Raw genomic sequence first — 54,971 nt, forward strand, 5'->3', positions numbered from 1 at the left:
GTCAAGTTCCTCATAGGCATCTCTGGTCAAGACCTGCCCGGCGTCGATCCCGAACCTGTCAGGATGCGGTTCAGCAGGCCGAAGAAGAAGGCATCGCCCGGATAGCCGCGAATGCGGCCGATCTCCCGGCCCTCTTTTACCACGACGAAGGTCGGCGTGAAGGCACCCGGATCAATTCCGGAGAGATCGGCGGGCAGGGGCCGGCCGAGGTCGACGCGGCGCAGCGGCGCGGCCTGGCTTTCCTCGGTCTTGCCGTAGATCGGCGCGATCTCGGCGTCAAAGCGAGCGCACCAGACGCAACCGGCTCGCTCGAACATGACCAGTTCGGCCGCGCGGGATCCCGTCGCCGGCAGCGCCAGCGTGATAGCGGCCAGGAGCAATGCCAAGAGCAATGCGACGTGTCGGCTCATCCCGCGCCTTTGACCTCCGGACCTCGGGCCTCTGGACTTCCCTGGTTCTTTATATCATTAAATTCGCATATGTAATAGGTGGGGACAATGACCTTGGATGTCACGCTTGGTGCGGCCTTTGTCGCTGGCCTGTTGTCGTTTCTGTCGCCCTGCATCCTGCCGCTGGTCCCGCCGTTCCTGTGCTACATGGCCGGGGTCTCGGTCTCGGATCTCTCCGATGGGCGGCCCGCATTGCGGTCGCGCATCCTGGTCTCTGCCTTGGCTTTCGTAGCCGGCTTCTCCCTGGTCTTCGTGGCGCTGGGTTCGACGGCCTCGATTGCGGGGCGCTTCATCTCCGCCCATATCTCGACGCTCGGCATCGTCGCGGGCCTCCTGATCGTCTTGATGGGTCTGCACTTTCTCGGTGTGCTCAGGATTCCGCTGCTCTATCGCAGCGCAACGCTGCAGGTCGAGAGCCGGCCCGCCGGCGTTGCAGGCGCCTTCGTCATGGGTCTGGCCTTCGCGTTCGGTTGGACACCCTGTGCAGGTCCGATTCTCGCGGCCGTCCTGTTCATGGCGGGGTCCGAGGACACCACTGCCAGGGGGGCTCTGCTGCTGCTTTCTTATTCGGCAGGGACCGGCATTCCCTTCCTGATCGCCGCCGCTTTCACCGGTCGCTTCGTCGCCGCGCTCGGGCGCGCCCGCCGGCACCTGGCCATGGTGGAGAAGACGATGGGCGCCTTTCTGGTCGCGACCGGATTGATGTTCCTGACCGGGCTGATGCCGGCCGTCTCGGAATGGCTGCTGGAGCATTTCCCTGCATTGACCAGCATCGGTTGACCATCACGCTTCAGCCGAAGCGGAAATCGAGAAGCTGCGCGTAAGACTGCAGCTCGATCAGGTAGCGATGGACGAGCGGCCCGTCTCCGGCCATCGCCGCATGGGAGATCTCGGTGCTGCTGGCGATCGCGCCGTCGATCAGCCGGCGGAATTCACTTGTATCCGCCACGTCCGCCCGGGCCCAATCGTTGCAGCGTTGCAGACGGTCGCGGAACGCGCTTGCGCTGGCGATGGTCTCCTCGGCCCGTGCCGGGGCGGGATGCTCGCCATAATGCGTGGCCGCAACGCGCAGCTTGTCCATCGCGGGTGCGATTTCGAAGACGCAATCGGCAAGGCCGTAGAGGCCGGATCGACGCCTGAGCTCGTGAAACGACCGGCGGAGCAGGAGCAGCTCTCGTCCGGCGGCGACAACGTCCCCGCTGTCGAGCGCGCGCGCGGCCGCGCCAAGACGCTCGCCGCCTCGACCGAGAAATTCCGTCAGCGCGACAGGCGCGTAAGGAGGGTGGGGAAAGGGCGTATGTGTCGCGAGCTGCTTCCAGGTAGCCGTGGCCTCTTCGATTTCCATCTGCGCCAGCGCAATGTTTCCGGTCCGTGCATAGCTCGCGGCGGTGCGCAGGTTGGCCATCATCGGCTCCATCGCCGCTGCGAAATCCTTCGCGCTGTCGCCCTCGGCGCCCAGCGCGAGCGTTCCGGAGATCAACCACGCCAACAGCACCATGATGCAGCGCAAGATCGGAAATCCTTGTTACATTCGAGTATTCGAATATTATAATAGAGCAGCCTCGACCCGCAATATTCTCCAAGGTTGAAATTCCCGATGCACCTCTTCAGGCCGACGCGGCGAGATGTTCTGGCATTGGCTTCGGGCGCCGCACTCGCCGCGAGCCGCGGGGAGGCCGTGGCCGAACCCGCGCTGGGAGATGACGGGCTCTATCACGAGCCCTGGTTTCTGCAGAGCTTTCTCGATCTGCGCGAGGACCTCGACAGCTCTGCCGCCAACGGCAAGCGCCTCGCCATCATGTGGGAGCTGCGCGGCTGTCCCTATTGCCGCGAAACGCATCTGGTGAATTTCGCAGATGCCGGCATTGCGACCTACATCCGCGACAATTTCGAGGTTCTCCAGCTCAATCTGGTCGGATCCCGCAAGGTGACGGACTTCGATCGCCAGGAATTGTCCGAGAAGGACCTCGCCCAGAAATACGGGATCAGGTTCACCCCGACGTTCCAGTTCTTTCCGCCGTCGTCCAGCGGCATCGAAAAGCGGGAGCCGATAGCGCGAGAGGTCGCCCGGGCGCCCGGCTATCTGAAGCCGCCGCATTTCCTCGCGATGTTTCGTTTCGTGCGGGATCGCGCCTATGAGCGCGGCTCGTTCAAGGACTTCCTCGCCACCAGCGGCTAGTCCGACGCCGCGCGCAAATATGTCTTGACGCGATCAAAGACATCAACATATCATAATAAATGAATGTGATGGATCGTCGGATCCGTCACGAACGAGGCGGGCGTCACCTCGCCATCCCTGGGGTAGGAAACATGCGGCGCTCGCTTGCAGCTGCGTTTGCCTGGTGTCTCACGATCGGAAGCGCTTGTGCGCAGGAGCCGATCAAGCTCGACGTCGTCGATGATTCTCTGCCGAAATCCCTGACCGGCGCGCCCGGCGACGCCGCCGCCGGCAAGAAGGTTTTCCTGACGCGCACGCTCGGCAATTGCCTGGCCTGCCATCAGGTCACCAGCCTGAAATCCCAGGAATTTCACGGCGAGTTCGGCCCGTCGCTCGACGGTGTCGCCGGCCGGTACAGCGAGGCGCAATTGCGCCTCATCATCGCCGATCCCAAGCGCATCTTCACCAACACGGTCATGCCCGCGTTCTTCAGGAACGAGGGCCTCAGCCGGGTGCGACCGGAATTCGTCGGCAAGTCCATTCTGACGGCCGCGCAGGTCGAGGACGTCATCGCTTTTCTCAAGACGCTGAACTGACGGCGAGGAGGATTAGGAATGAAGGCCATCAATCGACGGCAGGCATTTGCGCTCGGGGGCGGCTTCGTCATGCTGACCCTGATGCCGATGGCGGCCGATGCCGAGGTCTCGAACGACGCGGCGAAGTGGATCGAGAAGTTCACCGGCGGCAGGCAGCCGGCCAAGGGCAAGATTTCGCTCGACCTGCCGGAAATCGCCGAGAACGGCAACACCGTGCCGCTCTCGATCAACATCGAGAGCCCGATGACCGCGGACTCCTACGTCAAGGACGTTCTGATCGTCGCGGACGGCAACCCGAATGCGGGCGTGGCGACGCTGTCGTTCACGTCGTTGTCGGGCAAGGCGGAAGCCTCGATCCGGATCCGGCTCGCATCCACGCAGAACGTGGTTGCGATCGCGAAGATGAGCGACGGTTCGCTGTTCACGGAGCAGAAGACCGTGAAGGTCACCATCGGCGGCTGCGGCGGCTAAGGGCTTAGGAGAAGACAGATGGCAGACAAACCGCGCATCAAGCTTCCGAAGGAAGCCGCCAAGGGCGAGGTCATCCAGATCAAGACCCTGGTTTCGCACGTGATGGAATCGGGCCAGCGCAAGGATGCGCAGGGCAAGGCCATTCCGCGCAAGATCATCAACAAGTTCGCCTGCGAGTTCAACGGCAAGCCGGTGTTCGCCTGCGCGCTGGAGCCGGCGATCTCGGCCAATCCCTACATCCAGTTCGACGCCAGGATCGACGAGGCCGGCACGTTCAAATTTTCCTGGACGGACGACGACGGCGCGGTGATCACGGCCGAAGAGAAGATCGCGCTCAAGGCATGATGCGCATCGCGCATTGAGGGAGGCTCGAATGGCGCCACGATATATTGGGTTGGCCGCTGCGATCGTGGCCGCCGCATCGGTTGCGACGCTCGCGTCCGCGGAGGAGGCCGAGCGCAAGGGCATCGCGGCGCCGCCCGGCCACGTCTTCAAGACCATCATCTCCGGCTACGAGTTCCGCAGCAAGGAGACCCGCGCGCTGCAGGACGACGATCTGGAAAATCCGGGATTCCTTGCCGTGGAGCGCGCGGCGGAGGCCTGGAAGAAGGTCGAGGGGAGCGAGGGCAAGTCCTGCATGAGCTGCCACGGCGAGGCCGAGACCGGCATGAAGGGCGTCGGCGCCGCCATGCCGAAATGGGACGACAAGCTGAAGAAGCCGGTCAATCTCGAGCAGCGCATCAACATCTGCCGCAGCGAGCACATGAAGGCGGAGCCCTGGAAATTCAAATCCCGGGAGCTGACCGACATGACCGCCTTCGTGCGCTATCAGTCGCACGGCATGAAGGTCTCGGTGAAGACCGACGGGCCGATGTCGCCCTGGTTCGAGCGCGGCAAGCAGATCTATTACACGCGCTACGGCCAGCTCGATCTGGCCTGCGAATCCTGCCACGAGCGCAACAATGGCAAGTTCATGCGCGCCGATTTCCTGAGCCAGGGGCAGACCAACGGCTTTCCGACCTATCGGCTGCGCGATCAGCGCCTGGTGCCGTTGCATGAGCGTTTCGAAGGCTGCATGTTCGACGTGCGCGCCGAGCCGTTCAAGCCGCTTTCGGACGAGTTCCTCGCGCTCGAGCTCTATGTGGCCTGGCGCGGCATCGGGTTGCCGGTCGAGACGCCCTCGGTGCGCAACTGAAACGATGAGCTTGCAGGAGTCTTGCGCATGATCTCTCGCCGCGAGTTCATTCAGGTCGCCGCGGCAACGGCGGCACTCTCGGGCGGTGTCGGCTCCGGCCTGACCCGGGCGGTCGCCCAGCAGCGCCTGACCGAGAAGGAATTGCTGGCGTTCGAGCCGCTCGGCAACGTCACGCTGGTGCATGTGACCGATATCCACGGCCAGCTGATGCCGCTCTATTTCCGCGAGCCGTCGACCAATCTCGGGGTGGGCGAGGCCAAGGGGCTTCCGCCGCACGTCACCGGCAAGGAGTTCTTGACGCGCTTCGGGATCGCGCCCGGCTCGTCGGCGGCCTACGCCCTGACCTCCGAGGATTTCGAGGCACTGGCCAAGAGCTATGGCCGGATCGGCGGCCTCGATCGTGCCGCGACCGTGATCAAGGCAATCCGCGCCGAGCGCGGCGACAAGGTCGCGCTGCTCGACGGCGGCGACACCTGGCAGGGCTCGTGGTCCTCGCTGAAGACGCGCGGCCAGGACATGATCGACTGCATGGCGCTGCTCAAGCCCGACGCCATGACCGGACATTGGGAATTCACCTACGGCACCGAGCGGGTCAAGCAGGCGATCGAAGGCCTCGGCTTTCCGTTCCTCGGCCTCAACATCCGCGACACCGAATGGAACGAGGCGGCGTTCGAGGCCTCGACCATGATCGAGCGCGGCGGCGTCAAGATCGCGGTGCTGGGCCAGGCCTTCCCCTATACGCCGGTCGCCAATCCGCGCTGGATGATTCCGACCTGGTCGTTCGGCGTGCGCGAGGAGGACGTGCAGGCGCAGGTCGACAAGGCGCGCAAGGGCGGCGCGCAGCTCGTCGCGCTGCTCTCCCACAACGGCTTCGACGTCGACCGCAAGCTCGCAAGCCGCGTCAAGGGCATCGACGTCATCCTGACCGGACATACCCATGACGCGCTGCCGGAGGCCGTCAAGGTCGGCAAGACCCTGCTGATCGCGTCGGGCTCCTCCGGCAAGTTCGTCTCGCGGCTCGATCTCGATGTCCGCGACGGCGAGGTCAAGGCTTACAGGTACAAGCTCATTCCGCTGTTCTCCGACGTGATCGCGGCGGACGCCGAGATGGCGGCGAAGATCGCCGAGGTGCGCAAGCCGTTCGCGTCCGATCTCGCCAAGGTGCTCGGCAAGACCGACTCGCTGCTCTACCGGCGCGGCAATTTCAACGGCACGTTCGACGATCTGATCTGCCAGGCGCTGCTGCAGGAGCGCGACGCCGAGATCGCGTTGTCGCCCGGCTTCCGCTGGGGGACCAGCGTGCTGCCGGGGCAGGACATCACCTTCGAGGACGTCACCAACGCAACCGCGATCACCTATCCCGCGGTCTACCGCATGGGCATGACCGGCGCGCGGCTGAAGGAGATCATCGAGGACGTCGCCGACAATCTCTTCAACGTCGATCCCTACTACCAGCAGGGCGGCGACATGGTGCGGATCGGCGGACTTGCTTACGCGATCGATGTCACCAAGCCGCAGGGGCAGCGCATCTCGGACATGCAGATGGTCAAGACCGGCGCGCCGATCGATCCCGCGAGGGAATACCAGGTCGCGGGCTGGGCCAGCGTCAACGAAGGAACCGAAGGGCCGCCGATCTGGGACGTCGTCGCGAACTACCTGATGCGACAGAAAACCGTTCGGCTCGAACCCAACCGGGCCGTCAAAGTTACCGGAGCGTGAGAAGCGATGTCGAAGATGGACAGTTCCCGGCAATCCCGACGCAGTTTCCTCGCCGCTGGTGCCGGCGTCGTGGCGTCGGTGCTCGCCAAGCCCGCCGCGGCGGGAGCCGGCAATCCCGCCAACCAGCCGCCCAACGTTCCTGAATGGACCAAGTCGCTCGGCGAGGGCGTCGCTGTGCGCCCGTACGGCAAGCCGTCGAAATTCGAGAAGGACGTGGTCCGGCGCGACGTCGAATGGCTGACCGCCTCGCGCGAATCCTCGGTGAGCTTCACGCCGCTGCACGAGCTCGAAGGCATCATCACCCCGAACGGTCTCTGCTTCGAGCGGCATCACGGCGGCATCGCCGAGGTCGATCCGGCCGATCATCGCCTGATGATCCATGGGCTCGTGGAGCGCCCGTTGATCCTCACGCTGGAGGAGCTGAAGCGCTACCCGCGCGTCAATCGCATCCATTTCATGGAATGCGCGGCGAATTCGGGCATGGAATGGCGCGGTGCCCAGCTCAATGGCTGCCAGTTCACCCACGGCATGATCCACTGCGTGCAGTACACCGGCGTATCGCTGCGCACGCTGCTGGAAGAAGCCGGCGTCAAGACCAACGGCAAGTGGCTGCTGGTCGAGGGTGCAGATGCTGCCGCGATGGATCGCAGCCTTCCGATCGAGAAGGCCCTCGACGACTGCATCATCGCCTACAAGATGAACGGCGAGGCGCTCTATCCCGAGCAGGGCTATCCGATGCGCCTCGTGGTGCCGGGCTGGCAGGGCAATCTCTGGGTCAAGTGGCTGCGCCGCATCAAGGTCGGCGACCAGCCCTGGCACACCCGGGAGGAGACGTCGAAATACACGGACCTCATGCCGAACGGCAAGGCGCGTCGCTTCACCTGGTCGATGGACGCGAAGTCCGTGATCACGAGCCCGAGCCCGCAGGCGCCGATCAGGCACGGCAAGGGCTTCACCATCGTTTCGGGGCTCGCCTGGAGCGGCGCCGGCAAGGTCAAGCGCGTGGACGTCTCGCTCGACGGTGGCCGCAACTGGTGGCCGGCGCGGCTCGATGGCCCGGTTCTCGACAAGGCGTTGACGCGCTTCTACTACGAATTCGATTGGAACGGCGAGCCGCTGCTGCTGCAATCGCGCGTCCAGGACGAGACCGGATACGTGCAGCCGAGCAAGGCCGAGCTGCGCAAGATCCGCGGCGTCAACTCCATCTATCACAACAATGGCATCCAGACCTGGCATGTGCAGGCCAATGGTGAGGTCGAGAATGTCGAAGTCGCTTGAGCTCATTGCAGCTGCGCTGCTCGCCTGCGCGCTGAGCGCCCCAGCGTTTGCGCAGCAGAAGGCGGATGCCAAGAGTGGTCCGCGCTACCACATCGGCCGCGCGCCGACCGCGGAGGAGATCCGTGGCTGGGATATCGACGTGCGGCCCGACGGCCAGGGCCTGCCGGAAGGCAAGGGCACCGCCGCCCAGGGCGAGAAGCTGTTCATGGACAATTGCGCGAGCTGCCACGGCGAGTTCGGCGAGGGCAACGGCCGCTGGCCGGTGCTGGCGGGCGGCAAGGGCTCGCTGACCTCGGACAATCCGGTCAAGACGGTGGGCTCGTACTGGCCCTACGCCTCCACCGTGTTCGACTATATCAGGCACGCCATGCCTTACGGCAATACGGGCTCCTTGTCCGTCGACGAATATTATGCGCTGGTCGCCTACGTCCTCTATCTCAACGACGTCGTCACCGATCAGAACTTCGAGCTGAACAAGAAGACCCTTGCCACGATCAAGATGCCGAACGAGCAGGGTTTCGTGATGGACGACCGCGCCAGCAGCGAGAAGTCGTTCTGGCAGAAAGACCCCTGCATGAAGAATTGCATCGCCCCGGTGAAGATTACCGGGCGCGCTGCCGCCATCGACGTGACGCCTGAGGACGGCAAGGAGAAGAAGTCGCGGGGCGTGGAGTGAGACGCGGCCGGGCGAGCCGCCGCACACTTCTGCATGCGGCTCTCGCTGTCGGCTCGTTCATCACAATCTCGCCGGCCGCGGCCCAGGCTCCTGAGCCTCACAGGCTCGCGCTGCAGATCAGCGACGACGACCCGGTCAAGATGCGCGCGGTCCTCGATGTTGCGGCCAACGTCGCGCGGCATTATTCCGGGCAGGGCGAGGACGTCGAAATCGCGGTGGTCGCCTTCAATGGCGGCCTCGACATGCTGCTCGACGACCGTTCGCCGGTGAAGGAGCGCCTGGTGAATTTTCTGAAATCGATGCCCAATGTGAGCTTCATCGCCTGCGGCAACACGCTGGAGACGCTGGCGGCGAAGGAGGGCAGGCGGCCTCCGCTGCTCGAAGGCGTCAGCGTCGCCCAGGTCGGGGTTGCCGCGCTGATGGATCTTGCCGAAAAGAACTGGACAATTGTCCGGCCATGAGGAGACGCCGCCGATGCGATGGTTGATGGGACTGACGGTCTTGCTCGCGCTCGCGGGGCCTGCGAGCGCTGCCGAGCAGGAGCTTGAACTGTCGGTCGAGGGCCGCTCGACGCTCGCGACGCTCCGCACACCAGCCGCGACGGGGCCGGACACACCGCTCGTCGTGATGACCCATGGCACGCTCGCGCACAAGGACATGGAGGTCATCCAGGGCCTCGCCAAGGCGCTGGAGCAGCGCGGTATCGCCTCGCTCGCCCATACGCTGTCGTTGGGGCTCGATCGCCGCAACGGCATGTATGACTGTGCGGCGCGGCACGATTACCTCACCGACGATGCGGTTGCCGAGATTGGCGCCTGGGTGACACGTGCGAAAGGCATGTCGCGGCTCGTCTTCGCGCTCGGTCATTCGCGCGGCGGCAACCAGGTTGCACGCTATCTGGCGGGGAACGAAACGCCTGCGGCGGCGGGTGCGGTGCTGCTGGCGCCGGTGACCGCAAAGGCGGAGGCCGATTTACGCGCCTCCTACGCCAAGACCTATGGCAAGCCGCTCGAGCCGTTGCTGGAGCAGGCGACCAAGGCGGTCGCGGCCGGGCGCGGCGGCGAGTGGATGGACGTGCCCGGCTTCATCTATTGCCGCAATGCCGTGGTCACGGCGCGGTCCTTTGCCTCGTTCTACAGTGCCGACGCCGGCCAGGACACCGCGGCGCTCGTGGTGCGCGCGAAGCTGCCAGTGCTGGTGCTCGCCGCGACCAAGGATAGTGTCGTGCCGGATGTGGCCGCATCCTTCGCGCCGCTGGCCGGTTCGAGCGGCGGCAGGGTGCAGCTCGACACAATCGAGGATGCCGATCATTTCTTCCGCGACCTGTTCGCGGAAGACGTCGCCGACCGCATCGCCGAGTTCATCAAGCAGACACGCTAGGCGGGACCACGTAGCGCGTGGTGCGGCTCGCCGAGCCGCAACAGCAGGGACATGCCGATCTGCGTCCCTGAACGGGCGTGGGGCGGCGCGCCGGGCTTGATCTCGCTCATACAGCACGGCCGCGCCTCGCGATAGATTGGCAAGTCCAGGGAATGCCGAGGCGGCCGTGCTGACGACACTCATCGATCTCATGGGGGAAGACCGTCTTTCATGGCTGGGCGGCCTCCTGGTCGGAGGTCTCTTTGGATTCTTCGCCCAGCGCAGCCGCTTCTGCCTGCGCGCAGCCGCCGTCGAATTCTCCCGCGGCGCGGGCGGGCCGCGCCTTGCAGTGTGGCTGTTGACCTTCGCCGCCGCGCTGGTGGGCACGCAAGGTTTGGTCGCGCTCGGCTGGCTCGACGTGTCCGAGGCGCGCCAGCTTGCGCAGCAGGGCAGCATCTCCGGTGCGCTGGCCGGTGGGGTGATGTTCGGTTGCGGCATGATCCTGGCGCGCGGTTGCGCCAGCCGACTGCTCGTGCTCTCGGCCAACGGCAATCTCAGGGCGCTGCTGTCGGGCCTGGTGTTCGCGGTCACGGCTCAGGCTTCCTATCGCGGCTTGTTGTCGCCTGCGCGCGAGTGGGTGACCAATCTGTGGCTGGTCGACGGCGGCCCGTCGCGCGACATCATGGCGATGTTCGGCGCCGGCACGCCCGAGAAGCTCGCCTTCGGAGGCGTGTGGCTGATTGCGGGGCTGTCCTTCGCCTTTCGCAGCCGGCTGCCGCGCCGGCTGATCCTCGCCGCGCTCGCGGCCGGAGCGGCCGTCGTGGCCGGCTGGCTCTTCACCTACCAGCTGTCGCAGGCCTCGTTCGCGCCGGTGACGTTGAAGAGCCTCACCTTCAGCGGACCGTCGGCCGAATTGCTGATGCTGGTCCTGAACAGCTCGCAGCTCCGGCTCGGCTTCGACCTCGGCATTGTTCCGGGCGTGTTCCTCGGCTCATTCGCCGCAGCGGCGCATGCGGGTGAGCTGAAGCTGGAAGGATTTTCGGACGGGCTCGGCATGCGCCGTTACCTGCTCGGTGCGGTGCTGATGGGGTTCGGCGCGATGCTCGCCGGCGGCTGCGCGGTCGGCGCCGGCGTGACCGGCGCCTCGGTCTTCGCGCTCACCGCCTGGCTCGTGCTCGGCGGCATGTGGCTGGGGGCGGGTCTCACTGATTTGATCGTCGACCGCGCCGGCCTGCCGCAAGCCCGACCGGCGGCGGGCTCGCCGGCGCCCGGCACCTGAAATTAGTTTAGAGAGTGTGCGCGCGTCCGCAGTCAAGAGGGGACGGAAATCATGACCTCGCAGGTAATGGAAGGGCCGGCACCTGCATGCTAGATTTTCAGTCATGAACGCACATGCATCCACGGCACGTACCGAACGCAGCCAACCGGTCCATATCGGCGACCATTTGCGCGAATGGCGGCAGCGCCGCCGCATGAGCCAGCTAGATCTCGCGGGCGAAGCCGAAATCTCGGCGCGTCACTTAAGCTTCGTCGAGACCGGCCGCGCCGCGCCCTCGCGCGACATGGTGCTGAGGCTCGCCGAACGCCTCGACGTACCCTTGCGCGAGCGCAACGTGCTGCTGGTCGCGGCCGGCTATGCGCCGGCATTCCAGCAGCGGCCCCTGGAGGATCCTGCCTTGAAATCAGCCCGCCAGGCGATCGATCTCGTGCTCAAGGCCCATGAGCCCAATCCCGCGCTCGCAGTGGACCGGCACTGGAACCAGGTGTCGGCCAACCGCATGGTGGCGCCGCTGCTCGACGGCATTCCCCAGCGGTTGCTCGGCCAGCCCGTCAACGTGCTGCGGCTCGCCTTCCATCCCGAGGCGCTGGCATCGCGTACGGTCAACCTCGCGGAGTGGTGCGGGCACCTCCTGGAGCGGCTGCACCGGCAATGCGAGGCGACCGCGGACCCCGAGCTGATCAAGCTCTACAACGACCTCAAGAGCTATCCGATTCCGGCGCGCGCGGGGCCATTGTCGAGCGACAATGTCGCGATCCCCTTCAAGCTGCGCCACGAGGGCGAGATCCTGAGCTTCTTCTCCACCACCATGGTATTCGGCACGCCGGTCGACATCACGCTGTCGGAGCTGGCGCTGGAAACCTTCTTCCCGGCGGACGAGCGCACCGCCGAACGGCTCAAGCAGATGGCGGCCAGGCTGTCATAGCGGCGTTTACAGACGGTAGCCGCCCCCGCATAATCCCCGGGATGGATACACGCGCGTTCCGGCGCTTGCGGCCGGCCAACCCTGTCGGCGATCTCCTGCGCGGCTGGCGCACGCGACGCAGCTTGAGCCAGGCGGACCTGGCGTTCGAGGCCGGCATCTCGATCAAGCATCTGAGCTATGTCGAGACCGGCAAGGCGGCAGCAAGCCGGGACATTCTGCTGCAGCTTGCATCCGCTCTCGATTTGTCGCTGCGCGACCGCAATGCTCTGCTCGAGGCCGGCGGCTTCGCCCGGCAATTTGGCGAGCGCGATCTCGCCGCGCCCGAGCTTGCCGACGCGCGACGTGCCATCGATCTTCTGCTCCGGCGGCACGAGCCGTTTCCCGCGATCGTTACCGATCGGCGCTGGAACGTGAAGCAGGCCAATGCCGCCGCATCGCGCCTGATGACCATGCTGCTTGGCGCCGAGCGCATGCAGCGGCCGCTCAACCACATGCGGATGTTCCTCGCGCCGGACGAGATCAAGCCGTTCGTCGAGAACTGGCCGGGCGTCGCGGCGGCGCTGCTGGCGCGGGCGCGCCATGAAGCGATGGCCGCGCCGCTCGATGAGGCCTTGCAATCGACCTGGCGTGAATTGATGCGGCTGCCGGAGCTTCCCGCAGTCGGGATCGGGGATCACGCCGTTCCAGGGCCGCTCTGCGAGGTGCGCTTGCGCAAGGGCGATGTCGGCATCGGCCTGATCGGCGCGGTCCTGACGCTCGGCACGCCGCAGGACGTGACGCTGCAGGAGCTTCGCGTCGAGATGTTCATGCCGGCGGACGCCGCGTCCGAGGCCACCCTGGTCGCGCTCGCGGCTCAGGACGCCTGAGCTTGCGCGGCGTCGCGCCGCTCGAAGCTCATGGCCTGCATCACCTCGGCAAACGGCCCCTTGCGGTCGCTCAATGTCGCCGAGGTGAGGCCCGCACCGTTGGCGCCGACGCGCGTGGCGGCGCGGATCAGGATCCATTCGCCCTCCGGCGGGCGGAAAAAATAGAGGCTGATCTCGGGATTGATGAAGGTCCAGTCGCGCATGTCGACGATCTGCGCGACGCCGCTGGAAAAGTCCGCGGCCTGCACCGCCTGCAGCAGCGGCGTATTCGGCTCGCCCTCGACCAGCGGCGCATCGAGCCGCATCCAGGCGGCCGCGGGTCCCGGCTTCTCCAGCGCGCCCTCGATCAGCCGGACCGTGACGTTCTGGAAATAGCGGCTCCATTTCTGTGCGAAGGCCGGCGGCGGCGCACCCGCCTCGGGCGCCTTGTCGGCCGCCGCGGGTCTTGCGAAGGGATCGGCGGGCGATTCTCCGCTCGGCGCGGTCAGCAGCGCCGTACAGCGTCCGATCTCGGTTTCGCCGTCCATCAGCCGCACCTGCAAGGTCTTCGCCTTGCGGCCGTCGCGCAGCAATTCGGCGACGGTCGTGAAAGCACGCAGGCCCGCCGGTCGCCACAAATCGAAGGTCAGGCGCCGCACCGCAAAGCCGGAATCGACGGCAAGACGCTCGACCTCGCGGGCCATCAGGGCAGTCGTGGCGCTACCCTGCAACATGTCCGGCGACCACGGCCCGCCGGCGTGCTCCGTGGCCCGGAACCGACGGCCGTCCGGCTTGAAAATGGCGCTCATCGCGGTCTCCCTTCCTGATCCCAGGCTTGATCGTGGCCGCGAGTATCCCGACGGGCCGGAGCCGTCACAATAACCGCAGAGGTGCAGTCGTGAGCCATGCAGGAGGGGTGTCTTGCGCCGTCCCCGGTTCGGCTTATCTTCCGGCGAACCCGTGACCCCGCCCGAAGGAGGCGCCTGACATGAGCACGCTGAAACCGCTCCAGATCGACGTCGTCTCCGACGTGGTGTGCCCCTGGTGCTATATCGGCAAGCACCGGATCGAGAGCGCGCTGGCGCTCGTTCCTGATGTCCCGGTCAAGCTCAATTTCCGCCCCTTCTTCCTCAATCCGTGGGTGCCGCGCGAGGGCATCAGCCGCGAGGCCTATCTCACCCAGAAGTTCGGCTCGGTCGAGGCCTATAAGGGCATTGCGGGGCGCGTCGTTGCGGCCGCAAGCGAGGAGGGCCTCGTCTACAAGCCCGAGCTCGTCGCGCGTCAGCCCAACACCACCGACTGCCATCGTCTCATCCTGTGGGCGGACGCGATCGGCAAGGCGCCGGAGATGAAGCAGCGCCTGATGGAGCTGTATTTCCGGGACGGCGGCGATCTCACCGATGTGAACGTGCTGGTGCAGGCGGCCGCCGATATCGGCCTCGATGCCGAGGACGTGCGCAAGCGCCTTGCCACCGACGAGGACGTCGCGCGCGTCTCGGCGGACGCCCAGGAGGCCGCCGAGAAGGGCATCTCCGGCGTACCGACCTATGTCTTCGCGCAAAAATACGCGGTCTCCGGCGCGCAGGATCCGAACCTGCTCGCGCGCGCCATCCGCCAGGTCTCGGCGGAGATCAACGCGCAGGCGGCGGAATAGCGTTCGCTTATTTGCGGAGGCGGCGAACCAGGCGTCGCGCGGTCTCGTGCGCGGTGTTGAAGCCCACCAGTGCTCCGTGAATGAGCGCCACGACCGGATCGTGCCGCCGCAGCGGGATCAGCACGTCGCCGATCGCGAAACGTCCCCGCCAGATCGGGTTGATCATGGGATGGTCGGCGCTTGCGGTGGAATCCGCGCTGGCGATGGCGGGATCGGCGCAGAGATGGCGGGTGAGCTCGAGTGTGAGCTGCACGCCCGGCGAATATCTGGCAAAGCGCTCGTCGATGCCGAGCTTGAAGAAGAAGGCGCGATCCTGGTGGCGCAGCACGATGCCGGCCGCCACCGGTGCCGTGCCGGCGCGAAGCGTGATGATCTCGCACTGCGCGGTTTCCGCCAGCGCCGGCACGGCGCGGCGGATGAAGGCCGCATCGCCGGCATGCTGGACCAGCGCGGTGCCGCGCTTGCCCTTCCAGCCGCTGGCTTCGAGCTGCAGGAACGTTTCAAGCGCGGGCCCGATCTCGTCGGGCCGGCGTGCGACGTCGAACGCAACGGGGCCGTGCTCTTCGAGGCGATGGCGCAGGCGGCGCAGCTCCTTGAGCTTCTTGCTGCCGAGCGCGTCGCGCAGCAGCGTTTCGTCGTCCTGCGTCGCGTCGAGGCTGGCGCGGAGGTAGGAGGACAGGATGCGCGGCTTCAGTCCGTCGCGGCTCAAGGCCTGCTTGAGCGCATGCATCGCAGCGCCGTCGAGCGCGACGTCGTTCAGCACGAGCGCATGCGCGCCGGCCTTGCGCGCATCCTGCAACACTTGCGTGGCTGCCTCGATCGGAGCGTCGCGATCGATCAGCGGGCTGCACAACGTGCCGTAGGGGTGCGCGCTCACCAGGGCGGGCAGGGGAATCTTGCAGGCCCGCCACAGCGAGATCACCGGCATCAGTCCGATCAGCCGCGACGAAGTCTTGTCGAATGCAGGTAGTGCAGAGGCGTTGGTGCGGCTCCGCGCGGTGGCGCTGACGGCAAGCGCCCAGGCGGGCAGGTAATAACCGTTCGGCTCGACCGCGCGCTGGGCGAGGGCGCGCCACTGGCCGGGGTCGATCGTAGTGAGCGGGACGCGCGCGGCCGCGGCGTCCTTTGCGGATGCCGGATGAATCGCTGCCTGCTGCGCGATGTCGACCACGCCCCCTCGTCCCGTTCATGCGCGGGCAAAGCCTGCGTCACGGGGCCATGCTTAGCGCAAAGATTGGAAAATACCGTTGGCGCGCCGTCTCAATTCGAACGGTAATGTTAACGTCTCATTGAGCATCCGTTGCCGGATGCTCAATGCAGACCCTACTTGTCACCGGGCAAGAAATGGTCGCGGGCGCTCGCCCGGCCACCGCCGGCGGTATCGGTGATCGTGACCTCGAGATCGCGCGAGGCTTTCGGCAGGTCGGCGGGCCCGACCTGCACCGACAGCCGGACCTCGCGGGTCTGGTCCTGCCCGACCTCGACGACGGGCTTGCCATCGGGCGCGGCCTCGATGCCGGCAACGCGAATGGCCGCGCCCGGAAGCCCGGAGACCTCGATCGCGAACGATCGCTGTGCGCCCTTGTTGAGAATGCGCACGGTGTAATCGTTGCGGACCCCGCCGTCCGACAGCTGGACGAACAGCGGATTGCGCTCGTGCAGCACGTTGACGTCCATGGTCGCGCGCGTGGCCAGCGTGTACAGCATGATGCTGCCGACGATGGCGATCGCCGCGGCGTAGATCACCGTCCGCGCGCGGACGATGCGATAGATCGGCGGCTTGCCCTCGCGACGGCGCTGCATGTTGATGTCGGTGTCATAGCCGATCAGACCTTTGGGCCGGCCAATCTCGCTCATGACGTTGTCGCAGGCGTCGATGCACAGGCCGCACTGGATGCAGCCGAGCTGGATGCCGTGTCGGATGTCGACGCCCGTCGGGCAGACATTGATGCACTGGTGGCAATCGACGCAATCGCCGGCGAAATCGCCATGGGCGCGGGCAGCCTCTGCCTTCTTTACCGACATGCGCGGCTCGCCGCGGTCGCGGCGATAGGTGACGTTGAGCGCCCATTCGTCGGTCAAGGCCGCCTGGATGCGCGGCCACGGGCACATGTAGATGCACATCTGCTCACGGGCGTGGCCGGCGAAAACATAGGTCGTTGCAGTCAGGATCCCGATCCAGAGATAGGCGATGAACGGAGCCTGGAAGGTCGCGAGCTCCTTCACCAGCGTCGGCGCATCGTCGAAATAGAGCACCCATGCGCCGCCGGTCCACCAGGCGATCATGATCCAGAGGAAATGCTTCAGCGCGACCTTTCGGATGTGGTCGAACGTCCAGTAGCGCTTGTCGCCCTGCATGCGCTCGCGCCGGTCGCCCTCGACCCAGCGCTCGACCGCATAGAACAGGTCGGTCCACACCGTCTGTGGGCACAGATAACCGCACCACAATCGCCCCGCGACCGCGTTCATCAGAAACAGCATCATCGCCGCGAGGATGAGCAGGCCGGTGAAATAATACACCTCCTGCGGCCACAGCTCGATGAAGAAGAAATAGAAGCGGCGATGCGGCAGATCGATCAGCACGGCCTGATCGGGCAGGCCGGGGCCGCGATTCCAGCGCACGAACGGCAGGAGATAATAGATCCCGAGCGTGACGCAGAGGATCGCCCATTTGATGCGGCGGAACGGCCCGTGGACCGACTGCGGATAGACCTTTCTACGCTTCTCGTAGAGAGGCCCCTCGATGAAGGTGTCGTCGGTCATGGCAAATTCCCCCGCATTACAGGCTGCATCCGCGCGCGTTCAGGAGAACGCGCAGCCGCTGCTCAGGCCCAGCTTCCTGAACACGATCGCGGCCGGGCAGAAGCCCGTGAACGAGGCCTGCAGCATGTTCAGTCCGGCAAACGCCGTCAGCAGATACCAATACGCATTCACATAGGTGCCCAGTGCGAGACCGAGCAGGACGACGAATCCCGCAAACGCGAGAACGGCTTTATCGACATTCATGGCAGGCTCCTTTTTTGATCTTGCGACGTTACGAACGGTTCAGGTTGGCTTCGGTCCAGGCGACGATGCTGCGCGCATCCATCGCGCCGGAATGGCGGGCGATCTCGCGGCCGCCCTGCATCAGCAGCAGCGTCGGAATGCCGCTGATGCTCAGCCGCGACGACAAGGCGGGTGCGTTGTCTGAATTCAGCTTCAACAGCCGCACGCCGGGCTCGAGCTGTTGCGCCGCGCGCGCGAACATCGGGGCCATGGCGCGGCAGGGTCCGCACCATGGCGCCCAGACGTCGACGAGCACGGGAATGTCGTTGCTGGCGACATGACGGCCGAAAGCGGCTTCGTCCACCTCGATCGGCTGGCCGGTGAACATCGGCTGGTGACAGGCGCCGCAGCGCGCACCGTCCGGTGCGCGCTCGGCGGGCAGGCGGTTGATGCGCCCGCAATGTCCGCAGACGATCTGGCGTGTCGTGCTCATGTGCCGGTTCGGACCTCCTTGATCTTGGCGATGTTCAGCCTGTCGAGCAGGAAGCGCTCGTAGAACGGCTCGCTCTCGCCGCGCCGCATCTTGCGCAGGAAGTATTTCTCGAAGGCGACCTTGGCGAAGTGCACCCATTCGCCCTTGGAGGACCAATTGACGTTGCGCGGCGGGATCTGCGGCTGCGCGAGGAAGGCGACGCCGGAATCGCCGAAGTCGGCGAGGCAGATCGCGTTCCAGGTTGGCTGCGCCGTCGGTGCCTTGCCGCGGAGCAGGGCGCCGATGTTGATCGCGGTCGCCGTCACCATGGATTCGATCATGAAGCCGGTCTTGGGCACGCCCACCGGCACGGGCGTCGCGCCGACCGGCGCGATCGCAACGCAGACGCCGACTGCAAAGATATTGGGAAAGGCCGGGTTCTGCTGATGCTTGTCGACGATGACGAAGCCGCGCGGATTGGTCAGCTTCTCGATGCCGCGCACCGCTTCGACGCCGCGAAAGGCGGGCAACATCATCGAATAGGCGAATGGCAGCTCATGAGCCTTGCGAGACGTGCCGTCGTCGGCAAATTCCTCCACCGACATCACGCCGGGGGCGACATTGTCGACGCGGGCGTTGGTGATCCATTTGATGTGCTTCTCGCGCATCTCGCTTTCCAGGAGCCCCTTGGTATCACCGACACCGTCGAGACCGAGATGGCCGATATACGGCTCCGAGGTGACGAACGTCATCGGCACCCGGTCGCGCAGCTTCCGCCGGCGCAGTTCGGTCTCGAGGATGAAGAGAAATTCGTAGGCCGGCCCGAAGCAGGAGGCGCCCTGGACAGCGCCGATTACGACCGGGCCAGGATTGGCCGCGAGCTTCTCGACGGCGTCACGGGCATGCGCGGCGTGATCGACGTGGCAGATCGACTGGGTATGGCCCTGCGGCCCGAGACCCGGAATCTCGTCGAACGCCAGCTCGGGACCGGTCGCGACGACCAGATAATCATAGTCGATCGACGTCCCGTCACCGAGCTCGACACGGTTCTCGCCGGGGTGGACGCGCTTTGCGCCCTGCGTCAGCAGCCGCACGCCCTTGCGTTTCATGACGTCGGCAAGATCGATCTCGATCTCTTCGCGCTTGCGCCAGCCGACGGCCACCCACGGATTCGAGGGCACGAAATGATAGACCGTGCCTTGCGAGATGACGCTGAGGCGGTCTTCCTTTCGCAACTGGGGCAGCAATTCATAGGCCATCAGCGTTCCGCTCAGACCGGCTCCGATTACGACAACTTCCGCCATGGGTATCCTCCGTTGGACCAGGCCGCTCCGCCGGTTTAGTTCCGGCCGTCGTGCAGCGCTTGACTATATATTCGTAATTTCGTATATACGCAAGTATGAAAATAAATAGCGATGTCATGGAGCGGGCGGCGGATCAGGCGAGCGAGCTGCTCAAGGCGCTCTCGAACCGTCACCGTCTGCTCATCATCTGTCAGCTGATCGACGGCGAGCGGTCGGTCGGCGAGCTGGCCGAGTTCCTCAGCCTGCGCGACTCCACGGTCTCCCAGCATCTTGCGCTCCTTCGCAAGGATGGCCTGGTCGCATCCAGACGCGAGGCGCAGACGATCTTTTATTCGATCGCCAGCGAGCCGGCGCGTGAGGTCTTGAAGACGCTCTACCAGGCGTTCTGCGCACCGAAGTCCGCCAGGAGCAGACCTACGAGAATTCGGGGAAGGGCGCCTTGACCAGGATCAACACGCTTCTCTCCGATGCAGATGAAATGAGCTACGCCGCGGCGTGGTGATGCTTTGGTCGTGATACGGAAAAGTCCCATGCGATGTATGGCGAGATATTTGGGCCTGCTGGCTGCTTTCGCGGCGATAGGCTGGTCTGCAACACCCGCGACGGCAGCCGAAACACTCGTGGTCGCGCGGCAATCGATCGCGGACGAGAAGGCGGTATTCGCCACGGTCGAAAGCACCAGCGTGGTGCCCGCGCGCGGACGCATCGGCGGCACGGTGGCTCAGCTCAAGGTCCGGGAAGGGGATCGCGTTGCCGCCGGCCAGGCGATCGCGACCATCGGTGACGAGAAACTCGTGCTGCAGATGAAATCGCTGGACGCCCAGATCGAGGCGCTGCAGGCGCAGGCCAACCAGGCGCAACTCGACTTCACCCGAACCGAGGGGCTGGTCGAGCGCGGTATCCTGCCGCGGATCAAGCTGGACGAGCAGCGCACGGCGCTCAACGTCGCCGACAACGGCCTGCGCGCCAGGACCGCGGAGCGTGCCGTCATCAACGAGCAGCTCAACCAGGGACAGGTGCTCGCGCCGGCAGACGGTCGTGTGCTGAAGAGGCTGATCACCGTGGGATCCGTGGTGCTCGCGGGCGATCCGATCGTGACCGTCGCCCAGCAGAATTTCAAGCTGCGGCTGCGCGTGCCGGAGCGCCACGCGCGCTTCCTCAAGGCCGGCGACAAGGTCCGCGTCGATGGCGCGGAGCTGGCGGGAGAGGCCTCGAAATGGGGCGTGGTCGACCTCGTCTATCCCCTGATCGAGGAGGGGCGCGTCATCGCGGATGCGACCGTCGAGGGGCTCGGCGAATATTTCGTCGGCGACCGCTTGCGGGTCTGGGTCGCCGCGGGAATGCGGACGGCTTTCGTCATCCCTTCGGGCTATGTGACGACCCGGTTCGGTATCGACTATGTCCGGCTCCGGAAAGGCGACGAGACGGTCGACGTGCCGGTGCAACGCGGCCGCGACATGCCGACGCCTTCGCTTCCCGACGGCCTCGAAATCCTGTCGGGCATCCAGGCCGGCGACCAATTGGTGAAGCCGTGAATCTCGGACTGTCAGGACGGTTGACCCGGTCGACCATCGCTTCGCCGCTGACCCCGCTGTTCCTGATCGGGGCGCTGGTCGTGGGGCTGATCGCCGTCGTGGCGATCCCCCGCGAGGAGGAGCCGCAGATCAGCGTTCCCATGGTGGATATCCGCGTCAATGCCGACGGCCTGCGCGCGCCCGACGCGGTGGAACTGGTGAGCAAGCCGCTGGAATCGATCGTCAAGGGCATCGACGGCGTCGAACACGTCTACAGCCAGACCGAGGACGACCGCGTGATGGTCACCGCGCGTTTCCTGGTCGGCACCAAGTTCGAGGATGCCATCCTGCGGGTGCACGAGAAGATCCGCGCCAACCTCGACCGCATTCCCGTCGGCATCCCCGAACCGCTGATCGTCGGCCGGGGCATCAATGACGTCGCGGTGACGGTGTTGACGCTGGCGCCGAAGCCGGAGGTTGCCAGCCGCTGGACCGACAAGGACCTGTACGAGCTCGCCGACAAGCTGCGCGCGGAGCTGATGAAGGTCGACGATATCGGTCTGACCTACATATCCGGCGGCGCCGCGCAACAGATCCGGGTCGAGCCAGATCCGGAGAAGTTGTCGCTGTTCGGCGTCACGCTTCAGCAACTCGTGGCCAAGGTCAAGGACGCCAACCGCTCGTTCCTGGCCGGGCAGGTTCGCGATGCCGGCATCGTGCGAGGCGTCGCGGCGGGGCAGACGCTGTCCGGCATTCCCGACATCGGACTATTGCTGATCACGAGCCGCGACGGCCGGCCGGTCTACGTCAAGGACGTCGCCTCCGTCGTCGTCGGTCCGAGCACCATCGAGCATCGCGTCTGGACGGATTCGCGCGGGGCCGCCGGGCAGTGGGCGCGCACGCCCGCCGTCAGCCTGGCGCTGGCCAAGCGGGCCGGCGCCAATGCGGTCGTCGTGTCCGAGAATATCGCGGGGCGCCTCGAAGGATTGAAGTCGCGCCTGATTCCCGAGGACGTCCAGGTGACGGTGACGCGCGATTACGGCGAGACCGCCAACGAGAAGGCCAACGAGCTGCTGTTCCACCTCGGCCTTGCGACCGTCTCGATCGTCGTCCTGATCGCGATCGCGATCGGCTGGCGCGAGGCGCTGGTGACGTTCGTCGTGATTCCCACGACGATCCTGCTGACGATGTTCGCCGCCAACCTCATGGGCTACACCATCAACCGCGTCAGCCTGTTCGCGCTGATCTTCTCCATCGGCATTCTCGTCGACGACGCCATCGTCGTCGTCGAGAACATCGCGCGGCACTGGGGCATGCGCGACGGCCGGCCGCGCCTGCAGGCCACCATCGAGGCGGTGGCGGAGGTCGGCAACCCCACCATCGTCGCGACGCTGACCGTGGTCGCCGCGCTGCTGCCGATGTTGTTCGTGTCGGGCCTGATGGGCCCCTATATGGCGCCGATCCCGGCGAACGCGTCGGCCGCCATGCTGTTCTCGTTCTTCGTCGCGATGGTGGTCGCGCCCTGGCTGATGCTCAAGCTCGCGCCGAGGGGCGAGGTTGTCTCAGCGCACGCGGAGCACGACGAAGGCCGGCTCGGCCGGCTCTACCGGCGTTTCGCCACGCCGATCGTGCGGAGCAAGCGGTCGGCCTGGATCTTCCTGCTCGGCGTCGGCATCGCGACGCTGCTGTCGATGACGCTGTTTGCGACCAAGTCGGTGACGGTCAAGCTTCTGCCGTTCGACAACAAGTCCGAGATCGCCGTGGTCGTCGACCTGCCGGAAGGCGCGAGCCTGGAGGCGACCGAGCGTACGCTGTTCGGCGCGGCCGCGATCGCGCGGCAATTGCCGGAGGTCACCTCGCTGCAATCCTATGCCGGCACGCCGGCGCCGTTCAATTTCAACGGTCTGGTGCGGCACTATTATTTGCGCCAGAGGCCCGAGCTCGGCGAAGTGCAGGTCAACCTGGCTGCGCGCGGCGAGCGCAAGCGCGCCAGCCATGAGATCGCGCTCGAGCTGCGCGAGAAGCTGAAGGCGCTCGATCCGCCCGCGGGCACCAGCATCAAGGTGGTCGAAGTGCCGCCCGGGCCGCCGGTGCTGTCGACGCTGCTCGCCGAGGTCTACGGTCCCGATGCGACCACGCGCCGTGCGGTCGCGGCGGAACTCAAGAAGGTCTTCGCGGAAGTGCCTTTCATCGTCGACATCGACGATTCCATCGGCGAGAAGCGGCCACGGCTGCGGCTCTCGATCGACCAGGACCGGCTCGAATTCTTCGGCGTCGAGCAGCGCGACGTCTACGACACCATCCAGGCGCTGTTCGGCGGCACCTCGATCGGCTATTCGCATCGCGGCGAGGACCGCAACCCGATCGAGATCGCGGTGCATCTCGGAAAGCGCGATCTGGTCTGGGACGAGGCGCTGGCCTCGACGCCGGTGCCGGCCAACACCTTGCCCGGCAGCAAGACGGTGGTCGAGCTCGGTCAGGTCGTCAAGGCGACCATGGAGGAGGGCTCGCCGACCATCTTCCGCCGCGACGGCCGCTTCGCCGACATGGTGATGGCCGAGCTCGCCGGACGCTTCGAGGCGCCGCTCTACGGCATGCTCGCGGTTGCCGATCGTGTCGATGCCCATGACTGGGGCAAGCTGCCGAAGCCTGCGATCAGCCTGCACGGCCAGCCATCGGACGAGTCGCGCCCGACGCTGCTGTGGGACGGCGAATGGGAGATCACCTGGGTGACCTTCCGCGACATGGGTGCCGCCTTCGGTGCGGCCATCCTCGGCATCTACGTGCTGGTCGTCGCCCAGTTCAGGAGCTTCCGTCTGCCGCTCGTCATCCTGACGCCGATTCCGCTGACGCTGATCGGCATCCTGATCGGGCACTGGCTGCTGGGTGCGCCGTTCACCGCGACCTCGATGATTGGCTTCATCGCGCTCGCCGGCATCATCGTGCGCAACTCGATCCTGCTGGTCGACTTCATCAGGCACAGCGGCGGGGACGGCAAGTCGTTGCGCGAGGTGGTGCTCGAGGCCGGCGCGGTCCGCTTCAAGCCGATCCTGCTCACCGCGCTTGCGGCCATGATCGGGGCCGCGACCATCCTGCTCGATCCGATCTTCCAGGGATTGGCGATCTCGCTGCTGTTCGGGCTGGCCTCGTCAACGCTGCTCACCGTGCTGGTGATTCCCGCGATCTACATCGCCTTGCGCGCGCCGCGCGAGGCTCCGACCACCGCCAAATCCAGCTAACGAGGGTCCGATGGACAAGAACTACGTCGACATCACCAGAAACATCTCCGCCAACCTGAAGAAGCTGCGCAGCGACATTCCCGATACGATGAAGGGATTTTCCGCACTCGCCCAGGCCGCCACGCGTGACGGCGCGCTGGACAAGAAGACCAAGGAACTGATGGCGCTGGCGCTCGGCGTCGCCGCACATTGCGACGGCTGCATCGGCTTTCACGTCGAGGCGCTGGTCAAGCTCGGCGCGAGCCGCGAAGAGATCGAGGAGACGCTCGGCATGGCCGTCTACATGGGCGGCGGCCCCTCGCTGATGTACGCTGCGGATGCGATCGCGGCGTACGAGCAGTTCCAGCAGCAATCGACCGTCGCATGACGGCGGTCACCTCGTAGAGGCATACGAACGGGACCGGGCGAATAGTCTCGTCCGGTCCCGAACCATCAAGCCTTCGCGGATTACCAGCGGTCGTCGACGCCAACGCCGACGCTGACGCCAGGCGCGCGAATGCCGACGCCGGCGCGCGGACCGTCATCCCAGTCGCGATGATAGGTGCGGCGCTCGTAATAGCGTTCGCGCGGCATGTAGTTGTAGGAATCGCGCACGATCACGCGCGAACCGCTGCGCGTGCGATAGCAACGGCCGGCGTCGTCGCAGACGAGCCGCACCTGCTGAACGAGATCCGGATTGGTGTATTCGCTGGTCGTGTAGATATCGGAAGCCTTCGCCCCCGAGACGGCTGCCAAGGCGCCCACGCCCGCCAACAGCGCAATCGCAAATGTCTTCATCATGTCCTCCTCGAAACTGCCCTCGGCGGTAACAAGAAGGGGAGGCGGCGATCGTTCCCCGCCGCGATGCCCGTTTTTCCCGGAACCGGCGGGTGGCGACGGTTCCTGAAGCGCGATGCGATTAGGATGATTCGTCATCGTGCTTTAGGTTGTTGTTTGAGCATGCTCTTTTCGGAAAACCGCTGCGCACTTTTCCGGATCATGCGCTAGACCGGCTCGTATGTCTCGGTCCCGCAGATGTCGTCGGCTTCCGCCCGCCGGCGGTCCACGACCTTCCCGCCGTTGATCGTCACGATGTAGGTCTGGGCGCCCAGCGAGGTGCCGGTTGCGGAGGTGAGCTGCGCGCGGACGCAGGCGGTCCAGCCCGGTCCGCGCAGCTCGCGATGGGGCGGGGCGACGTGCACCTCGCGCGGATAGGAGGTGGCGAGGAAAACCACATCGATCTGCTCGCGCACCACACGCTTGACGTCGGGAGGCGCTTCGGGTGGCGGTTGCTCGGCCTCCTTCATGCGCATGAACTCAGGCACCGGCGCGCGGCTGTCAGCAAAGCCGCAGGCACCAAGCGCGAGCGCGCCGGCGAGCAGCGCGGCATGAGCAATGATCCGTAACATCCGTGAAAGTCCCCTGCGGGCCAACAGATAGGCACGAATGCGGTCCGGCGAAGTCCTTGCCGATCAAGATTTGCTGAGGCCTCCACAAGCCCTAGAACCCGCGGCATTTGCTATTCCGCGTTTGCGGGCTAGTTTGTACCCCAGACGAAGGGGATTGCACCGATGAGGATTTTGGTCATCGCGGCCGCCGTGCTGGCACTGACGGCTGCCTCGGCGCAGGCGCAGGGCCGGCGGCCGTCCCAGGACGCGGCCAAGCCGGTGGACAACGGGCCCAAGGTCGACGAGAAAGCCTACAAGGCTGCGCTCGAGCGCATTCCCGAGCCGAAGGACAAATACGACCCTTGGGGCGGGGCCCGCCCCAGCGAGCCGGCCAAGAAGGTGAGATAGAACAGGCGGGGCGCCCGGTCGCGCCGCCTCACTTGCGGGATCGACGACGAGGCGGCCGCGACCGCAAGCCCGCGCTGGCGTTGCCGTCGTCGTGCCGCGCAATCATCATCGCCTTGTGGATGCGATGCGAACGCTCGTTCACATCGCGCGCGCTATTGCACAAAGGCGAGGCCGACGCGCTTGTCACTGCGCCAAACTGTGCGACAATTCCGTACGAACTCGTCGCGCGCGATCGAGAGCGTGAACGATTGCGGCAACGTGACGGGAGCGTCGAGGTCGATCGCCGCGCCGCCGGCCGACATGTTCCGCACCGTGCAGGCGATGCCGTTGTTTTCGAAGGTGATCGTTCCACCCTTGAAAACACGGTGACGCTGCGCTGTACGTTTCTCGATCATCGGCGTCGGTCCATCACGATGATTATGGAGTAATGCATAGAAATTACTTTGAACTAAACTCAATATCGGCGCTGCTCGCACGGCGCTTCAGACTTCGTTTACGACGTTCGAGCGGAGAGCCTCTCCGCCGATTTCCCCCGCAAGCCTTTCTTTTATGGCGTTACGGCGCCGATGGAGATTCCGATGAAGACCACGCTTTCGCTTCTGTTCGCCGCTGCGCTCTCGCTGTCGTCGATGCCCGCCCACGCCGTCAAATGGGACCTTTCGACCATGAGCTGCAAGCAGTTCCTCGAGAGCGGCGAAGACAACATCCAGGTCGTGCTGACCTGGATGGACGGCTGGTACAAGGGCGACGAGGACAACGCGATCATCGACACCGACGTTTTCATCGCGAACGCCAAGAAGTTTGGTGCCTATTGCGGAAAGAATCCGACAGCCAGCATCGTCACGGCGGCTGACGAAGTGCTCGGCAAGTAACGCGAAGCGCGCGGACCGAAGCGCGATTGCGGTCGCGCCTGTCTCCTGCCTCCATGTCTCCTGCCTCGATGTCTGCTGCCTCGATGTCTGCTGCCTCGATGTCTGCTGCCTCGATGCGATCGTGATGGAGAGCCGCGCTGCGCTTGGCGCTCACGCGGCTCTCGCTTTTCGATCAGCCCGGCAACATCGCGAACGCGCTGGACACCATCGCGGCCGGCTTGTTGTCGGTCGCCGAGAGCAGCGTGACGCGGCCAAAGCTCATGGTGCGCCCGAGCCGCACCACGCGCGCGTCCGCCAGTACGTCCGACGAGGACACCGCGCGCATGAAATGCGTGGTCTGGTCGACCGTCGTCATCGGACGATAGCCGCGATTGGCCGCAAGGATCGCGATCACCATCGCGGTGTCGGCAAGCGCCATCAGGGCCTGGCCGCAGACCACGCCGCCGTTGCGGCACAACCGCTCCGAAAACGGCATGCGCAGAAGCGCGCCCGGCTGCCAGTCCGGCTGGTCCGCCGGCTGAGCGTGCTCGAGGCGCTCGACCGCGAGGTTGAGATCCTGGACCCAGGGCGCAAAAACCTCGCCGAGGATGCGTCTGGCGTCGGGGAGGCCGAATTCGGCGTCTGGCTGCCTTTGCATTGCTGTCGCGCTCTCCTGTATTGCCGGATGTTTCGTCCCATTGTGAGCGCATCGGCGCAGCAAAGTCACCCGGTCTCGCGGCGGTCCCGTCGGCTTGAAAATGCCTGACTTGGCCCGGTATGATGCCTCGCTTGGGAACGGGTGGATGATGTTGCGTCGGTGTGTCCTCGTCTTTTGTATGATCGCGCTCGGCCTCGCGCTGAGCGGGTGCACCAGATGCGGCCCGATCTGGGACGATTGGCTGCATGGGCCCAAATCTTGCCGGTCGGATCGGCTCTAGCGGCCCCGAACGGCCCCGGCGCGGGCGATCCCTGCCTCATGGATGATCAAGGAGTAGACGATGAAGCTTTTCCGTATGGCGGCGGTGCTGCTGGCAGCGCTGGCGGGACCTGCCTATGCGCAATTGCCCAATATCAATTTGATGCAGGACGGCCCGAGCAAGACGCCGGAGGAGAAGGCGCTCGAGGCCGAGCGCGAGAAGGCCTACAAGGAAACGCTGAAGAAAATCCCGGATTCCAAGTCGTCCAGTGATCCCTGGGGCGGCATGCGCGCCGATCCGCCGAAGCAGCCGGCGGCGCCGAAGGCATCGGCCGCAACCAGCGCGCCGAAGAAGACCAAGAGCGGCACGGCCGCCAACTGACGACAGCTTCGTCCGGGGGCGGCACAGGCCTTCGGACAGGACTCCTCTTCGGCGGGCCCACGCCCTACATTTGCCTCCGAGCGTAGCGCGTAGAGGAGGGCAGGACATGGCCGATCGTCCGCAGGATCTCGCCGAGCGGATGGCGCGCCGGCGCAAGGCGCCCGGCAAGCCCGTCCAAACGATCGGCGACGGCTTTCTGCGCGAGACCTTCACGCTGCCGCGCGCGGCGGCGCGGGAACGGGCGCAGGCCTTCTTCGCCCGCTACCCCAAGGCCGGCTATATGAGCGCGGTCGAGACCTGGCGCGAACTGCCCGGCGGCGACATCGAATTCACCATGCGGCGGCTGCCCAGCGCGGACTGAAGCCGGCCTGCCCGAGGGGCTCTTGCTAAAGCATGATCCGGAAAAGTGCGCAGCGGTTTTCCGAAAAGATCATGCTTAAACAACAACCTAAAGCGCGATGACGATTCATCCTAATCGCATCGCGCTTTAGTCGAGCGTTTCGGCGACGATGCGGATCCGGAATATCGGCTCCTTGGCCTCGTCCAGCAGCTCCATGTGCCATTCGGAATTTTCCTGGAGCTTGCGGGCAATGCCGGCGGTCATGTCGGCGCAGACATTGGTCATCTCTTTCCAGGCCGAATCGCGATCGGCGAATTCCGTCGCCTGGTCGGCGCAGCCGGAATAACGGCCATTCCGGATACGAAAGAAATAGAGCGGCATGGCTGGCACCGATCGCGCGTGACGGCCTCGCCCCCAAGGCCACGGGCGCGCGCAGTCCAATCCCAAACCAGCGTCAGATCAATTCCGGGCGGCTACGGATGATGCCGGGGCGAGGGGCCTGCCAGCCCCGCCGGTGCGGTGCAGACGCCCCACGCGCGATCAGCGCGGCGCTATCCGGCCGGTTCAGGCCGTTGCCCCGCCGATCGCTTCAGCTCCCGATCGATCCGCAGTTGCACGCGCCGGATCGCGAGCAGATCGATTTTCGTCTCGGTCTTGCCCGTCTTGATCTGATCGCCGATGCGGAACTGCCATTGCCAGATTCCGGGAATCGCCGTCTTGGCGACGGTGAATTCGATGCCCCTGTGATTCATGGTGACCTCCCACGATTCACTTCCAAGATCGCAAACAAGTTGGTCGTCATCATATTCCCACGGCAAGGAAAATCTGTTGGTTGACGGACAGTTACCCCGTGGTTCTCCGACCAAGAACAGAGTTCCTGGGCTGCATTCGTTTGCGGGTGTTGCGCCGCGCGACACGCGACGCAGACCGGTTCCCGCCAACGTTGCCGATGCGCGCGGCGGCATGTGCCTTGCTTGCCCTGATGACGGCAAGCAACATGGGTCCGTCATGCTCGGCATTCCCCGCCGCTACAGTCACTTCGTCTTCGGGATCATCCAGTCCGGACTGACTTCGCTGATCGCGGCCGGGATCGCCAGCTGGCCCGCGGGCAGCGCGGCGATCTTCGTCGGTCACTGGATGGCGTCGTGGCTGATCGCCTGGGCCGCGATGCTGCCGATCGTGCTCCTGGCGGCGCCTGCGATCCGCGCCTTCGTGCTGCGCCTGACCCGCGAGGAGAGGGATCCGCGAGCCGGCAGCCAGGCATGAAAAAGCCCCGCCTGGGGAGAGCCAAGCGGGGCAGAGAGTTGTTGGAGGCCGAGGTGCTGGGCTGCAACACCAGAGCCGCGTCATCCTAGCCGGCTCCGCTTACGGCAGCCTGACAGGCGGCAGGTTTCCACGCCCGGTGGCCGAGGCCGCAGACTGGCCCCGCACCGGTCCCAATTTCGACATCCGTTCGCACAACTGCGGTCACACAGGTCGGCAAGATTTCAGACCGTTCGGCGCAGTCATGGGGGAAACGTGGCACGCCGACTACGGGGTGGCATCATGGATAACGTAGAGCGGTCGTTCGCCGCCGCGACAGCGGCTGGCTTCGTGGTGCTGGTGATCGGCCTCGTGCTGCTGGCGCTGCTGTAAGGCAGGCACTGCCGGTGCTCGTGTCCTGCGGCGATCGCGGGCACGGCCTGCCGCCAATCTCAAAACTGGAAAACAACCCCATGCACAGTAGGCCGCATGGAAATTCTGTTGTTCTTTCAGTGGCTTGAGTGCGGTGTTTAGATACCGTTATAGCTCGCGACTCGCTAGGGGCCATGCGGGCCGTTCCCCGCGATGTCGCGCCGTCGCGCGGGTCGGTCGATCCCGACCGGCGACCAAAGCGTCAGCCGGCGGGACGTTGTCGGTTTCGAAGCCGGCCCCCTTCAGGCTCTAATGGATCTTGATTTCATTCAGGGGAAGATGGAGTTCGCTGGCGCGCTCTTCGCGGTCCTTCCTGCGGAACTCGTTTTCCTTGCGCTCGAACTTCATCATCTCCTCATGCGCCGCCTGCGGCAGAGGTTTGCGCCCGATTGTTTCGCGATGCTCGTTGTCCGTCATGACTGAGATCCCCAGAGTTACGGTCTCGCCCTGGAGAAGGCCTGAGACCGCGAAAAGGTTCGGTGCCGCAGGATTGCGAATTTATGACGACCAGGCATGCGTCTTCGATGCGCGTCAGCTTCGGTCGGGGCGGGATGTTGCGGCCGCGCCGCTATTTCGGCGGTTGCAGCCCGGGCGATTTGACCCAGTCGTGCAGATGATTTGCCAACTCGGCCTGGCGCGCCTTCTTGAGGAGGGCGTCCCGTTCGGGGCCGGGAGGCAGGCTGGCGGCGTCCTCCTTGATCTGCTTCACCCATGCGGAGAGCCGGTCTTGAAGGGTCAGTTGTTGCTTGAAGCGTCGCCGCTTGAGCATGGCACGATCCTGTCCGTGCGCGGAAGGCGGCAGCGCAATCGGGGTTTCATCATCGATCGTCGCCGCGGTCCCGCGCGTGGTGATGATCGATTAGGATCCATAAACGGAACGGCGTCTGTTCAGTTGTGCGCACAACGCGCAGGCACGAGCCGGCTGATGAAGGTCGACCAGGATCGGGCCGCAACCGCGTCCGCGGAACGTTCACCGTTCCGGCCAGAATGCAGGATCTACGTTGTGGGGCTGCTGGCTTGCGACGAGCCACCACCGGGAATTAGGACGTCCCGAATTCAACCTGGGGGTAGGGGCAGAAGCGCGGCCAGCCGCCAAATTCCAAAAAGAACATATTGCGAACCTGGAACAAATAGGGTACATTGCTTTTATCGCCGCGCCGCCTCGCAACTGTTTGTCCCTCACGCGAATCCTCGCCATAAGGAGCACGACCCAATGTCCGCCACTGCCCTGCGTATCGTCGAAGGATCTTCCATGGACAAGAGTAAAGCTCTGGCTGCCGCGCTCTCCCAGATCGAGCGCCAGTTCGGCAAGGGCTCGGTGATGAAGCTCGGCAAGAACGACCGGTCCATGGACATCGAGGCGGTGTCGTCGGGCTCGCTCGGGCTCGATATCGCGCTCGGCATCGGCGGCCTGCCCAAGGGGCGCATCGTCGAGATCTACGGGCCGGAATCCTCGGGCAAGACCACGCTGGCGCTGCATACGGTGGCGGAAGCGCAGAAGAAGGGCGGCATCTGCGCCTTCATCGACGCCGAGCACGCGCTCGACCCGGTCTATGCCCGCAAGCTTGGCGTCAACATCGACGAGCTCCTGATCTCGCAACCCGACACCGGCGAGCAGGCGCTGGAGATCTGCGACACGCTGGTGCGCTCCGGTGCGGTGGACGTGCTGGTGATCGATTCGGTCGCGGCGCTGGTGCCGAAGGCCGAGCTCGAAGGCGAGATGGGCGATGCGCTGCCGGGCCTGCAGGCCCGTCTGATGAGCCAGGCGCTGCGCAAGCTCACGGCCTCGATCAACAAGTCCAACACCATGGTCATCTTCATCAACCAGATCCGCATGAAGATCGGTGTGATGTACGGCTCGCCTGAGACCACCACCGGCGGCAACGCGCTGAAATTCTACGCCTCCGTCCGCCTCGACATCCGCCGCATCGGCGCGATCAAGGAGCGCGACGAGGTGGTCGGCAACACCACGCGCGTCAAGGTGGTCAAGAACAAGCTGGCCCCCCCGTTCAAGCAGGTCGAGTTCGACATCATGTACGGCGAGGGCGTCTCCAAGATGGGCGAGATCCTCGACCTCGGCGTCAAGGCCGGCATCGTCGAGAAATCGGGCGCCTGGTTCTCCTATGACAGCCAGCGGCTCGGCCAGGGCCGCGAGAACTCGAAAGCGTTCTTGAAGGCCAACCCCGACATCACCGCCAAGATCGAAACCGCGATCCGCCAGAACTCCGGCCTGATCGCCGAGCAGATCCTGGCCGGCACGCCCGAGCGCGACGCCGACGGCGAGGAGCCGACGGACGAGTAAATCTTAGACAGCCAGGTTTTTCGCGAGGAGCGGGCGCTGAAGACGTTGAGTTGCCGACGTCTTCGGTGCCCGTTTTCGTTTTGCCTTGCGTTTATCAGGTGGTGCGATGAAGCGGCTGATCTTGACCGGGTGGGGCGGCGGGATTGATCTCGTTCGATCGGGGTTGGCCGAGATCGTCATCCCGTTCCATTTTAGTTTTGAGTGGGGACCGCTCCCGCAGGTGGAAAAGCTCTCAGCTTATTTGGCTGCCTACACCGCAGAGCTTGGCCATGCCGAACATTGGTCGGATTGGGTCCGCTGGCCCCGCGACGCCAAGCGTCGCAAATTGTCGCTGGCTGAATTTTGCGAGCTTTACGACGAGATCGAACTCTGGTTTGGAGCGACTGCCCGCGACCAGCTGCAACTGGTCTGGTTGCTTGATTACCTCGGCAGCTATCCTGCATTGGCGCTGAAGCTCAGGCTGCGATTGCTGAACTCCGACCTGATATTTGGTCCCGATTATGATTTCGTTGAGGGCGAACGCCATATTTCCGTCGGGGACGTCGGTGCGGAGGAGTTCGAGATCGCGCAGTTGGCATGGTCGGCCTACCGCGGGCCGACCCCGGAGGCCTGCATCGATCTGCTTCACCGCGATCTGAGCGCGTTGCTGATGCTGCGGCCAGCCTTGCTCGAGCTTCTGGCAGAGCTCCCGTCTCCTTTGACCGGACTAGGTGCGACCGAGATTCGATTTCTGGAGATGCTCCATTGGTATGCAAACACGAATGCGTTGTTCCATCTACGCTCGCTACGGGGCACTTACGTGTGGGGTGAGGTCGAACTGGGATATTTGCTCGAAGGCCTCGCCCTCGGCCCCAAGCCAGCTGTGGCCGGGCTCGGCGAAGAATTACGCATCATCGACCTTGGCAATCTCGGAGCCCGGCACAAGGTTTACCTCCGCAGCCGGTTGTCGCTGACCGAATTCGGTAAGGCTGTACTGGCCCATCAGGAGGATTTCAGCCGTTATAATCCAATCGATCGCTGGTGGGGCGGCACACATCTGACCAACGATCGGCTGTGGCGCTACGGCCCTGTCCTGACGAAGCCCTGAGGAGGCCGACGTGACGCGGCTTATTGTGACGACAGACTCGTCCGCCGCCGGCGCCATACAACGGGCCGGCCTTGCCGACCTGGTCATTGCGATCGAGCGTCGCATGGTCGGGGGACCGCTACTCTCCGAAACGGAATGCGAGGCATTCTTCGCCCCGCGCGTGGCTCATCCAAATGGCCTGCACTGGCTCGACGATACGCCGGTTTGGCTCCTGGAAAGGTCCGGGGTGAGGGGGCGCGGACTGATCGATCTGTTGTCCGAATGCGACACGGCCGAACTGTGGATGGGACCAGAGCCGAACGCACAATTGCTTCTGCTCTGGCTGCTCGATTATTGCGGCACCGAGGAAGCGGCAGTTTCCAAGCTCTCGATACGTCGTCTGGACTTTGCCGTGGGTGATCTCGCGCCGGAGCAACTTGCGAAGCTGAATCCTCCAATTGCAAGAATTACGCAGGATCACGTTGAACTGGCCGGTCGGGCATGGCGAGCCTATTGCGCGTCCACGCCGCAGACTTGGTTCGAGCTCATCGAGATGGATTTGAGCCTGCTTCCGCAACTCGAGCGTTGCGCCCTCGACCTGCTCGAGGAACTCCCGGGCGTGACCACCGGTCTTGGAGCGACTGAGATGCGAATGCTGGAGTTGATCGCGCCTGGCGGCGTGCAGCCCTTCGATGTCTTCCCGGGTCATCAGAAGCGCAACGAGCGGCGCGTGTACGATTACTGGGAAGTCGGAGTCCTGCTCGACGGGCTCGCGCGATGCCCGGTACCGGCCGTAGCCGGGCTCGACGAGGGGCCATTCACGCTCGACATGCATGACGATGCGCGCCGTTTCGCGCAATATAAGCAATCCCTGATGTCACTCACCGATTTCGGGACGGCGGTGCTGGCGGGACAAGAGGACTTCCCGCGTCATAATCCGATTCGTCGCTGGTGGGGTGGCACGCTTCTCACCAACGAACGGCTTTGGCGATGGGATCGCGAAAGCCGGTTGTTGATTGAGCCTTATGTCAGGTTGTAGGGTGGATTAGCCGCAGGCGTAATCCACCACATTGTCTCCGCGGAAGCAGACGTGGCGGGTTACGCCGACGGACGGCGCTTCGCGCCGCCGCCTGCTAACCCACCCTACGAAGCTCACTCCGCAGCTTGCGCGTAGTCGCTCACCGGCGGGCAGGAGCACACCAGGTTGCGGTCGCCGTAGACGTTGTCGACGCGCCCGACGGGGCTCCAGTATTTGTCGGTGCGCGAGACGCCCTGGGGGAAGCAGCCTTCAGCGCGGGTGTAGGCGCGCTTCCAATCGTCATCCGCGATGTCGTGCACGGTGTGCGGGGCGTGACGCAGCGGCGAGGCTTCGATCTTGAAACGGCCGGCCTCGACCTCGGCGATCTCCTTCCGGATCGCGATCATGGCATCGCAGAAGCGGTCCAGCTCGGCCTTCGATTCCGACTCGGTCGGCTCGATCATCAGCGTGCCCGGCACCGGGAAGCTCATGGTCGGGGCGTGGAAGCCGTAATCGATCAGGCGCTTTGCGATGTCGTCCACGGTGACGCCGGACGTCACCTTCAGCGGGCGGGGATCGACGATGCACTCATGCGCGACGCGGCCCCTGGCGTTCTTGTAGAGCACCGGGAAGTGCGGATCGAGGCGCGCTGCGATGTAGTTGGCGTTGAGGATCGCGATCTCGGTGGCGCGCTTCAAGCCTTCGCCGCCCATCATCAGGATGTAGATGTAGGAGATGGTCAGGATCGATGCCGAGCCGAACGGCGCGGCCGAGACCGGCCCGACAGGCGCTTCGCCATTCGTCGCGGGGTGGCCCGGCAGGAACGGCGCAAGATGCGCCTTCACGCCGATCGGGCCCATGCCGGGGCCGCCGCCGCCATGCGGGATGCAGAAGGTCTTGTGCAGGTTGAGATGGCTGACATCGGCGCCGTAATCGCCGGGCCTGGAGAGGCCGACCTGGGCATTGAGGTTGGCACCGTCGAGATACACCTGGCCGCCATGGCCGTGCACGATGTCGCAGATCTCGCGGATATGCTCCTCGAACACGCCATGGGTCGAGGGATAGGTGATCATGACCGCGGCAAGATCCTTGGAATGCTTCTCGGCCTTGGCGCGCATGTCATTGACGTCGACGTCGCCGTTCTTCTCGCAAGACACAACCACCACGTCCATGCCGACCATCGCGGCCGAAGCCGGATTGGTGCCATGGGCGGAGGAGGGGATCAGGCAGATCTTGCGGTGCGTCTCTCCGCGCGAAGCATGGTAGCCGCGGATCGCCAAAAGCCCGGCATATTCGCCTTGCGCGCCCGAGTTCGGCTGCAGCGAGATCGCGTCATAGCCGGTGATGTCGCACAGCCACTTCTCCAGCCGCGCGAACAGCGCGTGATAGCCGCTCGCCTGCTCGCGCGGCACGAACGGGTGCAGCGTCGCAAATTCCGGCCAGGTCAGCGGCATCATTTCGGTGGTCGCGTTCAGCTTCATGGTGCAGGAGCCGAGCGGGATCATGGCACGGTCGAGCGCGAGGTCGCGATCGCTGAGCTTGCGCATGTAGCGCAGCATCTCGGTTTCGGAGCGATGCGCATGGAAGACCGGATGGGTGAGGAAAGCGGTGGTGCGCTTCAGCGTCTCCGGCAGCGCCTCGCGCGTGGTCGCGTCGATCTCGGCGTAGGCAAGCGTGCCGCCGAACGCGCGCCAGACCGCTTCGACCGTTGCCGGCGTCGTGGTCTCGTCGAGCGCGATGCGCAAGGCGGTTTCACCGACGCCGAGATTGATCTTCTCGGCGGCCGCGCGCGCGACGATCTCGGCGCGCCTGGCGCCGGCATCGACGCTCAGCGTGTCGAAGAAGGTCTCCGACTGCGGCGCAAAGCCGAGCTTGCGCAGGCCGCTCGCCAGCACGGCAGTGCGGCGGTGCACGTTGCGCGCGATCTGCGCAAGGCCTTCGGAGCCGTGATAGACCGCGTACATCGAGGCGATCACGGCGAGCAGCACCTGGGCGGTGCAGATGTTGGAGGTCGCCTTCTCGCGGCGGATGTGCTGCTCGCGCGTCTGCAGCGCGAGGCGATAGGCCGGCGCCCCGCGCGAATCGACGGAGAGGCCGACGATGCGGCCGGGCAGCGAGCGCTTCAGCGCATCGCGCACCGCCATATAGGCCGCGTGCGGTCCGCCATAGCCCATCGGCACGCCGAAGCGCTGCGCCGAGCCGATCGCGATGTCGGCCCCGAGCTCGCCGGGCGAGGCGACCAGCGTCAGCGCCAAGAGATCGGCGGCGAGAATCGCGAGCGCGCCCTTGGCCTTCAGCGCTGATATCGCAGGCCTGAGGTCGCGCAATGCGCCCGAGGAGCCCGGATATTGCAGCAGCGCGCCGAGCACGTCCGCCTTGTCGAGATCGGTGAGGGGGTCGCCGACGATCAGGCTCCAGCCGAGCGGCTCGGCACGGGTGCGCATCACCGCCAGCGTCTGCGGGTGCACGTCCTTGTCGACGAAGAACGCCTTTGCCTTGACCTGCGAGTGCCGCTCCGCCAGCGCCATGGCTTCGGCCGCCGCGGTGGCTTCATCGAGCAGCGAGGCGTTGGCGACATCGAGCCCGGTGAGGTCGCAGATCATGGTCTGGAAGTTGAGCAGCGCCTCGAGCCGGCCCTGGCTGATCTCGGGCTGGTAGGGCGTGTAGGCGGTGTACCAGGCCGGATTTTCCAGAATGTTGCGCTGGATCACCGCGGGCAGGACCGTGCCGGAATAGCCCTGGCCGATCAGCGAGGTGAAGACCTGGTTCTGTCGCGCCAGCTCGGCCATATGCGCGATCGCCTCGGTCTCGCTGAGCGGCTTGCCGAGATCGAGCGGGGCGGCCTGCCGGATCGAAGCGGGCAGCGTTTCCGCCATCAGGGCGTCGACGCTCTTGGCGCTGACGGTTTCGAGCATGGCGGTGACATCGCGCGCCGAGGGGCCGATATGGCGGCGAACGAAACTGGCGGCGGTGTCGCCGTTGGTCTTGCGGTGCGCGGTCATCATGGGTCCTCGCTAGGAGTTGCTGTCATGCCCCGCGAAGGCGGGGCACCCAGTAAACGCAGGCGTTCGTGATAGAGCCGATGGGCCGCGGCGTACTGGATCGCCCGCCTGCGCGGGCGATGACACCGAGTATGGGGCGGCCGTTCTCTTCATCTTAAGCCGTATGCGCCTTGTAGGCGGCTTCATCCATGAGGTTGCCGAGCTCGCTCTTGTCGGCAATCTTGATCTTGAAGAACCAGGCCGCGCCCTGCGCATCCGAGTTCACCAGCGCCGGCTCGGCGGCAAGCGCCTCGTTGGCCTCGAGCACTTCGCCTGTAACAGGCGCATAGACGTCGGAGGCTGCCTTCACCGATTCCACCACGGCAGCGGCTTCGGCCTTCTTCAAGCTCCGGCCGATCTTGGGCAGCTCGACGAACACGACGTCGCCGAGCTGCTGCTGGGCGTAGTCGGTGATGCCGACGGTGGCGACATCGCCGTCGATCGCCAGCCATTCGTGGTCGGAGGTGTACAGCGTCGTGGTCATTTCGAGTCCTCAGCGTTTGTAGGTGTTTTTGACGAAGGGCATGGCGGCGACGGCGAGCGGCAGTCGCTGGCCGCGCACCTCGGCGAACAGCTTGGTGCCGAGCGCGCTCAGATTGGTGGGCACGTAGCCCATCGCCACCGGCGCATTCAGGCTCGGGCCGAAGCCGCCCGATGTGACTTGTCCGATCGGCTCGCGCGCATCGGCGTCGGCAAAGAGCAGCGCGCCCTCGCGCACCGGCGCACGGCCCTCGGCACGCAGGCCGACGCGGCGGCGGGTCGCGCCGTTGTCGAAATGCGCCAGGATTTTCTCCGCGCCGGGAAAGCCGCCGGCGCGCGCGCCGCCGCTGCGGCGGCTCTTCTGCACCGACCATTCCAGGGCGGCCTCGACCGGCGTGGTGGCGGTGTCGATGTCGTGGCCGTAGAGGCAGAGGCCGGCTTCCAGCCGCAGGCTGTCGCGGGCCCCGAGGCCGATCGGCAGCACGTCGGGATTGTCCAGCAGCATCTTGGCGAGGCGTTCGACATCGCTGGCGGGAGCCGAGATCTCGAACCCGTCCTCGCCGGTATAGCCGGAGCGCGAGACGAAGCACTTGATGCCGGCGACCTCATGCGGACCGGCGTCCATGAATTTCATGGACGGCGCCGCTGCACATAATGTCGCCAGCGCCGTTTCGGCCTTCGGGCCCTGCAGCGCGATCAGCGCGCGGTCGGCGAGGGGGTCGATGACGCAGTCGCCCGAGAGATTCGCCCGCAGATGCGCCTCGTCCGCGTCCTTGCAGGCGGCATTGACGACCAGGAACAGGTGATCGCCGAAATTGGCGACCATGAGATCGTCGAGGATACCGCCGTCTTCATTGGTGAACTGGGCGTAGCGCTGCCGGTTGGGCGCGATCGCCACGATGTCCTGCGGCACCAGCCGTTCCAGCGCGCGGGCGGCGTCCTCGACCTTGCCCGATTTCGGGCGCAGCGCGATCTGGCCCATATGGGAGACATCGAACAGGCCGGCGGAGGCTCGGGTATGGAGGTGCTCCTTCAGCACGCCCGCAGGGTACTGTACGGGCATGTCATAGCCAGCGAACGGCACCATCTTGCCGCCGAGGGACACATGCAGGGCGTGGAGGGGCGTATGTCGGAGAGATTTCTGGTCGTCGGGTACTGGCATCACAGGGGCCCTCGGCGGTTCCCCGGGGACGATTCCCCGAGACAAACCAGTCGAAGCCCCATCTGTCGCTGTGCCTGAGAGTATTATCCCGTCGGCGGGCGCAGTCCGGGCCTAGACCCGTCGGCGCCTCTTTCCAGATGCTGTCAAAGCCACGCGGTCCTTTTGCCTGAGAGTTTCCGGGGCGGTTGCTCCTTCGGCGCCGGCTGCCTAAAGCCGGTCTCTCCCGACGTGGCCGTCGATACAGATGGGTACAGACCACAGGGCGGCCAAGCCTGTCAACGCGTCCGCATGTCCTATCAACGGGATTGCAACGGGAATTGAGCGGATGCGGCAACCCTCTGATCTGCTTGCACAGTTTCTGGACAGGAAAGCTGGCCTTGTCTAAAAGCGCTTTGGCCCGCAGATATCAGCCTTAACGTTACGGTTTGGATGGCGAGAAGCGGGTCCAAGCACACCCGATTGGATGAACATGAGCGGCGTCAACGAGATCAGGTCGACCTTTCTGAACTTCTTTGCCGAGAACGGCCACGAGATCGTGGCCTCCTCGCCACTCGTGCCGCGCAACGATCCGACGTTGATGTTCACCAATGCCGGCATGGTGCAGTTCAAGAACGTCTTCACCGGCGTCGAGAAGCGGCCTTACCAGCGCGCCACGACCTCGCAGAAATGCGTGCGCGCCGGCGGCAAGCACAACGACCTCGACAATGTCGGCTACACCGCGCGCCATCTCACCTTCTTCGAGATGCTCGGCAACTTCTCGTTCGGCGACTACTTCAAGGAGCGGGCGATCGAGCTCGCCTGGAAGCTGATCACCAAGGAGTTCGGGCTCAAGAAGGACAAGCTGCTCGTCACCGTCTACCACACCGACGACGAGGCGGCGGGCCTGTGGAAGAAGATCGCCGGTTTCTCCGACGACCGCATCATCCGCATTCCGACCTCGGACAATTTCTGGGCGATGGGCGACACCGGCCCGTGCGGCCCGTGCTCGGAGATCTTCATCGACCGCGGCGAGCACATCTGGGGCGGGCCTCCCGGTTCTCCGGAGGAAGACGGCGACCGCTTCCTCGAATTCTGGAACCTCGTGTTCATGCAATACGAGCAGGTGACGAAGGAGGAGCGGGTCGGCTTGCCGCGTCCCTCGATCGACACCGGCATGGGCCTGGAGCGCATGGCCTGCATTCTCCAGGGCGTCGAGAGCGTGTTCGAGACCGACCTGTTCCGCCATCTGGTCGACGCGACCTCGTCCGCGCTCGGCAGCGGGCCGACCGAGCAGAATGTCGCCTCGTTCCGCGTCATCGCCGACCATCTGCGCTCCTCGGCCTTCCTGGTCGCGGACGGCGTGCTGCCCTCGAACGAGGGCCGCGGCTACGTGCTGCGCCGGATCATGCGCCGTGCGATGCGCCATGCGCAGCTGCTGGGTGCGAAAGAGCCGCTGATGCATCGGCTGGTCTGGGCGCTGGTGCGTGAGATGGGCCAGGCCTATCCCGACCTGATGCGCGCGGAGAATCTGATCGAGGAAACGCTGCGGCTGGAAGAAACCCGCTTCCGCAAGACGCTTTCGCGCGGCCTCGCCATTCTGGATGAGAAGAGCGCGAGCCTGAAGAAGGGCGACATGTTCGACGGCGATGTCGCCTTCACGCTGTACGACACCTACGGCTTCCCGCTCGACCTGACGCAGGACGCCCTGAAGTCGCGCGGCATCGGCGTCGACCAGGCCGCGTTCACCGATGCGATGGAGCGCCAGAAGGCCAAGGCCCGCGAGTCCTGGAAGGGCTCGGGCGAGGCGGCTTCCGAGGCGATCTGGTTCCCGCTGCGCGAGAAGCTCGGGGCCACCGAATTCCTGGGTTACGAGACCGAGAGCGCCGAGGGCGTGGTGTCGGCGCTGGTCAAGGACGGCGCCGAGGTCACCAGCCTGAAGGCCGGCGAGACCGGCGCGATCGTGCTGAACCAGACGCCGTTCTACGCGGAGTCAGGCGGCCAGGTCGGCGACACCGGCGTGCTGACGGGCGAGGGCGGCATCAAGTTCCGCGTCACCGACACGCAGAAGAAGCTCGGCGATTTCTTCGTCCATATCGGCAAGGTCGAGCAGGGCGAAGTGAAGCTCGGCACCGCGCTGCAGCTCGAGGTCGATCATTCCCGCCGCTCCTCGATCCGCGCGCATCACTCGGCGACGCATCTCATTCACGAGGCGTTGCGCCAGGTGCTCGGCGACCACATCGCCCAGCGCGGCTCGATGGTTGCGCCGGACCGCCTGCGCTTCGACTTCGTGCATCCGAAGCCGATCACGGCGGAGGAGCTTGCCCGTGTCGAGGACATCGCCAACGAGGTGGTGCTGGAGAACGACGAGGTCACCACGCGCGTGATGGGCGTCGACGAGGCGCGCGAGGCCGGCGCCCGCGCCCTGTTCGGCGAGAAATACGGCGACGAGGTCCGCGTCGTCTCGATGGGCAGGACGGCGCGCGAGCGCGGCGCCAACGCGCTCGGCTGGTCGGTCGAGCTCTGCGGCGGCACCCATGTCAAGCGCACCGGCGACATCGGCCTGATCACGCTGACGAGCGAGAGCGCGGTGGCGTCCGGCGTGCGCCGCATCGAGGCGCTGACCGGCAATTATGCGCGCAGGCATGCCAACGACACCATGGCGCTGGCGAAGAGCGCGGCGAACGAGCTGCGCACCTCCCTCGACGACGTGCCGGCGCGCATCGCCGCGCTGATGGAGGAGCGCAAGAAGCTCGAGCGCGAGCTGTCGGATGCGCGCAAGAAGCTGGCGATGGGCGGCGGCGCATCCTCGAGCAATGGCGCGGCTTCGGGCGTGCGCGAAGTCGGCGATGTCAAGCTGATGGCCCGCGCGGTCGAGGGCATCGAGATGAAGGATCTCAAGAGTCTTGCCGACGACGGCAAGAAGCAGATCGGCTCCGGCGTCGTCGCGATCGTCGGCGTCACCGAGGACGGCAAGGCCGGTGTGGTGGTCGGCGTCACGCCCGACCTCACCGCGCGCTTCAACGCCGTCAACCTGGTGCGCGTCGCCTCCGAGGCACTCGGCGGCAAGGGCGGCGGCGGCCGGCCCGACATGGCGCAGGCCGGCGGCCCCGACGGGGCGAGGGCGACCGAGGCGCTGGCGGCCATCGAAAAAGCGATGGCAGGCGCGTGAAGCCATGAGCCCCGTTCCGCGAGGACGTGGGCTTGGCGATCCCAACATGAGGGATCGCCTCTACGAATTGCTGGAGCACGACCCGCTGGCCTATTCGGCCGGGTCGCGCTTCATCCAGGTCATCATCGGCGTCATCGTGCTCAATGTGATCGCGATGGTCCTCGCCTCGGTGCCGGAGCTGGACGCGCGGTTCGGCACGCTGTTCGAAGCCATCACCATCCTGTCCGTGATCGTGTTCGCGCTGGAATATGTCGCGCGGATGTGGACCGTGGCCGGCCATACCCAGCGCAAGGGGTCCGCGTTGTCCGACCGGCTTGGCTATGCCTTCTCGGCGCTCGGCATCATCGACCTCATGGCGTTCCTGCCCGCGGCCATCGCTCTGGCCACCGGCCGGCACGCGACGCTGGCGGCGCTCGGCGTGCTGCCGTTCTTCAAGCTGGTCCGCTATTCGCCGGCGATGCGCTCGCTGCTCGCCGCCGTGCATGCCGAGCGGCGGGCGCTGATCGGCTGCATCGTGATCCTGATCGGCGCGGTCTTGACCTTCGCCTCGCTGCTCTACGCCATCGAGCGCGACGTGCAGCCGGACAAGCTCGGCACCATCCCGCAGGCGATGTGGTGGGCGATCGTGACGCTCGGCACCGTCGGCTATGGCGACGTCGTGCCGGTGACGCCGCTCGGCAAGTTCGTCTCCACCTTCGCCATCATCAGCGGCTTCGCCATGATCGCGCTGCCGGTCGCGATCATCTCCACCGCCTTCGCCGAGGAGGTGAAGCGGCGCGACTTCGTCGTCACCTGGGGCATGCTGGCGCGGGTGCCGCTGTTCTCGCATCTGTCGGCCGCGGAGATCGCCGACATCATGCGGCTGCTCCGCGCGCGCACCGTCGAGCAGGGCGAGGTCCTGGTGCGGCGGGGCGACGCGGCGTCGTCGATGTATTTCATCACTGCCGGCGAGGTCGAGATCGCGCTGCCGAGCCAGCATGTGCGGCTTAGCGACGGCACTTTCTTCGGCGAGATCGCGCTATTGCACAAGACCAAGCGCAGCGGCACGGTGACGGCGACCCGCAAGACGCGCCTGCTGGTGCTCGACGCCCAGGATTTCCACGCGCTGATCGCGCGCATGCCGACGCTCGCCGACCACGTCCACACCACCGCCAAGGCCAGGCTCGCCGACACCGGCGATCTCGCGCTGGCGGAGCTGGCGCAGGCGGAGCAGGAAGACACGGACCGCTGAGTGGCCTGAACAGCAAACGGGCCGCGCTTTGAGGCGCGGCCCGTGGTGGTTCCGGCCCGGACGGGCGGAATTGCTGGCGGCTTACGCCAGCTCTTTCGTCAGGTTCTCGGCGACCTTGTCGAGGAAGCCGGTGGTCGAGAGCCAGCGCTGGTCGGCGCCGACCAGGAGCGCGAGGTCCTTGGTCATGTAGCCGGCCTCGACGGTGTCGACGCAGACCTTCTCCAGCGTGTTGGCGAACTTGGCGAGTTCGGCATTGTTGTCGAGCTTGGCGCGGTGGGCGAGGCCGCGCGTCCAGGCGAAGATCGAGGCGATGGAGTTGGTCGAGGTCTCCTTGCCCTTCTGGTGCTCGCGGTAGTGCCGGGTCACCGTGCCGTGGGCAGCTTCGGCCTCAACGGTCTTGCCGTCGGGGGTGAGCAGCACCGAGGTCATCAGACCGAGCGAGCCGTAGCCCTGCGCGACCGTGTCGGACTGCACGTCGCCGTCGTAGTTCTTGCAGGCCCAGACATAGCCGCCGGACCATTTCAGCGCCGAGGCCACCATGTCGTCGATCAGGCGGTGCTCGTAGGTCAGGCCCTTCGCCTCGAATTCCTTCTTGAACTCGCGGTCGTAGATGTCCTGGAAGATGTCCTTGAAGCGGCCGTCATAGACCTTCAGAATCGTGTTCTTGGTCGAGAGATAGACCGGGTAGTTGCGCAGCAGGCCGTAGTTCAGCGAGGCGCGGGCGAAGTCGATGATGGAATCGTCGAGATTGTACATCTCCATGGCGACGCCGGCGCCGGGCGCCTTGAAAACTTCCTTCTCGATCACGGTGCCGTCCTCGCCGACGAACTTCATCGACAGCGTGCCCTTGCCCGGGAACTTGAAGTCGGTGGCGCGGTACTGGTCGCCATAGGCGTGGCGGCCGATGATGATCGGCTTGGTCCAGCCGGGAACCAGGCGCGGCACGTTCTTGCAGATGATCGGCTCGCGGAAGATCACGCCGCCGAGGATGTTGCGGATGGTGCCGTTCGGCGACTTCCACATCTGCTTGAGGTTGAACTCCTTCACCCGGGCTTCATCGGGGGTGATGGTGGCGCACTTGACGCCGACACCGACCTTCTTGATGGCCTCGGCCGCGTCGATCGTGACTTGATCGTTGGTGTGGTCGCGGTGCTCCATGCCCAGGTCGAAATAGAGCAGTTCGACATCCAGGAACGGGTTGATCAGCTTGTCCTTGATGTACTGCCAGATGATCCGGGTCATCTCGTCGCCATCGAGCTCGACGACGGGATTGGATACCTTGATTTTTGCCATGATCGGGGAAGCCCTCTTGGGAACGGCGCCGTCGGCGCCAACGTGAATATCCGCCGCCTCTTAGCACCGGACCGCGACGGGCGAAAGCCAAGGGATTATGCACTTTTAGCCGATCCGGCCCCCACAGATGGGGAGCGCGCCGGGCCGCGCCGGACGGGCAGGGGTGAGGTTTCAGGCGAGATTCAAAAGTCGAATCCAACCCGTTATTTCCCTTGAGAATTTTGTCAGGACAGGCAAACGACAGGCGGACAACCCGGCCGGCCCGACGCGAGCCTGAAAGGCCGGCTTGAATCAATTCCTGAGAGCGCCTTGCCAAGGCCTTGAGACCAAGAGTGAAAGCGAAGCGAGATGTCGGGGACTGACAAGAGCAAGGCGAGACTTTCCCTCGACGGTCCCATCGTGATCCTGGTCGAGCCGCAGCTCGGCGAAAACATCGGCATGGCCGCGCGCGCCATGGGCAATTTTGCCCTGAGCCGCCTGCGCATCGTCAACCCCAGGGACGGCTGGCCCAATATCGCCGCCCAGCGCGCCGCCGCCGGCGCCGACCACATTCTGGAGAAGGTCGAATTGTTCGGCACGGTGGAAGAGGCGGTCGCCGACCTCGACCTGCTGTTCGCCACCACCGCGCGCCCCCACGACCAGGCCAAGCCCGTGGTCGGGCCGGAAGCGGCAGCCGCCGAAATATCCGGGCACATCGCCACGGGAGGCAAGGCCGGTATCCTGTTCGGCCGCGAGCGCTGGGGGCTGACCAACGAGGAGGTCGGGCTCTCCAACCGTATCATCACCTTCCCGGTCAATCCGGGCTTCGCCTCGCTCAACCTCGCCCAGGCCGTGCTGCTGGTCGGCTATGAATGGTTCAAGCGGATAACGTCGGGCGAGCTGCCGCACGCCATGCCGGAGCGCTCCGAGCGCGCCTCGCAGCACCAGATGCAGGCCTTCTTCGACAACCTCGTGCGCGAACTCGACAAGGTGGAGTTTTTGCGCCCGGCCGAGAAGCGCGACACCATGCTGGTGAACCTGCGCAACATCTTCGCCCGGATGGAGCCGACCAAGCAGGACATGCACACCCTCCACGGCGTGGTGATGGCGATCGCGGAGGGGCGCAAGGGCCCGGCCAAGGGCGGCGTGCTCGACGGCGAGCAGGCGACGCGCCTGCGCGCGCTTCTCGCCGAGCACGGGCAGGGCGGCGGCGTCTCCGACAGCGGCTCGACCGTGCGCGGCCTCGCCCGCCTGCTCCGGCGCAATCCGACCGACGCCGAACGCCTGCTCTGGCAGGCGCTGACCCGCGACCGCCGCTTCGCAGGTGGGTTCAAGCGCCAGACCCCGGTCGGCCGCCACATCCCGGACTTCGTCTCCTTCCCGCACCGGATCGCGATCGAGCTGGTCAACCCGGGCGAAGGCGAGGCGATCGCGGCCGACCGCGCGTCGCGGCGGGCGTGGCTGGAGGCGCGGGACTATCGGGTGCTGGAAATGCGGGCAGCCGATGTCGAGCGCGATCTGGAGGCGGAGCTGGTGCGGTTGCAGGGGATGATGGGGCACGGCGCCTAGATCGCGCCAGTCTCGTAGGTGGGCAGTGGAGCCGGCTTGAGCGTTTGGGCCAAACGGACTCCCGCTCCCTACACGGCTTCAACCAAGGGCTGTGCAGAGACAGGATCGGTTGCTATGTAGTTCCCGGGAATTGAGTGGGAACGACATGTTTGGAATCGTCGGTCGCGCACAAGTCTGTGCGGCAGCAAGCTTCGGTGTTGTGGCACTGATTGTCCTGCTCGACATATCAGGCGCCCGTGCCGAAATGCCCTTGGCCGCCAAGTGCAACGCCGTCGGGAATCTCAGCGTCGACGACCGCATTGCCGGCTGCACCGCCATTATCCAGGCGGCGACGGGCATGCAGCAAGGTGTGGTCATGGCGCGCTTCCGCCGCGCCATGTTCTACCGCCAGAAGGGTGAGGTCGACCTTGCGATTGCGGACTACGACCAGATCATCGAGCGCGATCCGGGCAACGTGAACGCGCGCCTTTATCGAGCTTCCATACACGTCCAGAGACGCGACAATGAAGCCGCGCTTGCGGATTACGACAAGGTCATCGAGCTCGATCCCAGGAATACCTATGGGTATCTTGGGCGTGCGCGGCTGTATCTGAAGGACGATGTCGATCGCGCCGTCGCCGACTATGACCGGGCCCTTTTGATCCATCCCGACAATGTCCATGCCCGTATCGGCCGCAGCTTTGCCTATGAGACAAAGGGCGAGTCGAATCGCGCCCTGGCCGATTGTGCGCGGGCGATCGAGATCGGCCCAGACCATTGGATCGGCCAAGTCTGCCGGGGCGACATCTATCTCGCACGCGGCCAGATCGATCTCGCATTGGCCGACTTCGACCGCGCGGTCGAGCGTAGCTCGAAGGACCCGCGGTCCTACATCGGCCGTGCCAGGGTTTTTCAGGTTCGAGGCGATCTCGGAAAGGCATTATCGAATCTCGACCTGGCAATCGAGATCAATCCCAATAACCCCGCAATCCACCGCTTGCGTGGGGTCGTCCACTTCCAATCCGGCCATCTGACGGAGGCACTTGCCGACCTCCGTCGATCGAACGAACTGGACCGGAAGGATGCCTACACGCAGCTGTGGTTCGATCTCGCGCAGCGAAAGAGCGGCAGCGGAAGTGAGCTCAGTGAAGCCGCAAAGCTGATCGACCCGTCGCGTTGGCCCGCGCCCATCGTTCGATTCTTCCTGGGCGAGATAAGTTTCGAAGCCTTGCTCAAGTCTGCGCAAGACAACTCCACGCAAAAGACAAGGGAGCAGGTCTGCGAAGCGAACTTCTATGCCGGCGAGCTGGCGCTAGAGCAGGAAGCTGATCAAGCCGTGCGGCTGCTGCGCGCCGCCGCGGACGAATGTCCGAAGCGCTTTGTGGAATGGGCTGCAGCTAAGGCCGAGCTTCACAAGCTCGAGACGAAACCCGGCAGCGATTCACGTCCAATGCAATAGACGCCTCGGCGCCGGTTCAGCGCTGAAAGACAACTTTGCCCCCGACCAGGGTCATGTCCGCCTTGATGTCCTTGATCTGGGCCTCCGGCACGGCCGTGTAGTCCGCGGAGAGCACCACCATGTCCGCAAGCTTTCCCGGTGCGATCGTCCCTTTGCGCGCCTCATCGAACGTATAGCGCGACGCCGCGCTGGTGTAGAGACGCAGCGCCTGCTCGCGCGTAATGGCCTCTGCCGAGCCGTAGACGTTGCCGCTGGGGTCCTTCCGCGTCACCATGACGTACATGTTGAGGAAGGGGTTGATCGGGTTGACCGGAAAATCCGTGCCGGCGCCGAGGCTGTCGAGCCCCATCTTTTCGATCAACGTCCTGGTCGGCACGGCGCGGTCAGCGGTCGCTTTTCCGAGAAATCGTTCGACGGTTGTTGCCTTGTCCCACATGAAGGCGTTCTGGAAATCGACACGGGCTCCCAGCTTTTGCGCACGCTCCATCTGTTCCGGCCGTATCAGGCTGGCGTGAATCAGGACGAAGCGGCGGTTGCGGATCGATTTTTCCTTGTCAACCGCCTCGAGGGCATCGAGCACCTGGTCGATACCGAGGTCACCCACCACGTGGACGCCGACCCGCCAGTCATATCGGTTGCAGATCGAGATGAGCTGCCTCAGCCGCTCGGGCGTCTGTTGTGCAACGCCGTGGTAGTTGTCATGGGAATCGGGATAGACGTCGCGCATGAGCGCGGTCTTCAGCGTCATGCCGCCGTCGTAGAAGATCTTGATGCCGGCGAACTTGACCCAATCGTCACCGAACCCCGAAGAAGCGCCATTGCCCGACATGATGGCTTCCCAGGCGGTCAGGTCGGCCGGCGGCTCCGGTCGAAACATCACGCCGGTGCGCAACGTGGCTTTCCCGGCTGCGGCAAGTTTCTGCAGCGTGCGGATGTCGCGTGGCTCTGTCGCGCCTTCGACTGCGCTCGTGATACCGAAGCTGTTGAGGAAGCCTTGGGCAATTGTGAACTGCCGCATTTCGTCGTCATCCGTCCAGGGCGGGACCGCCTTCTCGACCCGGTCGATCGCCGTCTCCACGAGCACGCCGGTCAATTCACCGTCCGCATCGCGCTCAAACTTGCCCCCACTCGGGTCCTCCGTGGTCTTGTCGACGCCAACCCGCTGCAGGGCCATGGTGTTCGCCATCGAGAAATGCCCGACGGTGCGAAGATAGACCGGATTATTGGGAGCGACGCTATCGATCTCCTGCCTCGTCAGATAGCGCTTCTCGGCCAATTGTGACGGCGGATGCCAGGCGCCACCCACGATCCACTCGCCCGGCTTTTTCTTCACAGCGAATGCCCTGATGGCCTCAAGCGCTTCGGCGACCGTCTTGGCTCGGCCCATGATGACAACGTAGTCGCCAAGACCCGCGGCCTTGAAGTGCGTGTGGGTATCGATCAATCCGGGAATGACGGTCTTGCCAGCCACATCGAGCATGCGCGTCCGGGCGCCTGCAAGCGCCTTCATTGATGCACTGGTTCCGGTTGCGAGGATCTTCCCGTCTGCGACAGCTACGGCCTCCGTGATCGTCGACTGGTCGTCCAGCGTCAGAACCTTTCCATTGATGAGGACCAGGTCAGGTGCGGTAAGCTCCAGCTGCTGCGCCGCGACATTTGCGATGCTAGCGATCCACATGCTCGTGGCTACGATTGCAGATGCCGCTAATTTGCGAACCATGACGTCCCCCTTGATGTTGCTTTTGCCGGACGAAAGATGCGTCAAGGGTATCTTTGATCAAACTCGGGTTCAACGCGCCTCAAGTCGAGGCAGCGTCCGCATGGTGGGCAAAGTGGATTGCGCTTTGTGTCGGTCTCATGGGGGAAGCGAAAGCGTGCCCACCATTCGTAAACAAGGGGAGCGGGTCGTGGGCACGGCGCTTCGCGCCCTTCCACCTTACAAGATCACGGCGAAATCACACCGCCTCCAGCTGATCCGCCGCCCGCTTCTTCTTCGCCCTGGATTGCCCGAGCAGCGGACCCGCCGTGAGCGCCGCCGTGTCGGCCACGCCCGGATCGCGCGAGATCATCGCCGCGACGATCGCGCCATCGATGAGGAGGCCGAGTTGGTGGGCCAGCACCGCGGGCTCGCTCGAGCCGAGCTCGCCGGCGAGCTTCTCGATGTGGCCGAGCACGATCTTCTTGTGCTTCAGCGCGATGTTGCGGAACTGCTTGGCGTCCTTGTCGTGCTCGCCGACCGCGTTGATGAAGGGGCAGCCGTAGAAGCGCTCCTCCGCGAACCAGCTCTTCAGCGCCGGGAAGATGCGCGTGAGCTTGGCCTGCGCGTCGCCGCCGCCTTCTTCCATGGCGGCGATGAACCATTCGCGCCACTGCTTGCCTTCGCTCTCCAGCACCGCGTTGACGAGATTGGTCTTGGAGCCGAACAATTTGTAGAGCGTGGTCTTCGCGGTGCCGGCTTCTTCGATGATCGCATCGATGCCGGTGGCGTTGATGCCGTTCTTGCAGAACAGATGCGTCGCGGCACTGAGCAGGCGCCCACGCGCGGATTCGTCGTCGCCTGCGCCGGCGTGGGGCGAGTTCGCGTTCTTCTTCGATGACGTCTTTGCCATGGGCTGCAACTTAATCGCAGCTGCATCGCATCAGCAAGCCGCATCTGTTCAGCGCTGAAAAGATTCGCATCCGCTCAGTCATCTGCTCCGGCTTTGAGCAGGAGGGGGCTGATCAATCCGCAGGCGGCGACGCTTAAGCGGCTCCAATGCCTCGCATTTCGCTTTTGGCCGCCTCTGGCACGCTCCATGCAAGGAAACAGACCGTTCGGTATCCTGCCGATTTCCACTTCTGCCAGGGAGAAGATGATGACTGCCGTCGTTCAAAAGACAGTGCTGACGGGGTGCCTTGCGCCCATCGACAAGAATGGCCTCGAGCAACTGATTGCGAGCGGCAAGGCCAACCCGAAGGTCGTCAAGACCTTGAAATGCAAGACGGTCGCCGAAGGAAAATTCCGCCACGCCAACTACATCCGCAACCTGCCGCCCTACATCGTCGACGAGCCGCCGGGCCTGCTCGGCGACGACACCGCGCCCAATCCGTCGGAAGCCTCGCTTGCCGCGCTCGGCTCCTGCCTTGCCGTCGGCCTGCACGCCAACGCCGTGCACCGCGGCTGGATCGTCAACAAGCTCGAGCTCGAACTCGAAGGCGACCTCAACATCACCGCGGTCTGGGGCACCGGCGACACCTCGGACAAGCCGGTCGGCTTCACCGACGTGCGCGTCAAGGTCGACATGGAATGCGAGGGCATCGCGCAGGACGAGATCAACGCCCTGGTCGCCCATGTGAAGAAATGGTCGCCGGTCGCCAACACCTTCACCCGGCCGGTCAATCTCGAGGTCGGCATCTAGCAGGCGGCAATCAGGACAAGGTGCGGGAGACGATCATGGGTTCACTGGCTTTATCGCGGGTCGACGTTCTGGATCAGCCCGCACCGTCCATTGCAGGTGAGGTGGCGCGGATCGCGCGGGAGCAGCTCGCCCCGCTCGCCGCCGGCATCGACGACGGTTCGGTCTATCCGGTCGAGGTGCTGCGCAAGTTCGGCGAGGTCGGCGCCTGGGGCAGTCACGTGCCCCACGAAGGTCCTGCCGATCTGCGCTGCGCCATCCAGGCGATGGCGGCGATCGGCGAGGTCTGCGGGGCGACCGCCTTCATGGCCTGGTGCCAGAACACGCTGGTCTGGTACGCCGCCAACTCGACCAATATGAAATTGGCGAAACGCTTCGGCGATGCCTTCTCGACCGGCCGCGTCCTCGGCGGCACCGGGCTCTCCAATCCGATGAAGAGCTTCTTCGGCATCGAGAAGCTCAAGCTGAAGGGGCGCAAGGTCGAGGGCGGCTATATCGTGCGCGGTGCGCTGCCCTGGGTCTCCAATCTCGGTCCCGACCATTATTTCGGCACCATCTTCGAGCGTGAGGACGATCAGGGCACCGCAAACGGCGAGCCCGCCACGGTGATGTTCCTGGCCGACTGCTCGGATCCTGCGATCACGCTGACGCCGTGCAAGCCGTTCCTCGCCATGGATGGCACCGGCACCTATGGCGTTCAGTTCCGCGACGTCTTCGTGCCGGACGAGCTGATTCTCGCCGATCCCGCCGGGCCCTTCGTCAAGAAGATCCGCGCCGGCTTCATCCTGCTGCAGGCCGGCATGGCGCTCGGCCTCATCAAGGACTGCATCAACATCATGGGCGAGGTTGATGGTCCCCTCGGCCATATCAACCGTTATCTGCCGCAGCAGCCGGTGCATTTCGGCGATCTCGCCGCCGAGATCGAGGCCGAGACCATGGCGCTGGCTCGCGATCCTTACAACGAGGAGGAGACCTACTGGCGCAAGGTGATCGCGCTGCGCTTGCGCGCCGGCGAAGCCAGCGTCGCGGCGGCGCATGCGGCGATGCTGCATTGTGGCGCGCGCGGCTATTTGATGAGCCACCGCGCGCAGCGGCGCCTGCGCGAGGCCTATTTCGTCGCGATCGTCACGCCGGCCACCAAGCAGCTGCGCAAGATGCTCGCTGATTCCTGAGCTTCACGAGTCCACCCCAGAAGACCACTTAACCTCAACGGAGAGGCTGCCAATGACGGACGTTCTGATCTCTGCCAGCGAACTTGCCGATCTCTTGAAGACGGAGCCGTGTGTCGTGATCGACACCCGCAATCCCGATGCCTATGCCGCCGGGCACCTGCCGGGTGCCGTGAACGTGCATGAGATTTTCACCTTTCTTGCGACTTCGACGCCTGAGGGCATCAGCGAGCTGAAGACCAAATTCGCCGACGCCTTCGGTGCCGCCGGCCTCTCCGGCAAGGAGACGGCCGTGATCTACGAGCAGTCGATGAATTCCGGCTTCGGCCAGTCCTGCCGCGGCTACTATCTCCTCACCATGCTCGGCTATCCCAAGGTCAAGGTGCTGCACGGCGGCTTCGACGCGTGGGCCGCCGCGGGTCTACCGGTGACCAAGGATGTGCCGGCGCCGGCGAAGGCCTCGTTCGCGATCGTGCCGGAGGCCGGCGAGATCCTGATCGACGCCAAGACCATGCTCGCCGCGGTCGGCAAGCCCGGCATCGCCATCCTCGACGTGCGCGACGTCGACGAATGGATCGGCGACAGCTCGTCTCCGTACGGCAAGGATTTCTGCCCGCGCAAAGGCCGCATCCCCGGTGCGGGGTGGCTGGAATGGTACCGCATGATGAAGCCGACTGCCGAAGGCCCGCGCTTCAAGTCCAAGGACGAGATCCTGGCGGAATGTGCCACCGTCGGCATCACGCCGGCGACACCGGTCTATCTCTACTGCTTCAAGGGGGCGCGTGCCTCGAACACGTTCCTGGCGCTGAAGAACGCGGGCGTGAAGGACGTACGGATGTATTTCGGCTCCTGGAACGAATGGTCACGCGATCCGTCGCTGCCGATCGAGCAGGGCTTGCCGATTGCATCCGGCGTCACGACCAAGGCGGCCTGAGCGCGCGCCTCGTCCTTCGAGACGACCGCTTCGCGGTCTCCTCGGGAAGAGGCTAAGTGGCATCGGTGTCTGTTGCTTCCGTTGCCGCGCACTCTGTCCTCATCCTGAGGCGCCCGCCTAAGGCGGGCGTCTCGAAGGATGGGCCGCATGCGGCGGACGAGGCGCGATCCCAAGCGCCTTGATCCGCGAGGCCAGCGTCGTCGGTTTGATATCCAGCATCTCCGCCGCCCCGCCGGGGCCGAACACTTTGCCGGCGCAGGCATCGAGCGCGGCCAGGATGTTGGCGCGTTCGTGATCGCGCATTTCGGACGAGGTCATGATCGCGGGGCGCGCATCGGTCGTCTGGCGTGCCGCGCCGGTCCGAGGCTGCGCGCCGGAGGAGTCCGGCAGATCGATTCGCAAGCGGCCGTTCTGCGACAGGATCGCGGCGCGCTCGATCACGTTCTGCAATTCGCGGACGTTGCCGGGCCAGTCGTAGCGCATCAGGCGGCGTGCATCGCCTTCCGACAGGCGCAGGTTGGACTTCAATGCCTTGCTCTCGCGCGTCAGGAAATGCTGGGCGAGCAGGGGAATGTCCTCGCGCCGTTCGCGCAACGGCACCGTCTCGATCGGGAACACGTTGAGGCGGAAATAGAGGTCCTCGCGGAAGCGGCCGCGCTGCACCTCCTGCTTGAGGTCGCGATTGGTCGCGGCGATGACGCGGACGTCGACGGCGCGCGTGCGCTCCTGGCCGACGCGCTCGAAATGGCCCTCCTGCAGCACGCGCAGCAGCTTGCCCTGCAATTCGAGCGGGATCTCGCCGACCTCGTCGAGGAACAGCGTGCCGCCGTCGGCGAGCTCGAACCGGCCGATGCGATCGCGCGTCGCGCCGGTGAAGGCGCCGCGGACATGGCCGAAGAACTCGCTCTCGAACAATTCGCGCGGGATCGCGGCGCAATTGACCCGGATCAGCGGCCGGTCGCTGCGACCCGAGGCCTCGTGGATGGCGCGCGCGATCAGCTCCTTGCCGGTGCCGGACTCGCCGGTGATCATCACCGCCGCGGTGGTCGGCGCCACCAGCTTGACCTGGCGCAGCGTCTTCTGGATCGCCTCGCTTCCACCGATGATGCCGCGGGGATTGGTCTCGATGCGGATTTCCTCCTGGAGATAGGCATTTTCCAGCTCGAGCCGCTCTCGCAGGCGATCGACCTCCGCAAGGGCTGCGTGCAGCTTCTCGTCGGACTCGCGCCGCTGGCTGACATCGCGAAACACGACGACGGCGCCGACCACGACGCCGCGATCGCGGATCGGGGTCGAGGTGTATTCGACCCAGGCCGGCGAGCCGTCCTTGCGCCAAAACACCTCGCCGTCGACCTGATGCACGGCGCCGTCGCGGAACGCCGCGTAGATCGGGCAGTCATGGTTGTGATAGTGCCGGCCGTCGTGATGGGTGTGGTGCACGATCGGGTGGATCTCCTTGCCGACCAGCTCCTCGGCGGTCCAGCCCAGCATCCGCTCGGCCGCCGGGTTTACAAAGGTGGTCTTGCCTTCCGCGTTCACGCCATAGATGCCTTCGCCGGCGGCGCGCAGGATCAGCTGGTTCTCGCGCTCGATGTCCTGGAACACCCGCTCGACCCGCTGCCAGGTGGCGATCCCGCCGCGCATGTGGTCTTCGGCCGCGGCATCGACATTGCGGCGTCGGCGCGTTTCG

At 65.1% G+C, this 54,971-nt stretch carries 58 protein-coding genes and 1 riboswitch (1 of these 59 only partly in view); of the genes, 35 read left to right on the forward strand and 23 right to left on the reverse strand.

From position 1 onward, the window contains the following. Positions 1–26 precede the first annotated feature (26 nt). Positions 27–410: a thioredoxin domain-containing protein gene (locus tag D6B98_RS30895; protein WP_126260800.1), complete on the reverse strand. Its 384-nt coding sequence runs from the start codon at positions 408–410 to the stop codon at positions 27–29. 87 nt (positions 411–497) lie between these two features. Between D6B98_RS30895 and D6B98_RS30900 the strand changes: the two genes are divergently transcribed. Further along, positions 498–1,229: a cytochrome c biogenesis CcdA family protein gene (locus D6B98_RS30900; protein ID WP_126260801.1), complete on the forward strand. Its 732-nt coding sequence runs from the start codon at positions 498–500 to the stop codon at positions 1,227–1,229. 10 nt (positions 1,230–1,239) lie between these two features. Here D6B98_RS30900 and D6B98_RS30905 read toward each other — a convergent pair whose 3' ends face one another. Continuing rightward, positions 1,240–1,854, reverse strand: coding sequence for a hypothetical protein (locus tag D6B98_RS30905; protein WP_245481498.1), 615 nt, complete (start codon positions 1,852–1,854; stop codon positions 1,240–1,242). On the opposite strand from D6B98_RS30905, the gene D6B98_RS41015 reads away from it, so the two are divergent. The 14 genes from D6B98_RS41015 to D6B98_RS30970 all read left to right on the forward strand — a co-directional run bounded on the left by D6B98_RS41015 (position 1,847) and on the right by D6B98_RS30970 (position 12,971). Beyond that, entirely contained in the window at positions 1,847–2,038 is a 192-nt protein-coding gene (locus D6B98_RS41015; protein WP_245481499.1) for a hypothetical protein, read from the forward strand. The genes D6B98_RS30905 and D6B98_RS41015 overlap by 8 nt on opposite strands. Before the next feature lie 8 nt (positions 2,039–2,046). Then, entirely contained in the window at positions 2,047–2,628 is a 582-nt protein-coding gene (locus D6B98_RS30910) for a SoxW family protein (protein WP_126260802.1), read from the forward strand. 131 nt (positions 2,629–2,759) lie between these two features. Continuing rightward, complete coding sequence (soxX, locus tag D6B98_RS30915) at positions 2,760–3,203, forward strand: sulfur oxidation c-type cytochrome SoxX (RefSeq protein WP_126260803.1); 444 nt, start codon at positions 2,760–2,762, stop codon at positions 3,201–3,203. An 18-nt stretch (positions 3,204–3,221) separates the two neighbouring features. Then, positions 3,222–3,674, forward strand: coding sequence for a thiosulfate oxidation carrier protein SoxY (gene soxY, locus D6B98_RS30920; protein ID WP_126260804.1), 453 nt, complete (start codon positions 3,222–3,224; stop codon positions 3,672–3,674). 18 nt (positions 3,675–3,692) lie between these two features. Next, positions 3,693–4,019, forward strand: coding sequence for a thiosulfate oxidation carrier complex protein SoxZ (gene soxZ / locus D6B98_RS30925; protein ID WP_126260805.1), 327 nt, complete (start codon positions 3,693–3,695; stop codon positions 4,017–4,019). A gap of 28 nt (positions 4,020–4,047) precedes the next feature. Then, a complete protein-coding gene (gene soxA / locus D6B98_RS30930) occupies positions 4,048–4,869 on the forward strand; it encodes a sulfur oxidation c-type cytochrome SoxA (RefSeq protein ID WP_126260806.1) in 822 nt (273 codons plus the stop codon). Positions 4,870–4,896: 27 nt separating this feature from the next. Further along, on the forward strand, positions 4,897–6,588 hold the full coding sequence (gene soxB / locus D6B98_RS30935; RefSeq protein WP_126260807.1) for a thiosulfohydrolase SoxB: 1,692 nt from the start codon (positions 4,897–4,899) through the stop codon (positions 6,586–6,588). A 6-nt stretch (positions 6,589–6,594) separates the two neighbouring features. Next, on the forward strand, positions 6,595–7,866 hold the full coding sequence (gene soxC, locus D6B98_RS30940; protein WP_126260808.1) for a sulfite dehydrogenase: 1,272 nt from the start codon (positions 6,595–6,597) through the stop codon (positions 7,864–7,866). Next, positions 7,850–8,542, forward strand: coding sequence for a c-type cytochrome (locus tag D6B98_RS30945; protein ID WP_164718978.1), 693 nt, complete (start codon positions 7,850–7,852; stop codon positions 8,540–8,542). The genes soxC and D6B98_RS30945 overlap by 17 nt, the downstream gene beginning before the upstream one ends. Further along, positions 8,539–9,003, forward strand: a complete 465-nt coding sequence (locus D6B98_RS30950) for a DsrE family protein (protein WP_126260810.1) — start codon at positions 8,539–8,541, stop codon at positions 9,001–9,003. The genes D6B98_RS30945 and D6B98_RS30950 overlap by 4 nt, the downstream gene beginning before the upstream one ends. 13 nt (positions 9,004–9,016) lie before the next feature. After that, positions 9,017–9,922 carry an alpha/beta hydrolase gene (locus D6B98_RS30955; protein WP_126260811.1) on the forward strand — a complete coding sequence of 302 codons (906 nt, stop codon included), beginning with the start codon at positions 9,017–9,019 and terminating at the stop codon, positions 9,920–9,922. A 166-nt stretch (positions 9,923–10,088) separates the two neighbouring features. Beyond that, entirely contained in the window at positions 10,089–11,180 is a 1,092-nt protein-coding gene (locus D6B98_RS30960; RefSeq protein WP_126260812.1) for a YeeE/YedE family protein, read from the forward strand. A gap of 103 nt (positions 11,181–11,283) precedes the next feature. Beyond that, a complete protein-coding gene (locus tag D6B98_RS30965) occupies positions 11,284–12,105 on the forward strand; it encodes a helix-turn-helix domain-containing protein (protein WP_126260813.1) in 822 nt (273 codons plus the stop codon). Positions 12,106–12,146: 41 nt separating this feature from the next. After that, positions 12,147–12,971 (forward strand): helix-turn-helix domain-containing protein, encoded by an 825-nt coding sequence (locus tag D6B98_RS30970; protein ID WP_126260814.1) that lies wholly within the window; start codon positions 12,147–12,149, stop codon positions 12,969–12,971. Here D6B98_RS30970 and D6B98_RS30975 read toward each other — a convergent pair. Beyond that, positions 12,959–13,759 (reverse strand): thioesterase family protein, encoded by an 801-nt coding sequence (locus D6B98_RS30975; RefSeq protein WP_126260815.1) that lies wholly within the window; start codon positions 13,757–13,759, stop codon positions 12,959–12,961. The two genes, D6B98_RS30970 and D6B98_RS30975, sit on opposite strands and share 13 nt — an antisense overlap. A 179-nt stretch (positions 13,760–13,938) precedes the next feature. On the opposite strand from D6B98_RS30975, the gene D6B98_RS30980 reads away from it, so the two are divergent. Further along, positions 13,939–14,604: a DsbA family oxidoreductase gene (locus tag D6B98_RS30980; protein ID WP_126260816.1), complete on the forward strand. Its 666-nt coding sequence runs from the start codon at positions 13,939–13,941 to the stop codon at positions 14,602–14,604. Between the two features lie 7 nt (positions 14,605–14,611). On the opposite strand, the gene D6B98_RS30985 is transcribed toward D6B98_RS30980, so the two are convergent. The 5 genes from D6B98_RS30985 to D6B98_RS31005 form a co-directional block, all read right to left on the reverse strand. Continuing rightward, positions 14,612–15,775, reverse strand: a complete 1,164-nt coding sequence (locus D6B98_RS30985; RefSeq protein WP_126260817.1) for a GNAT family N-acetyltransferase — start codon at positions 15,773–15,775, stop codon at positions 14,612–14,614. Positions 15,776–15,927: 152 nt separating this feature from the next. Continuing rightward, on the reverse strand, positions 15,928–17,367 hold the full coding sequence (ccoG, locus tag D6B98_RS30990; protein ID WP_126260818.1) for a cytochrome c oxidase accessory protein CcoG: 1,440 nt from the start codon (positions 17,365–17,367) through the stop codon (positions 15,928–15,930). Between the two features lie 39 nt (positions 17,368–17,406). After that, positions 17,407–17,610: a YgaP family membrane protein gene (locus tag D6B98_RS30995; RefSeq protein ID WP_028181089.1), complete on the reverse strand. Its 204-nt coding sequence runs from the start codon at positions 17,608–17,610 to the stop codon at positions 17,407–17,409. 28 nt (positions 17,611–17,638) lie between these two features. Further along, entirely contained in the window at positions 17,639–18,082 is a 444-nt protein-coding gene (gene trxC, locus D6B98_RS31000; protein WP_126260819.1) for a thioredoxin TrxC, read from the reverse strand. Then, positions 18,079–19,365, reverse strand: a complete 1,287-nt coding sequence (locus D6B98_RS31005; RefSeq protein WP_126260820.1) for an NAD(P)/FAD-dependent oxidoreductase — start codon at positions 19,363–19,365, stop codon at positions 18,079–18,081. The genes trxC and D6B98_RS31005 overlap by 4 nt, the downstream gene beginning before the upstream one ends. Before the next feature lie 95 nt (positions 19,366–19,460). Here D6B98_RS31005 and D6B98_RS31010 point away from each other — a divergent pair, with 95 nt between their 5' ends. The 4 genes from D6B98_RS31010 to D6B98_RS31025 all read left to right on the forward strand — a co-directional run bounded on the left by D6B98_RS31010 (position 19,461) and on the right by D6B98_RS31025 (position 24,485). Then, the gene (locus tag D6B98_RS31010; RefSeq protein ID WP_126260821.1) at positions 19,461–19,808 is read left to right on the forward strand and encodes an ArsR/SmtB family transcription factor; all 348 of its coding nucleotides are present in this window, start codon (positions 19,461–19,463) and stop codon (positions 19,806–19,808) included. Positions 19,809–19,904: 96 nt separating this feature from the next. Beyond that, positions 19,905–20,900 carry an efflux RND transporter periplasmic adaptor subunit gene (locus tag D6B98_RS31015; protein WP_245481500.1) on the forward strand — a complete coding sequence of 332 codons (996 nt, stop codon included), beginning with the start codon at positions 19,905–19,907 and terminating at the stop codon, positions 20,898–20,900. Next, positions 20,897–24,118 carry an efflux RND transporter permease subunit gene (locus D6B98_RS31020; protein WP_126260823.1) on the forward strand — a complete coding sequence of 1,074 codons (3,222 nt, stop codon included), beginning with the start codon at positions 20,897–20,899 and terminating at the stop codon, positions 24,116–24,118. The genes D6B98_RS31015 and D6B98_RS31020 overlap by 4 nt, the downstream gene beginning before the upstream one ends. A 10-nt stretch (positions 24,119–24,128) precedes the next feature. After that, positions 24,129–24,485: a carboxymuconolactone decarboxylase family protein gene (locus D6B98_RS31025; protein WP_126260824.1), complete on the forward strand. Its 357-nt coding sequence runs from the start codon at positions 24,129–24,131 to the stop codon at positions 24,483–24,485. A gap of 80 nt (positions 24,486–24,565) precedes the next feature. Here D6B98_RS31025 and D6B98_RS31030 read toward each other — a convergent pair whose 3' ends face one another. Beyond that, positions 24,566–24,898 carry a hypothetical protein gene (locus D6B98_RS31030; RefSeq protein WP_126260825.1) on the reverse strand — a complete coding sequence of 111 codons (333 nt, stop codon included), beginning with the start codon at positions 24,896–24,898 and terminating at the stop codon, positions 24,566–24,568. Positions 24,899–25,101: 203 nt separating this feature from the next. Further along, positions 25,102–25,506, reverse strand: coding sequence for a hypothetical protein (locus D6B98_RS31035; protein WP_126260826.1), 405 nt, complete (start codon positions 25,504–25,506; stop codon positions 25,102–25,104). A gap of 162 nt (positions 25,507–25,668) precedes the next feature. On the opposite strand from D6B98_RS31035, the gene D6B98_RS31040 reads away from it, so the two are divergent. Further along, the gene (locus D6B98_RS31040) at positions 25,669–25,893 is read left to right on the forward strand and encodes a hypothetical protein (RefSeq protein WP_126260827.1); all 225 of its coding nucleotides are present in this window, start codon (positions 25,669–25,671) and stop codon (positions 25,891–25,893) included. 152 nt (positions 25,894–26,045) lie between these two features. Here the strand turns inward: D6B98_RS31040 and D6B98_RS31045 are convergent, their stop codons facing one another. Further along, positions 26,046–26,351 (reverse strand): PilZ domain-containing protein, encoded by a 306-nt coding sequence (locus D6B98_RS31045; protein ID WP_235885065.1) that lies wholly within the window; start codon positions 26,349–26,351, stop codon positions 26,046–26,048. Positions 26,352–26,471: 120 nt separating this feature from the next. On the opposite strand from D6B98_RS31045, the gene D6B98_RS31050 reads away from it, so the two are divergent. Next, complete coding sequence (locus D6B98_RS31050; RefSeq protein WP_164718979.1) at positions 26,472–26,765, forward strand: HdeA family protein; 294 nt, start codon at positions 26,472–26,474, stop codon at positions 26,763–26,765. Positions 26,766–26,937: 172 nt separating this feature from the next. Here the strand turns inward: D6B98_RS31050 and D6B98_RS31055 are convergent, their stop codons facing one another. Next, positions 26,938–27,402 carry a PaaI family thioesterase gene (locus D6B98_RS31055; RefSeq protein ID WP_126260830.1) on the reverse strand — a complete coding sequence of 155 codons (465 nt, stop codon included), beginning with the start codon at positions 27,400–27,402 and terminating at the stop codon, positions 26,938–26,940. 340 nt (positions 27,403–27,742) lie between these two features. Here D6B98_RS31055 and D6B98_RS31065 point away from each other — a divergent pair, with 340 nt between their 5' ends. Then, on the forward strand, positions 27,743–28,042 hold the full coding sequence (locus D6B98_RS31065) for a hypothetical protein (protein ID WP_126260831.1): 300 nt from the start codon (positions 27,743–27,745) through the stop codon (positions 28,040–28,042). A gap of 106 nt (positions 28,043–28,148) precedes the next feature. Then, the gene (locus D6B98_RS31070) at positions 28,149–28,403 is read left to right on the forward strand and encodes a hypothetical protein (protein ID WP_126260832.1); all 255 of its coding nucleotides are present in this window, start codon (positions 28,149–28,151) and stop codon (positions 28,401–28,403) included. 126 nt (positions 28,404–28,529) lie between these two features. Here D6B98_RS31070 and D6B98_RS31075 read toward each other — a convergent pair whose 3' ends face one another. Continuing rightward, positions 28,530–28,763: a DUF6894 family protein gene (locus D6B98_RS31075; RefSeq protein WP_126260833.1), complete on the reverse strand. Its 234-nt coding sequence runs from the start codon at positions 28,761–28,763 to the stop codon at positions 28,530–28,532. 170 nt (positions 28,764–28,933) lie between these two features. Beyond that, the gene (locus tag D6B98_RS31080; RefSeq protein ID WP_126260947.1) at positions 28,934–29,134 is read right to left on the reverse strand and encodes a hypothetical protein; all 201 of its coding nucleotides are present in this window, start codon (positions 29,132–29,134) and stop codon (positions 28,934–28,936) included. A 256-nt stretch (positions 29,135–29,390) separates the two neighbouring features. On the opposite strand from D6B98_RS31080, the gene D6B98_RS31085 reads away from it, so the two are divergent. Further along, positions 29,391–29,648: a DUF2798 domain-containing protein gene (locus D6B98_RS31085; protein WP_164718980.1), complete on the forward strand. Its 258-nt coding sequence runs from the start codon at positions 29,391–29,393 to the stop codon at positions 29,646–29,648. A gap of 657 nt (positions 29,649–30,305) precedes the next feature. Here D6B98_RS31085 and D6B98_RS40195 read toward each other — a convergent pair. Both D6B98_RS40195 and D6B98_RS31090 read right to left on the reverse strand, forming a co-directional pair. Beyond that, complete coding sequence (locus D6B98_RS40195) at positions 30,306–30,473, reverse strand: hypothetical protein (protein ID WP_164718981.1); 168 nt, start codon at positions 30,471–30,473, stop codon at positions 30,306–30,308. 151 nt (positions 30,474–30,624) lie between these two features. Further along, positions 30,625–30,825: a hypothetical protein gene (locus tag D6B98_RS31090; protein WP_126260834.1), complete on the reverse strand. Its 201-nt coding sequence runs from the start codon at positions 30,823–30,825 to the stop codon at positions 30,625–30,627. A gap of 444 nt (positions 30,826–31,269) precedes the next feature. Between D6B98_RS31090 and recA the strand changes: the two genes are divergently transcribed. The 3 genes from recA to D6B98_RS31105 all read left to right on the forward strand — a co-directional run bounded on the left by recA (position 31,270) and on the right by D6B98_RS31105 (position 34,463). After that, positions 31,270–32,358 (forward strand): recombinase RecA, encoded by a 1,089-nt coding sequence (recA, locus tag D6B98_RS31095; protein ID WP_126260835.1) that lies wholly within the window; start codon positions 31,270–31,272, stop codon positions 32,356–32,358. Positions 32,359–32,464: 106 nt separating this feature from the next. Continuing rightward, entirely contained in the window at positions 32,465–33,445 is a 981-nt protein-coding gene (locus tag D6B98_RS31100; protein WP_126260836.1) for a DUF1835 domain-containing protein, read from the forward strand. Positions 33,446–33,455: 10 nt separating this feature from the next. Then, complete coding sequence (locus tag D6B98_RS31105) at positions 33,456–34,463, forward strand: hypothetical protein (RefSeq protein ID WP_126260837.1); 1,008 nt, start codon at positions 33,456–33,458, stop codon at positions 34,461–34,463. 113 nt (positions 34,464–34,576) lie between these two features. On the opposite strand, the gene gcvP is transcribed toward D6B98_RS31105, so the two are convergent. The 3 genes from gcvP to gcvT all read right to left on the reverse strand — a co-directional run bounded on the left by gcvP (position 34,577) and on the right by gcvT (position 39,125). After that, on the reverse strand, positions 34,577–37,444 hold the full coding sequence (gene gcvP, locus D6B98_RS31110) for an aminomethyl-transferring glycine dehydrogenase (protein WP_164719000.1): 2,868 nt from the start codon (positions 37,442–37,444) through the stop codon (positions 34,577–34,579). Positions 37,445–37,598: 154 nt separating this feature from the next. Then, on the reverse strand, positions 37,599–37,967 hold the full coding sequence (gene gcvH, locus D6B98_RS31115) for a glycine cleavage system protein GcvH (protein WP_126260839.1): 369 nt from the start codon (positions 37,965–37,967) through the stop codon (positions 37,599–37,601). Between the two features lie 9 nt (positions 37,968–37,976). Next, complete coding sequence (gcvT, locus tag D6B98_RS31120) at positions 37,977–39,125, reverse strand: glycine cleavage system aminomethyltransferase GcvT (protein ID WP_126260840.1); 1,149 nt, start codon at positions 39,123–39,125, stop codon at positions 37,977–37,979. Between the two features lie 145 nt (positions 39,126–39,270). After that, a riboswitch (glycine riboswitch) is annotated at positions 39,271–39,361 on the reverse strand. 233 nt (positions 39,362–39,594) lie between these two features. Here gcvT and alaS point away from each other — a divergent pair. Together alaS and D6B98_RS31130 are read left to right on the forward strand one after the other, a co-directional pair. Next, positions 39,595–42,273 (forward strand): alanine--tRNA ligase, encoded by a 2,679-nt coding sequence (gene alaS, locus D6B98_RS31125; protein WP_164718982.1) that lies wholly within the window; start codon positions 39,595–39,597, stop codon positions 42,271–42,273. Positions 42,274–42,277: 4 nt separating this feature from the next. Further along, the gene (locus tag D6B98_RS31130) at positions 42,278–43,504 is read left to right on the forward strand and encodes a cyclic nucleotide-gated ion channel (protein WP_126260842.1); all 1,227 of its coding nucleotides are present in this window, start codon (positions 42,278–42,280) and stop codon (positions 43,502–43,504) included. 81 nt (positions 43,505–43,585) lie between these two features. Here D6B98_RS31130 and D6B98_RS31135 read toward each other — a convergent pair whose 3' ends face one another. After that, complete coding sequence (locus D6B98_RS31135) at positions 43,586–44,797, reverse strand: NADP-dependent isocitrate dehydrogenase (RefSeq protein WP_126260843.1); 1,212 nt, start codon at positions 44,795–44,797, stop codon at positions 43,586–43,588. 348 nt (positions 44,798–45,145) lie between these two features. Here D6B98_RS31135 and D6B98_RS31140 point away from each other — a divergent pair, with 348 nt between their 5' ends. Both D6B98_RS31140 and D6B98_RS31145 read left to right on the forward strand, forming a co-directional pair. Then, positions 45,146–46,345, forward strand: a complete 1,200-nt coding sequence (locus tag D6B98_RS31140) for a TrmJ/YjtD family RNA methyltransferase (RefSeq protein WP_126260844.1) — start codon at positions 45,146–45,148, stop codon at positions 46,343–46,345. 145 nt (positions 46,346–46,490) lie between these two features. Next, positions 46,491–47,783, forward strand: coding sequence for a tetratricopeptide repeat protein (locus tag D6B98_RS31145; protein ID WP_126260845.1), 1,293 nt, complete (start codon positions 46,491–46,493; stop codon positions 47,781–47,783). Between the two features lie 16 nt (positions 47,784–47,799). Here D6B98_RS31145 and D6B98_RS31150 read toward each other — a convergent pair whose 3' ends face one another. After that, positions 47,800–49,461 (reverse strand): amidohydrolase, encoded by a 1,662-nt coding sequence (locus tag D6B98_RS31150; RefSeq protein WP_245481501.1) that lies wholly within the window; start codon positions 49,459–49,461, stop codon positions 47,800–47,802. A gap of 277 nt (positions 49,462–49,738) precedes the next feature. Beyond that, positions 49,739–50,392, reverse strand: a complete 654-nt coding sequence (locus D6B98_RS31155; RefSeq protein WP_126260847.1) for a TetR/AcrR family transcriptional regulator — start codon at positions 50,390–50,392, stop codon at positions 49,739–49,741. A 246-nt stretch (positions 50,393–50,638) separates the two neighbouring features. On the opposite strand from D6B98_RS31155, the gene D6B98_RS31160 reads away from it, so the two are divergent. From D6B98_RS31160 to D6B98_RS31170, 3 genes are read left to right on the forward strand one after another with little or no spacing between them, the layout of a single operon-like run. Further along, the gene (locus D6B98_RS31160) at positions 50,639–51,181 is read left to right on the forward strand and encodes an OsmC family protein (protein ID WP_126260848.1); all 543 of its coding nucleotides are present in this window, start codon (positions 50,639–50,641) and stop codon (positions 51,179–51,181) included. 35 nt (positions 51,182–51,216) lie between these two features. Next, complete coding sequence (locus D6B98_RS31165; protein ID WP_164718983.1) at positions 51,217–52,350, forward strand: acyl-CoA dehydrogenase family protein; 1,134 nt, start codon at positions 51,217–51,219, stop codon at positions 52,348–52,350. 52 nt (positions 52,351–52,402) lie between these two features. Next, the gene (locus D6B98_RS31170) at positions 52,403–53,281 is read left to right on the forward strand and encodes a sulfurtransferase (protein WP_126260850.1); all 879 of its coding nucleotides are present in this window, start codon (positions 52,403–52,405) and stop codon (positions 53,279–53,281) included. 117 nt (positions 53,282–53,398) lie between these two features. Here the strand turns inward: D6B98_RS31170 and D6B98_RS31175 are convergent, their stop codons facing one another. Next, on the reverse strand, positions 53,399–54,971 hold the 3' portion of the coding sequence (locus D6B98_RS31175) for a sigma 54-interacting transcriptional regulator (RefSeq protein ID WP_126260851.1). The gene runs 377 nt beyond the window's last position; only the last 1,573 of its 1,950 coding nucleotides appear in the window; its start codon lies beyond the right edge, outside the window; the stop codon is at positions 53,399–53,401.

Source organism: Bradyrhizobium sp. LVM 105 (assembly GCF_003957705.1).
In the GTDB taxonomy this organism is placed as follows: domain Bacteria; phylum Pseudomonadota; class Alphaproteobacteria; order Rhizobiales; family Xanthobacteraceae; genus Bradyrhizobium; species Bradyrhizobium frederickii.

Bases quoted from the DNA above. Each gene is read 5' to 3' on its own strand.
- D6B98_RS30895 (WP_126260800.1), bottom strand. From the start codon at position 410: ATGAGCCGACACGTCGCATTGCTCTTGGCATTGCTCCTGGCCGCTATC.
- D6B98_RS30900 (WP_126260801.1), top strand. From the start codon at position 498: ATGACCTTGGATGTCACGCTTGGTGCGGCCTTTGTCGCTGGCCTGTTG.
- D6B98_RS30905 (WP_245481498.1), bottom strand. From the start codon at position 1,854: ATGGCCAACCTGCGCACCGCCGCGAGCTATGCACGGACCGGAAACATT.
- D6B98_RS30910 (WP_126260802.1), top strand. From the start codon at position 2,047: ATGCACCTCTTCAGGCCGACGCGGCGAGATGTTCTGGCATTGGCTTCG.
- soxX (WP_126260803.1), top strand. From the start codon at position 2,760: ATGCGGCGCTCGCTTGCAGCTGCGTTTGCCTGGTGTCTCACGATCGGA.
- soxY (WP_126260804.1), top strand. From the start codon at position 3,222: ATGAAGGCCATCAATCGACGGCAGGCATTTGCGCTCGGGGGCGGCTTC.
- soxZ (WP_126260805.1), top strand. From the start codon at position 3,693: ATGGCAGACAAACCGCGCATCAAGCTTCCGAAGGAAGCCGCCAAGGGC.
- soxA (WP_126260806.1), top strand. From the start codon at position 4,048: ATGGCGCCACGATATATTGGGTTGGCCGCTGCGATCGTGGCCGCCGCA.
- soxB (WP_126260807.1), top strand. From the start codon at position 4,897: ATGATCTCTCGCCGCGAGTTCATTCAGGTCGCCGCGGCAACGGCGGCA.
- soxC (WP_126260808.1), top strand. From the start codon at position 6,595: ATGTCGAAGATGGACAGTTCCCGGCAATCCCGACGCAGTTTCCTCGCC.
- D6B98_RS30945 (WP_164718978.1), top strand. From the start codon at position 7,850: ATGTCGAAGTCGCTTGAGCTCATTGCAGCTGCGCTGCTCGCCTGCGCG.
- D6B98_RS30955 (WP_126260811.1), top strand. From the start codon at position 9,017: ATGCGATGGTTGATGGGACTGACGGTCTTGCTCGCGCTCGCGGGGCCT.
- D6B98_RS30965 (WP_126260813.1), top strand. From the start codon at position 11,284: ATGAACGCACATGCATCCACGGCACGTACCGAACGCAGCCAACCGGTC.
- D6B98_RS30970 (WP_126260814.1), top strand. From the start codon at position 12,147: ATGGATACACGCGCGTTCCGGCGCTTGCGGCCGGCCAACCCTGTCGGC.
- D6B98_RS30975 (WP_126260815.1), bottom strand. From the start codon at position 13,759: ATGAGCGCCATTTTCAAGCCGGACGGCCGTCGGTTCCGGGCCACGGAG.
- D6B98_RS30980 (WP_126260816.1), top strand. From the start codon at position 13,939: ATGAGCACGCTGAAACCGCTCCAGATCGACGTCGTCTCCGACGTGGTG.
- ccoG (WP_126260818.1), bottom strand. From the start codon at position 17,367: ATGACCGACGACACCTTCATCGAGGGGCCTCTCTACGAGAAGCGTAGA.
- D6B98_RS30995 (WP_028181089.1), bottom strand. From the start codon at position 17,610: ATGAATGTCGATAAAGCCGTTCTCGCGTTTGCGGGATTCGTCGTCCTG.
- trxC (WP_126260819.1), bottom strand. From the start codon at position 18,082: ATGAGCACGACACGCCAGATCGTCTGCGGACATTGCGGGCGCATCAAC.
- D6B98_RS31005 (WP_126260820.1), bottom strand. From the start codon at position 19,365: ATGGCGGAAGTTGTCGTAATCGGAGCCGGTCTGAGCGGAACGCTGATG.
- D6B98_RS31010 (WP_126260821.1), top strand. From the start codon at position 19,461: ATGAAAATAAATAGCGATGTCATGGAGCGGGCGGCGGATCAGGCGAGC.
- D6B98_RS31015 (WP_245481500.1), top strand. From the start codon at position 19,905: ATGGCGAGATATTTGGGCCTGCTGGCTGCTTTCGCGGCGATAGGCTGG.
- D6B98_RS31025 (WP_126260824.1), top strand. From the start codon at position 24,129: ATGGACAAGAACTACGTCGACATCACCAGAAACATCTCCGCCAACCTG.
- D6B98_RS31030 (WP_126260825.1), bottom strand. From the start codon at position 24,898: ATGATGAAGACATTTGCGATTGCGCTGTTGGCGGGCGTGGGCGCCTTG.
- D6B98_RS31035 (WP_126260826.1), bottom strand. From the start codon at position 25,506: ATGTTACGGATCATTGCTCATGCCGCGCTGCTCGCCGGCGCGCTCGCG.
- D6B98_RS31040 (WP_126260827.1), top strand. From the start codon at position 25,669: ATGAGGATTTTGGTCATCGCGGCCGCCGTGCTGGCACTGACGGCTGCC.
- D6B98_RS31050 (WP_164718979.1), top strand. From the start codon at position 26,472: ATGAAGACCACGCTTTCGCTTCTGTTCGCCGCTGCGCTCTCGCTGTCG.
- D6B98_RS31055 (WP_126260830.1), bottom strand. From the start codon at position 27,402: ATGCAAAGGCAGCCAGACGCCGAATTCGGCCTCCCCGACGCCAGACGC.
- D6B98_RS31065 (WP_126260831.1), top strand. From the start codon at position 27,743: ATGAAGCTTTTCCGTATGGCGGCGGTGCTGCTGGCAGCGCTGGCGGGA.
- D6B98_RS31070 (WP_126260832.1), top strand. From the start codon at position 28,149: ATGGCCGATCGTCCGCAGGATCTCGCCGAGCGGATGGCGCGCCGGCGC.
- D6B98_RS31075 (WP_126260833.1), bottom strand. From the start codon at position 28,763: ATGCCGCTCTATTTCTTTCGTATCCGGAATGGCCGTTATTCCGGCTGC.
- D6B98_RS31080 (WP_126260947.1), bottom strand. From the start codon at position 29,134: ATGAATCACAGGGGCATCGAATTCACCGTCGCCAAGACGGCGATTCCC.
- D6B98_RS31085 (WP_164718980.1), top strand. From the start codon at position 29,391: ATGCTCGGCATTCCCCGCCGCTACAGTCACTTCGTCTTCGGGATCATC.
- D6B98_RS40195 (WP_164718981.1), bottom strand. From the start codon at position 30,473: ATGACGGACAACGAGCATCGCGAAACAATCGGGCGCAAACCTCTGCCG.
- D6B98_RS31090 (WP_126260834.1), bottom strand. From the start codon at position 30,825: ATGCTCAAGCGGCGACGCTTCAAGCAACAACTGACCCTTCAAGACCGG.
- recA (WP_126260835.1), top strand. From the start codon at position 31,270: ATGTCCGCCACTGCCCTGCGTATCGTCGAAGGATCTTCCATGGACAAG.
- D6B98_RS31100 (WP_126260836.1), top strand. From the start codon at position 32,465: ATGAAGCGGCTGATCTTGACCGGGTGGGGCGGCGGGATTGATCTCGTT.
- gcvP (WP_164719000.1), bottom strand. From the start codon at position 37,444: ATGACCGCGCACCGCAAGACCAACGGCGACACCGCCGCCAGTTTCGTT.
- gcvH (WP_126260839.1), bottom strand. From the start codon at position 37,967: ATGACCACGACGCTGTACACCTCCGACCACGAATGGCTGGCGATCGAC.
- gcvT (WP_126260840.1), bottom strand. From the start codon at position 39,125: ATGCCAGTACCCGACGACCAGAAATCTCTCCGACATACGCCCCTCCAC.
- alaS (WP_164718982.1), top strand. From the start codon at position 39,595: ATGAGCGGCGTCAACGAGATCAGGTCGACCTTTCTGAACTTCTTTGCC.
- D6B98_RS31130 (WP_126260842.1), top strand. From the start codon at position 42,278: ATGAGCCCCGTTCCGCGAGGACGTGGGCTTGGCGATCCCAACATGAGG.
- D6B98_RS31135 (WP_126260843.1), bottom strand. From the start codon at position 44,797: ATGGCAAAAATCAAGGTATCCAATCCCGTCGTCGAGCTCGATGGCGAC.
- D6B98_RS31140 (WP_126260844.1), top strand. From the start codon at position 45,146: ATGTCGGGGACTGACAAGAGCAAGGCGAGACTTTCCCTCGACGGTCCC.
- D6B98_RS31145 (WP_126260845.1), top strand. From the start codon at position 46,491: ATGTTTGGAATCGTCGGTCGCGCACAAGTCTGTGCGGCAGCAAGCTTC.
- D6B98_RS31150 (WP_245481501.1), bottom strand. From the start codon at position 49,461: ATGTGGATCGCTAGCATCGCAAATGTCGCGGCGCAGCAGCTGGAGCTT.
- D6B98_RS31155 (WP_126260847.1), bottom strand. From the start codon at position 50,392: ATGGCAAAGACGTCATCGAAGAAGAACGCGAACTCGCCCCACGCCGGC.
- D6B98_RS31160 (WP_126260848.1), top strand. From the start codon at position 50,639: ATGACTGCCGTCGTTCAAAAGACAGTGCTGACGGGGTGCCTTGCGCCC.
- D6B98_RS31165 (WP_164718983.1), top strand. From the start codon at position 51,217: ATGGGTTCACTGGCTTTATCGCGGGTCGACGTTCTGGATCAGCCCGCA.
- D6B98_RS31170 (WP_126260850.1), top strand. From the start codon at position 52,403: ATGACGGACGTTCTGATCTCTGCCAGCGAACTTGCCGATCTCTTGAAG.